At 36.5% G+C, this 53798-nt stretch carries 48 protein-coding genes (1 of these 48 cut by a window edge); 18 read left to right on the forward strand and 30 right to left on the reverse strand.

All coding sequences use genetic code 11. From position 1 onward, the window contains the following. Nucleotides 1–212, reverse strand: partial view of a putative monovalent cation/H+ antiporter subunit A gene (locus G551_RS0107880; protein WP_027885057.1) — the start only. 2104 nt of this gene lie to the left of the window's left edge; the window shows 212 of its 2316 coding nt (coding positions 1–212); the start codon lies at nt 210–212; the stop codon falls past the left edge of the window. A gap of 204 nt (nt 213–416) precedes the next feature. Between G551_RS0107880 and G551_RS0107885 the strand changes: the two genes are divergently transcribed. Both G551_RS0107885 and G551_RS0107890 read left to right on the forward strand, forming a co-directional pair. After that, a complete protein-coding gene (locus G551_RS0107885; protein WP_027885058.1) occupies nt 417–923 on the forward strand; it encodes a DUF2975 domain-containing protein in 507 nt (168 codons plus the stop codon). 10 nt (nt 924–933) lie between these two features. Beyond that, the gene (locus G551_RS0107890; protein ID WP_027885059.1) at nt 934–1140 is read left to right on the forward strand and encodes a helix-turn-helix domain-containing protein; all 207 of its coding nucleotides are present in this window, start codon (nt 934–936) and stop codon (nt 1138–1140) included. Here G551_RS0107890 and G551_RS0107895 read toward each other — a convergent pair. The 8 genes from G551_RS0107895 to G551_RS0107935 all read right to left on the reverse strand — a co-directional run bounded on the left by G551_RS0107895 (nt 1137) and on the right by G551_RS0107935 (nt 11294). After that, complete coding sequence (locus G551_RS0107895) at nt 1137–1577, reverse strand: hypothetical protein (RefSeq protein WP_027885060.1); 441 nt, start codon at nt 1575–1577, stop codon at nt 1137–1139. The genes G551_RS0107890 and G551_RS0107895 overlap by 4 nt on opposite strands. 90 nt (nt 1578–1667) lie before the next feature. Then, complete coding sequence (locus G551_RS0107900; protein ID WP_027885061.1) at nt 1668–3323, reverse strand: choice-of-anchor J domain-containing protein; 1656 nt, start codon at nt 3321–3323, stop codon at nt 1668–1670. A gap of 11 nt (nt 3324–3334) precedes the next feature. Beyond that, a complete protein-coding gene (locus tag G551_RS0107905) occupies nt 3335–5890 on the reverse strand; it encodes a TonB-dependent receptor (RefSeq protein WP_027885062.1) in 2556 nt (851 codons plus the stop codon). 149 nt (nt 5891–6039) lie between these two features. Further along, nucleotides 6040–7299, reverse strand: coding sequence for a peptidoglycan DD-metalloendopeptidase family protein (locus G551_RS0107910; RefSeq protein ID WP_027885063.1), 1260 nt, complete (start codon nt 7297–7299; stop codon nt 6040–6042). 80 nt (nt 7300–7379) lie between these two features. Beyond that, a complete protein-coding gene (locus G551_RS0107915) occupies nt 7380–8156 on the reverse strand; it encodes a DUF3108 domain-containing protein (protein WP_027885064.1) in 777 nt (258 codons plus the stop codon). 300 nt (nt 8157–8456) lie between these two features. After that, the gene (hppD, locus tag G551_RS0107925) at nt 8457–9617 is read right to left on the reverse strand and encodes a 4-hydroxyphenylpyruvate dioxygenase (RefSeq protein WP_027885066.1); all 1161 of its coding nucleotides are present in this window, start codon (nt 9615–9617) and stop codon (nt 8457–8459) included. 27 nt (nt 9618–9644) lie between these two features. After that, nucleotides 9645–10118 carry a CCC motif membrane protein gene (locus G551_RS0107930; RefSeq protein ID WP_027885067.1) on the reverse strand — a complete coding sequence of 158 codons (474 nt, stop codon included), beginning with the start codon at nt 10116–10118 and terminating at the stop codon, nt 9645–9647. A gap of 6 nt (nt 10119–10124) precedes the next feature. After that, nucleotides 10125–11294: a homogentisate 1,2-dioxygenase gene (locus tag G551_RS0107935; RefSeq protein WP_027885068.1), complete on the reverse strand. Its 1170-nt coding sequence runs from the start codon at nt 11292–11294 to the stop codon at nt 10125–10127. A 222-nt stretch (nt 11295–11516) separates the two neighbouring features. On the opposite strand from G551_RS0107935, the gene G551_RS0107940 reads away from it, so the two are divergent. Then, nucleotides 11517–12530, forward strand: a complete 1014-nt coding sequence (locus tag G551_RS0107940; protein WP_027885069.1) for an LLM class flavin-dependent oxidoreductase — start codon at nt 11517–11519, stop codon at nt 12528–12530. A gap of 27 nt (nt 12531–12557) precedes the next feature. On the opposite strand, the gene G551_RS0107945 is transcribed toward G551_RS0107940, so the two are convergent. From G551_RS0107945 to G551_RS0107960, 4 genes are all read right to left on the reverse strand, one after another. Then, entirely contained in the window at nt 12558–12899 is a 342-nt protein-coding gene (locus G551_RS0107945) for a ribosomal maturation YjgA family protein (protein WP_051191328.1), read from the reverse strand. 36 nt (nt 12900–12935) lie between these two features. After that, nucleotides 12936–15179 carry a patatin-like phospholipase family protein gene (locus G551_RS0107950; RefSeq protein ID WP_027885071.1) on the reverse strand — a complete coding sequence of 748 codons (2244 nt, stop codon included), beginning with the start codon at nt 15177–15179 and terminating at the stop codon, nt 12936–12938. 1 nt (nt 15180) lies between these two features. Beyond that, nucleotides 15181–16977, reverse strand: coding sequence for an excinuclease ABC subunit UvrC (uvrC, locus tag G551_RS0107955; RefSeq protein WP_027885072.1), 1797 nt, complete (start codon nt 16975–16977; stop codon nt 15181–15183). 65 nt (nt 16978–17042) lie between these two features. Beyond that, the gene (locus G551_RS0107960) at nt 17043–17438 is read right to left on the reverse strand and encodes a hypothetical protein (RefSeq protein ID WP_027885073.1); all 396 of its coding nucleotides are present in this window, start codon (nt 17436–17438) and stop codon (nt 17043–17045) included. 145 nt (nt 17439–17583) lie between these two features. On the opposite strand from G551_RS0107960, the gene G551_RS0107965 reads away from it, so the two are divergent. Genes G551_RS0107965 through G551_RS0107980 form a run of 4 tightly spaced genes read left to right on the forward strand, consistent with a single transcriptional unit; the run spans nt 17584 to nt 20435 of the window. After that, nucleotides 17584–18018 (forward strand): ATP-dependent zinc protease family protein, encoded by a 435-nt coding sequence (locus G551_RS0107965; protein WP_027885074.1) that lies wholly within the window; start codon nt 17584–17586, stop codon nt 18016–18018. 3 nt (nt 18019–18021) lie between these two features. Next, the gene (gene rimK, locus G551_RS0107970; protein WP_027885075.1) at nt 18022–18894 is read left to right on the forward strand and encodes a 30S ribosomal protein S6--L-glutamate ligase; all 873 of its coding nucleotides are present in this window, start codon (nt 18022–18024) and stop codon (nt 18892–18894) included. A 3-nt stretch (nt 18895–18897) separates the two neighbouring features. Beyond that, on the forward strand, nt 18898–19869 hold the full coding sequence (locus tag G551_RS0107975; RefSeq protein WP_027885076.1) for a succinylglutamate desuccinylase/aspartoacylase family protein: 972 nt from the start codon (nt 18898–18900) through the stop codon (nt 19867–19869). Beyond that, the gene (locus G551_RS0107980) at nt 19869–20435 is read left to right on the forward strand and encodes a 5-formyltetrahydrofolate cyclo-ligase (RefSeq protein WP_027885077.1); all 567 of its coding nucleotides are present in this window, start codon (nt 19869–19871) and stop codon (nt 20433–20435) included. The genes G551_RS0107975 and G551_RS0107980 overlap by 1 nt, the downstream gene beginning before the upstream one ends. Here the strand turns inward: G551_RS0107980 and G551_RS0107985 are convergent. Genes G551_RS0107985 through ileS form a run of 4 tightly spaced genes read right to left on the reverse strand, consistent with a single transcriptional unit; the run spans nt 20432 to nt 25593 of the window. Beyond that, on the reverse strand, nt 20432–21055 hold the full coding sequence (locus tag G551_RS0107985) for a lipoprotein signal peptidase (protein WP_027885078.1): 624 nt from the start codon (nt 21053–21055) through the stop codon (nt 20432–20434). The genes G551_RS0107980 and G551_RS0107985 overlap by 4 nt on opposite strands. 32 nt (nt 21056–21087) lie before the next feature. Further along, entirely contained in the window at nt 21088–21780 is a 693-nt protein-coding gene (locus G551_RS0107990) for a DUF4097 family beta strand repeat-containing protein (RefSeq protein ID WP_051191329.1), read from the reverse strand. A gap of 2 nt (nt 21781–21782) precedes the next feature. Beyond that, nucleotides 21783–22166, reverse strand: a complete 384-nt coding sequence (locus G551_RS0107995; protein ID WP_027885080.1) for a TraR/DksA family transcriptional regulator — start codon at nt 22164–22166, stop codon at nt 21783–21785. A 4-nt stretch (nt 22167–22170) separates the two neighbouring features. Beyond that, nucleotides 22171–25593, reverse strand: a complete 3423-nt coding sequence (gene ileS, locus G551_RS0108000; RefSeq protein ID WP_027885081.1) for an isoleucine--tRNA ligase — start codon at nt 25591–25593, stop codon at nt 22171–22173. Between the two features lie 193 nt (nt 25594–25786). On the opposite strand from ileS, the gene G551_RS0108005 reads away from it, so the two are divergent. Beyond that, nucleotides 25787–26212, forward strand: coding sequence for a tellurite resistance TerB family protein (locus G551_RS0108005; protein ID WP_027885082.1), 426 nt, complete (start codon nt 25787–25789; stop codon nt 26210–26212). A gap of 27 nt (nt 26213–26239) precedes the next feature. Here the strand turns inward: G551_RS0108005 and fbp are convergent, their stop codons facing one another. After that, nucleotides 26240–27253, reverse strand: a complete 1014-nt coding sequence (fbp, locus tag G551_RS0108010) for a class 1 fructose-bisphosphatase (protein ID WP_027885083.1) — start codon at nt 27251–27253, stop codon at nt 26240–26242. A gap of 74 nt (nt 27254–27327) precedes the next feature. Between fbp and G551_RS0108015 the strand changes: the two genes are divergently transcribed. From G551_RS0108015 to G551_RS0108050, 8 genes are all read left to right on the forward strand, one after another. Then, entirely contained in the window at nt 27328–27804 is a 477-nt protein-coding gene (locus tag G551_RS0108015; RefSeq protein ID WP_027885084.1) for a GNAT family N-acetyltransferase, read from the forward strand. Nucleotides 27805–27807: 3 nt separating this feature from the next. After that, entirely contained in the window at nt 27808–29061 is a 1254-nt protein-coding gene (locus tag G551_RS0108020; RefSeq protein WP_027885085.1) for an aspartate kinase, read from the forward strand. A gap of 49 nt (nt 29062–29110) precedes the next feature. Continuing rightward, on the forward strand, nt 29111–30922 hold the full coding sequence (locus tag G551_RS0108025) for a GNAT family N-acyltransferase (RefSeq protein WP_027885086.1): 1812 nt from the start codon (nt 29111–29113) through the stop codon (nt 30920–30922). Nucleotides 30923–30947: 25 nt separating this feature from the next. After that, nucleotides 30948–31952 carry a carboxypeptidase-like regulatory domain-containing protein gene (locus tag G551_RS0108030; protein ID WP_027885087.1) on the forward strand — a complete coding sequence of 335 codons (1005 nt, stop codon included), beginning with the start codon at nt 30948–30950 and terminating at the stop codon, nt 31950–31952. Nucleotides 31953–32043: 91 nt separating this feature from the next. Beyond that, complete coding sequence (locus G551_RS0108035) at nt 32044–32694, forward strand: SDR family oxidoreductase (RefSeq protein ID WP_036243538.1); 651 nt, start codon at nt 32044–32046, stop codon at nt 32692–32694. Beyond that, nucleotides 32687–33094, forward strand: coding sequence for a DoxX family protein (locus G551_RS0108040; RefSeq protein WP_036243520.1), 408 nt, complete (start codon nt 32687–32689; stop codon nt 33092–33094). Before G551_RS0108035 ends, G551_RS0108040 begins: the two co-directional genes overlap by 8 nt. Before the next feature lie 146 nt (nt 33095–33240). After that, the gene (locus G551_RS0108045; RefSeq protein ID WP_027885090.1) at nt 33241–34017 is read left to right on the forward strand and encodes an SDR family NAD(P)-dependent oxidoreductase; all 777 of its coding nucleotides are present in this window, start codon (nt 33241–33243) and stop codon (nt 34015–34017) included. Nucleotides 34018–34412: 395 nt separating this feature from the next. Then, entirely contained in the window at nt 34413–35771 is a 1359-nt protein-coding gene (locus G551_RS0108050; protein ID WP_027885091.1) for a dihydrolipoyl dehydrogenase family protein, read from the forward strand. Nucleotides 35772–36075: 304 nt separating this feature from the next. On the opposite strand, the gene G551_RS0108055 is transcribed toward G551_RS0108050, so the two are convergent. From G551_RS0108055 to G551_RS0108090, 8 genes are all read right to left on the reverse strand, one after another. Then, a complete protein-coding gene (locus G551_RS0108055) occupies nt 36076–37866 on the reverse strand; it encodes a hypothetical protein (protein ID WP_027885092.1) in 1791 nt (596 codons plus the stop codon). 279 nt (nt 37867–38145) lie between these two features. Further along, nucleotides 38146–38934 (reverse strand): tryptophan-rich sensory protein, encoded by a 789-nt coding sequence (locus G551_RS0108060; RefSeq protein WP_027885093.1) that lies wholly within the window; start codon nt 38932–38934, stop codon nt 38146–38148. A 145-nt stretch (nt 38935–39079) separates the two neighbouring features. After that, on the reverse strand, nt 39080–39709 hold the full coding sequence (gene pdeM, locus G551_RS0108065) for a ligase-associated DNA damage response endonuclease PdeM (protein ID WP_027885094.1): 630 nt from the start codon (nt 39707–39709) through the stop codon (nt 39080–39082). A gap of 4 nt (nt 39710–39713) precedes the next feature. Further along, a complete protein-coding gene (locus G551_RS15570; RefSeq protein ID WP_051191330.1) occupies nt 39714–40169 on the reverse strand; it encodes a protease complex subunit PrcB family protein in 456 nt (151 codons plus the stop codon). A gap of 415 nt (nt 40170–40584) precedes the next feature. Further along, entirely contained in the window at nt 40585–43065 is a 2481-nt protein-coding gene (locus G551_RS0108075) for a ligase-associated DNA damage response DEXH box helicase (RefSeq protein ID WP_027885095.1), read from the reverse strand. A gap of 143 nt (nt 43066–43208) precedes the next feature. After that, nucleotides 43209–43571, reverse strand: a complete 363-nt coding sequence (locus tag G551_RS0108080; RefSeq protein ID WP_027885096.1) for an endonuclease domain-containing protein — start codon at nt 43569–43571, stop codon at nt 43209–43211. Nucleotides 43572–43776: 205 nt separating this feature from the next. Then, on the reverse strand, nt 43777–45372 hold the full coding sequence (locus G551_RS0108085; RefSeq protein WP_027885097.1) for an ATP-dependent DNA ligase: 1596 nt from the start codon (nt 45370–45372) through the stop codon (nt 43777–43779). A gap of 139 nt (nt 45373–45511) precedes the next feature. Then, complete coding sequence (locus G551_RS0108090; protein ID WP_027885098.1) at nt 45512–46525, reverse strand: ligase-associated DNA damage response exonuclease; 1014 nt, start codon at nt 46523–46525, stop codon at nt 45512–45514. A 310-nt stretch (nt 46526–46835) separates the two neighbouring features. Here G551_RS0108090 and G551_RS0108095 point away from each other — a divergent pair, with 310 nt between their 5' ends. Further along, nucleotides 46836–47318, forward strand: a complete 483-nt coding sequence (locus tag G551_RS0108095; protein ID WP_027885099.1) for a GyrI-like domain-containing protein — start codon at nt 46836–46838, stop codon at nt 47316–47318. On the opposite strand, the gene recO is transcribed toward G551_RS0108095, so the two are convergent. From recO to gdhA, 3 genes are all read right to left on the reverse strand, one after another. Next, complete coding sequence (recO, locus tag G551_RS0108100; RefSeq protein ID WP_027885100.1) at nt 47315–48031, reverse strand: DNA repair protein RecO; 717 nt, start codon at nt 48029–48031, stop codon at nt 47315–47317. The two genes, G551_RS0108095 and recO, sit on opposite strands and share 4 nt — an antisense overlap. Next, entirely contained in the window at nt 48031–50343 is a 2313-nt protein-coding gene (porZ, locus tag G551_RS0108105; RefSeq protein WP_027885101.1) for a type IX secretion system anionic LPS delivery protein PorZ, read from the reverse strand. Before porZ ends, recO begins: the two co-directional genes overlap by 1 nt. Nucleotides 50344–50478: 135 nt before the next feature. Further along, entirely contained in the window at nt 50479–51822 is a 1344-nt protein-coding gene (gene gdhA / locus G551_RS0108110) for an NADP-specific glutamate dehydrogenase (protein WP_027885102.1), read from the reverse strand. Between the two features lie 206 nt (nt 51823–52028). On the opposite strand from gdhA, the gene G551_RS0108115 reads away from it, so the two are divergent. After that, a complete protein-coding gene (locus G551_RS0108115; RefSeq protein WP_027885103.1) occupies nt 52029–52817 on the forward strand; it encodes a THC0290_0291 family protein in 789 nt (262 codons plus the stop codon). A gap of 634 nt (nt 52818–53451) precedes the next feature. Here the strand turns inward: G551_RS0108115 and G551_RS0108120 are convergent. After that, on the reverse strand, nt 53452–53798 hold a 347-nt coding region (locus G551_RS0108120; protein ID WP_027885104.1), incomplete at its 5' end, for a T9SS type B sorting domain-containing protein.

A 53798-nucleotide genomic window follows, 5' to 3' on the forward strand; every position in this document is an offset into this window, starting at 1 on the left:
AAACTGAGGTTGACGCCGAGTGAGGGAATCCATTCATAAGTTTTATGTATAAATTCTTTGTTCGAAACCTCACCAATAAAGCGAACAAAGTATACAAATAAACCTAGTGGAATTAATGTAGGAAGTAAAGCAAGTTTATGATTCACCAGTTTTTTACCTCCAAAAAATAGGAGTATAGCGAACAAAAAACCTGTTAAAATAGCTATTAGCATATATTTTTTACTAGAGTCACAAATATACAGCTTAAAATTGATTTTACGATAGCAAAACACGCCTGTAAGTAAGGGTTTAACAACATCATAACATTTTAAATGTCGAGGGAAATAATTGTTTCCACTTCAACAAAGACGATTTAAAATTATTGTTTTTCAATAATTTATATAATTTTGTTATCGTTAAACAATAATTTGTTATTTATGAAATCACTTCAACCACTTAAAACATTAATCAATTTTTTATTTATAATTATTTGTATCGTTTTTACAGGCATAAGTATTGCGTTATTCTACGTAGCCCTTAGTGGAAATCTAGAATTTTTATCGATAGAAGCTAACTCACAAATAGAGATTTTCAGCAAAATAATTACGTTAATTCTTGTTTTTGCTTTGCAAGTGATGTCGATTTATTATTTGAGAGAATTTATTAAAGATGTTTCTCCGAAAAATTTGTTTACCATTCAACAAATTAAATGGCTCTCTAAAACCGGAAAATTAATGATTCTAGCAACGATCGTTTATACTGTTTTAAACTTTTTGATGAAGGTTATTTTTGAAAACAGAATCGAAATTTCAGTTTTAAATAATTCTGAAAACTTGTTTTACAATGAGATTTTCTTACTGATCATCGGCTTATTTTTTCTCTTTTTAAGTCACGTATTTAATTCAGCAAGAATATTAAAAGAAGAAAACGAACTTACCATCTAAGATAGAAACTATGCCCATACTCATAAATTTAGATGAAGTTTTACAGCAACGTGAAATGAAGTCGAAAGATCTAGCTGAAAAAATAGGAATCACCACCGCAAACCTTTCCATCTTAAAAACAGGAAAAGCAAAAGCGATTCGGTTTTCTACTTTAGCCGCAATCTGTGAAACACTCGATTGCCAACCGGGAGATATTTTAAGCTACGAACCTGATTAGAACCAAGCCGCCCAAGGGATCATTGCTAAAATTGCAATTAATGCTAATGGGTAGAAAATTGCTAAAACTTTAAATTTTGGAGCTGAAGAGAGTTTCTTTTTATGTTTAGAATACCCAATAGTGATCAATGCAATAGCAATAATCATCATTAATGGGTGCTCTACATTATAAAGCCTTAACGTGCTGTCACTCATAATGTCTTTTACAGGAACACCTTCGGTAAACCAAACAATTTTATCGGAAACAAAAAACAGCACAATACCAATTAACAGTTGAATATGCGTACAAATAAGTGCAAAAAGAGAGATTCTAAAATCTTTTGGCGCATACGATCTTTTAGTAACTGCTCCGATAACGGCGTTAATTGTTGCCAACAGAACTACTAATACTACTAAATATGCCCAATACGAATGAAGGTAATATACTGCTCTTTCCATAATTTTTATTTTGAGCTGTAAAGGTAATTTTTTTACATAAAAAAACCGCTACAAATTGTAGCGGTTTTTTAAATAGGTAGAGGTTAATAATTACTCTTCATTTTCAACCCACTCTCCATTTTCTTTTATAAATCTAAAGCTTTCAAGAACGCTTCCTCCATTATAAGTATCTACATTCAACACATATTGCTGACCATCTTCTGCATTTGGAGCAATAACATTAGCTAATAAATCTGTTAAAACAGTGAACATCATATCGTCATCCCAAGCAGTTGGGCTTCCAGATCTGTTGAAATTACCATAGTTTGCTAAGTTTGAAGCTGCGTTAGAATAATCTGTTCCTGTTTCTTCATCTACATAAGATTCATATTGTTCAGCAACATAATCATACTCAGCACCTGTTAGCAGGTAAGTAATAGTATTATCTGGCACCCAAGTTTCACCATCAAAACCGAACTGAAGTGAACTTTGGAATTGTTGCCACATACCGCTCATAAAAGTATAATAGCTTCCTCTTGTTTGAGTTCCCGCATCAGAACCTGCATAATATCTATAGATTAAGTACATTTCATCTTCTTCTTGAGCGTAAGGAAAGTTATTCGCTAAGAAAGTAGGTAAATAATTTTCTGGAAGAACTGAACTACTAAAGTTATTATATTGTCCTGGTGCTCCCATCTCATCGTAATCACTTGCTGAAAGGTAATATGCATTTTCAACACGCTCCCACTCACCATCGACAAATCTAAAATATAATGCATTTTCAACAGATTCTCCTGTTACTCCAGTAACCTTAAGCGCTAAAGATTCAACTCTCCATCTACCAGCATCATCATTAGTTGACTGATATTTTAAAGCTATATTTAAAGTTTGACCATCGTAAGCAGAAAAATCATACTCTTCTGATAAAATAAAATCATTACTATCTCCTGCCGGTGCATTTTGTAAATTTATTTCATCCCAAGTTGCAGTTGTTACATCACCTGAATAATCTGTAGAAACTAAAATCTGCAGTAAAGATAAATCGTCTGCATAGTTGATAGCTTGACTAATTTGAAAGTTTACATCTGTTTCGTCTGTTAAATCTATTTCTGGAGAAACGATCCAATCTTCATTAGCAACAGCTCCACCAGAATACCCATTACCTTCAATGTAACTAGATTGAGAGGTCCATTCTTGAGGTCCAGAAACATTTACAGTTGTCCACCCTTCAAAACTATTTTGAAAATTATATTCAACTAAAGAAGCAGAGCCAATTTCTGGCTCTTCAATAAATTCATCGTAAACCGCTAATACCACATCACCTCCTTCTGGAGAATCGATTTCTTCTGTTAAAATATCGATTAAACCTTCTTCGATATTAGCTCCAGGATAAAAACCAGCTGCTTCGAAGCCAAGAAAAGTATAATCATCACTTTCTAATTCATATTCTTCAGCATTGGTAAACTCTGCAACATTCGCCACTTGATCATAGTAAAGATTATAATTTACAAGCACAGAAGAACCTCTTCCCCAATATGGGTACATTTCAGCTAATAAATCTGGCACTAAATCTCTAGCTTGATCTTCTGTTTCAAAAAAATCTCCTTCTAATTCTAACGATTCGTAATCATCTGCAGTAAGCGTATATTCTTCCTCTCCTACCACTGGATTATCAATCGCATCAATCTCTTCATGAATATCTTCCATCGGCTCACAAGCCATTAGGAAAAATAACATCGCTATGCTTAAATAAACTAATTTTTTCATTTTAATTCTTTTTAAAATTTAAGTTTTGCCCCTACTGTAAAGGTTCTTCCTACTCCATACCAAACTAAAGCTGTTTGCGCATTTGAGTCTGCCCCGTCTATTGCATCTGAAATATATTCTGTATCAAATACATTGTTCATTCTACCGTATAAAGTTGCGTCGAAATTTCCAAATTTAAATCCGTGCTTAATTGAAGCATCTAACACTCCGTAAGAAGGCGCTTCCCAAGGGCGAGTTGCACTACCTGGAGTATTTGGATAACCACCATCACTAGGATCGAAATCTGCGAAATATCTATCAAAATAATTATAATCTAAATAAAAAGTAGTTTTATCTAATAGATCGTAAGCTAACCCTAAAGCTGCAGTTGTTTGTGCTGCATCACCTACAGGAACGTCTTCAATAAATAAATCTACAGTAGTTACTAAAGATTGATCTTCTGCTCTAATTTCTACATTTTCAATGTTTTCTTCCCATCTGTAATCACCGATAGAAGCCATACCTGTAATTCTTAATTTATCTGTTGCATCAAATACGAAATCTACCTCAACTCCTTGGTGAACCGCATTTACTCCTAAGATGTTTGCAAATCCTGTTTCATCTTCACTTAACTGAAATGATCTTGTTTCTGTTCTATCTCTCCATGTAGTTCTATAAGCATTTACATTTGCTCTAAATCTAGAACTACGGAAACCATAACCTAATTCGAAACTTAAGATTTTTTGGTTTTCTGCGTCATCATTAATCTCTTCATTATTGTAGTTAGGAAAAACTGCATCGAAACCTGGTGCTTTCTCAAAATAACCTAAGTTAGCGAATACATTATGATGATCTGATAAATTGTAGTTTGCTCCACCTTTTACCACAAAACCGGCAAAGTTATACCAATCGGTTTCTTGCTGAGGATCACTATCTAAATATTGAAAATAATCAATTCTTTTATAAGAAGTGTTAGATCCTGCTAAAGAGATAAATGCAGCCAAATCATCTTCTGAATATTCTAACTGAGTAAATAAACCTGCCCATCTTACTTTACCGTCGTTATAGTAGTTAAATTTATCACCTACTTGCAAAGCTTTATTAGGATTATTTACATCTGAATCGTCTGCAAAATACTCACCTCCCAATAGGTCTGTCACTTCATAAAAGTGCTTTCCTGTATAATCTCTTAGATCTAAACCAGCTAAAAGCTCGAAATTATCATTCAATTTATTACTGTAAGTAGAAAGTACACCATACCAATTGTGATCGTTTCTTGAAGCTCTTAAAATAGATTCTGAACCTCCTGCGCCATTTGCAATATTTTCATCAACGATACGATCTACATCTACTGGTCCTAGTGGCCCTAATCTATATTCTGGATTAGTGAATTTACTTTCACCACGAGTACCTCCTCCTCCTCCGGTACCGAAAGAAGCGTATACTGCCGTCGACAAGAAAGACTGATCATCAATCGTCCAATAATGGTTTAAAGAGATTTGTGGTTTATGGTAAAAGTTATCTTCAATATGCACAACCTCTCCATTTTTATAACCCCAATCTGAATTATATTTTCTATCTCTTTCGCTTTCTCTATAGGTAGAAATTAAATGTCTGTTTTGACGTTGACCGTGTCTTTGTTTCGCTCCAAAAGCAGTAAAAGACAATTCGTGATTTTCATTGAATTTTTTAGCAAGATTTACAAAGTAAGATACCGCCTGAAACTCAGTACCATCTACCCAACCATCTCCGGTTGTTCTTGCTGCAGAAACTGAAGCCGCAAAACCGTTATCCATTAAACCTGTAGAGTAAGTAGCTCCGTATTTAGTATAGCCATCGTTACCAACTGTAGCGAAAAAGTTTCCTCCTTCTTCAGCATCGGTACTCTTGGTAACCACGTTTACCGTACCTCCTACAGAAGGAACAGCAACTTTAGCAGCACCTAAACCTCTTTGCACCTGCATTGTTCTAGTTACATCGGCAAGACCAGCCCAGTTACTCCAGTAAACAGCTCCGTTTTCCATATCATTCACAGGAACACCGTTAATAAGAACCGCAACGTTTTCAGACTGAAAACCTCGAATTCTCAAATCTGCATCACCAAAACCACCTCCAGCTCTAGTCGCATAAACTCCTGGTGTTGATTTTAAAATTTCCGGAAATTCTTGACTTCCTAATTTTGTTTCAATTTGCTCTGCTTTAACAGTTGAAACCGCCACAGGCGTTTCTCGATCAATTGCCAAAGAGTAGCTTGTAATCACAATTTCTCCTAAAGCATTTTCATCTGCTTTTAAACTTACCATACCAAGATCTAAAGTTTCACCATCTTGCATATCGTAAGGAATACGTTGTTGAACAAAACCTACATAAGTAATCACTACTTCTCCTTGTAAATTTTCTTCTTCGATTTTTAAGGTAAACATACCATCAAAATCTGTAGTCGTACCATTTGAAGTCCCGGCTACCATTACGTTTGCTCCCGGCAACGGAGTACCAGTATCGGGATCTGTAACTGTCCCTTTAATAGTACCTTGAGCAAAAATTACACTAGTTGCTAATAGCAACATCATCGTAAACAATTTTTTCATTTTGCAGTTTGTGTTTAAATTTTTGTTTGCAATGCAAAAGAAGCAATAAGCCGCTAATTGCGTTTTAACTCGTTATTAACAGTAACAATTACAATATTAAATAATTGTTATGCGTACATATCAATACGAACAAAAAACATGAAAATGAACTATAAAATTTTAGGAGGAAGTTTTTTAAACGGAATTTCTTCTAGCTGTTTTCTCAAGTCTTCAATGTGAAGAAAATAATCAGGTTTTAGCTCTTCTTTTAAAGGTTCTGAACTTGGAAGGTTTTGCTTATAAGGGTCTACCTGTCTACCGTGCACCCAAAAACGATAACACACATGAGGTCCTGTTGCTAAGCCGGTACTTCCTACATAACCAATTACATCGCCTTGTTTTACGCGTTGACCAACTTTTGCGTTTCGCTTCGACATATGCAGGTATTGGGTTGTATACTTATCATTATGTCTCACTTTCACATAATTACCATTACCACGCGTATAACTCGACTTGATCACTACTCCGTCGGCGGTTGACCAAATCGGAGTTCCTGTTGGGGCAGCATAATCTGTACCTTTATGGGCTTTCCAACGTTTTTGAACAGGATGAAATCTTCTTTTGGTATATCGTGAAGATATTCTAGAAAACTTTAATGGCGCTTTTAAAAAGAAACTTTGCAGTGAATTTGCTTCTTCATCGTAATATTTAGCAAAGCCACTTACGCTATCTTTTCCAAATTCGAATGCGTAATATGGGTTTTTATAATGCGTTAGTACGGCGGCTTCAATATTTTCTACTCCAGCATAAACCGTATCGTTAATGTATTTTTCGTTATAAATTAATTTGAATTGATCTCCTTTCTGAATTTTAAAGAAATCTATTTTCCAACGGTAGATATCGGCAATTTTATCGGCTAAAAGAATACTTAAACCTTCATTATCCATCGCTCCAGAAAGTGAAGAAGTAATTACTCCTGAAGCTACTTTTCTTTTAATGGTCACCGGTTTTTTTGCTCGATAAGCTCGAATAGAATCGGCTAAATCGACAACGGTATAGTTAATCCGGTCGTTCTCGTAAATAAAAGCTTTTACAGTTGCTGAAGTATCTTTGCTTTTTAAAATTGTATAAGGTTTACCGGCTACAATTCTGGCAGGATTAAACGTGTCTTTTACTTTTTCTGAAATTCTAAAAACCTCGCCTCGGGTTACTCCGTTAGCATCCATAATCCCACCGAAGCTATCGCCTAATCTAATGGTATCTCTAACGACTTCATAATCGTTTAATAGAAAACCGTATTCTTTGATTTGCGGAGGTGTTTTTTTAATTTTCACTTCTTCTTTTGGAGCTTTACTCTCTTTTTTATCTTTTCCGCAAGACCATAAAAAAACTGAAACTACTAAGGCTGCAACTAAATATATATTCTTCAAAAGGGTTTTATTTTTGGGATGGGCAAAATTATTTAAAGCAATACACCTATACAACTATAATTTTTTGAAATTATTACAAGTTATTTCATGATGATCTTAAACGAATGATTTAAACCTTTAAATGCTTCTAGATCTGCTTCTAAAGAACCTACCGCCAGATTTGCTTTTATCTTCAGCGGAATTTTATTTTTATCGTCACTTACCCAAAATGTAAGACTTTCTTCTTCTTTAAAAATTCGATCGGCTTGCACGTAGGGTCTAAATTTTAATGCATTTACTTTACCAAATTTGGTTTTTAGCACTTCTCTTCCTAAAAAAACTGTTTTGAATTTATAGTTTTCATCATCAAAAAAAAGATCTACAAATATCTCGTCTCCTTTAGTTAGATTTTCGGTATCGATTTTATTCCGAAGAAAATAAAACACTGAAAGCATATCTTGCACATTTGGTTTTGTTGTAAATGTGTCTTCTTTATTGTGTTTTAAATCTTTTACCTTGGCTTGGTGAGTATCTTGATCGAAGTAAATAATTCTGTTTTTAGTATGGCCGCCTTCATTAATATCTCTAATAAACTTTAGCGGCAAGTCGTTGCTTTTATCGATATAGGTTTCGTAAGTATCGTCAACTTCAAAAAACATATCGAGCAAACCGGTAGATTCTCCTTTACCTACCACATGAAAAACATCTTTATGATTATAGTTTTCTTCTTTCACTTCTAACGTGGCATAACTGGCATTGAACCAACCATAGTGAATTCTAAATTTGAACCACTCCCCGTCACGATAAGAATCGCCCTGCGCGTTAACTGAATGATTAACCAGCACTGCTAAAAGTATAAGACCAACTATTTTTTTCATATCGTAAAGTTAAGTTATTGTGTATTTTACGTTTTCAATTTCAAATACTATTCCAAAGGTATCAAAAAGAAAAAGCCCCATCAAGAAAATTGATAGAGCTTGTCCTTATTAACCAACTAAAACTTAAATTTATGAAAAAAATCTTTCTCAAAGCATTCTTGGTAACCACTCCAAAAATGCTGCGCAAAAGTATTACAGTAATACGTACTGCGCAACCTAAATTTTACATTTAACTATTCTCAATGCGAATAATTACAAATTCTTAATTTTAGTTGACGATTCTTTAATTTTTTTTCAAAATTATAGTGTTCCTCGCAAGCCTTGCTCTCTTTCTATAGCCTCAAATAGTGCTTTAAAGTTACCTGCTCCAAAGCCTCTAGCGCCCATTCGCTGAATAATCTCGAAGAAAAGTGTTGGTCTGTCTTCTACAGGTTTGGTAAATATTTGCAATAAGTAACCTTCTTCATCGGCATCGATCATGATCCCAAGGCTCTTTAATTTTTCTATATCTTCTCTTAATTCGTGATCGTGTTCTGCCAATCTTTTTGGTACGGCTTGATAATAGGTTTCTGGCGGAGTAGATAAAAACTCAATCCCGCGAGCTCTTAAAGCGGCTACGGTAGAAATAATATCGTCAGTCGCTACTGCAATATGTTGCACGCCCGGACCTTCATAAAAATCTAAATATTCTTCGATTTGAGATTTTTTAATTCCTTCAGCAGGTTCGTTGATCGGGAATTTAATTCTACCATTACCATTACTCATTACTTTACTCATTAATGCTGAATAATCGGTATGAATTTGTTTATCATCGAAACTCAAGAAATTTACAAAGCCCATCACGTCTTCGTACCATTTTACCCAAGTATTCATTTCTCCCCAACCTACGTTACCAACCATATGGTCGATGTATTTTAAACCAACCGGCTCAGGATTGTAATCTGAATTCCACTCGACGAATCCCGGTAAAAATTTACCATTATAGTTTTTACGCTCTACAAACATATGTACGGTTTCACCGTAAGTGTAAATTCCAGATCGCACGACTTCACCGTGTTCGTCTTTTTCAACAGTAGGCTCCATAAACGATTTTGCGCCACGTGCTGTGGTTTCTTCCCAAGCACTTTTCGCATCTTCTACCCAAAGCGCTACGACTTTTACTCCGTCACCATGCTTTACAATATGCTCGTTAATGGCGTGTTTTGAGTTTAACGGCGTAGTTAAGACTAGTCTGATCTTGTCTTGCTTCAACACATAAGAAACGGTTTCTTTGCTTCCGGTCTCTAAACCTTTATAAGCATACGACTGAAAACCAAATGCTGTTTTATAAAAATGGGCAGCTTGCTTTGCGTTACCCACATAAAATTCAACAAAATCGGTTCCTAAAAGGGGCAAAAAATCTTCTGCACCTTCAAATATTTTTTCTAGACCGTAGTCTACATTCTTTATATCTTTACTCATATTTCAAAGTTTTAAGGGTTTTTCTAATTAAAATTCTAGCGAGTCTAACACTAACGTATCTTCTAAAGTTTCTGCTTCGTTGTATTCTTCAACTTCATAATCGTAAGATTCATCATAATAAATAGAATCTTCTTCCCAAGCGTCATTATATTTTTCTATTTCATCATAATTTTCCCACAAACCAAACAGCATCGTCGATAAAAGTGCGCCATAAAACAAATAATAGACTGTATAAAACAATGATATTAGACCGCTCACCACAATGGTGACAATATTTAAGATCTTTGCATTTTTTACATTGTTATAACTGTATGGTGAATAATTTTCAGGCTCAAACTCATAGAGCTTTATACTTTTATTTGCTGAAATTAATCCTACAATACTTAGTATTAATGAAACATAGGCTAATAAACCGCAACAGCAACCGGCTACGGTGATAACAACTGCAATAATACCAAGCGTCATTGCAGACGAATCTGCAGGAAGTCTATTTTGATTCATTGAATACTATTCGTCTTTATGATCTAACCACGATTGGTAATAAGTTCCATCGGCTATTTTCATTCCTTCTTCCGTAACTTTTAGAGGTCTAAACGTATCGACCATTACGGCTAATTCTTCGGTTTCTGTTTGCCCGATGCTACGTTCTACAGCTCCCGGATGCGGGCCGTGCGGTATTCCCGCCGGATGCAATGAAATGTGCCCGGCTTCAATATCGTTTCTGCTCATAAAATCTCCATCTACATAATACAACACCTCATCACTATCGATATTACTATGACTGTAAGGCGCCGGGATACTTTCTGGATGATAATCGTACAAACGCGGACAGAATGAACAAACTACAAACGCATCAGTTTCAAAAGTTTGATGCACCGGTGGCGGCTGATGTATTCTTCCGGTAATGGGTTCAAAATCATGAATTGAAAATGCATACGGATAATTATAACCATCGTAACCTACCACATCGAAAGGATGCGTTGCATAAACAGTATCGAAAATCTCATTATTCTTTTTGATCTTGATGAGAAAATCACCTTTCTCATCGTTGGTTTCTAACTCATAAGGCTGGCGAAGATCGCGCTCACAAAATGGCGAATGCTCTAGTAACTGACCAAAATGATTTCGATATCTTTTTGGCGTGTAAATAGGTCGATGCGATTCTACAATAAACAAGCGATTATTCTCATCGTCAAAATCGAGTTTATAAATCGTACCGCGCGGAATTAATAAATAGTCTCCGTACTTAAAATCTAAATTCCCTAAGTGTGTTCTTAACTTACCACTACCTTTATGAATAAAAATAAGCTCATCACAATCGGCATTTTTATAAAAATAGTCTTGCGTAGCATTTTGTGGTGAAGCTAAAATAATCGTACAGTCTTGATTGGTTAACACTGCCTTTCGACTCTCTAAATAATCGGGCGCCGGCACCACCTGAAAACCTTTGAATCGGTAAGACTTAATATTATTTTCTACCGCAATTTTAGGCGCAACATTATAACTTCCTTTTATATCTTTTACTTGCGTTGGTCGATGTTCGTGATAAAGGTTAGACGACATTCCGTCGAAACCAATCGTCCCGAACAACTGCTCGTAATATAAGCTACCATCAGGCTTTTTAAAGATAGTATGGCGCTTATGAGGTATCTTTCCTAATTTATGATAAAATGGCATAATTCATTTCTGATTTTTACAAATATCGCAATTTTTTTCTGTTTTTCTCAAACGTTTGAATTTCTTGTTGCTGAATTTTATGAATACTTAAAATCACGAGAGATTTCAATAAATACCTTCGGAAATTTGTAATGAAACTTGCTTTATTTCGATTAAACCTATGAAATAAATTCAAGATGAAATTTCACCTCAACATTTCATCTTCAACCTCAAAAAAAACTTATGAAAGATATAAAAGTAGGCATTCTCGATCAATCTATTGTTCGGCACGGTGCCAACGCTCGCGAAGCTTTATTAGAAACTATTGAAACAGTAAAACTTGCTGAAGATTTAGGTTACAATCGCTTCTGGGTTTCAGAACATCACAACTCCCCTTCTATTGCCGGTTCTGCTCCTGAAGTATTGATGGTAAAATTAGCCGACGAAACGAAGCACATTAAAATTGGTAGTGGCGGCATTATGCTCCCTAATCACAGTGCTTTTAAAATGGCCGAAAATTTTAGAATGCTCGAAGCACTTTTTCCTGGAAGAATAGAAATGGGAATGGGTCGCGCTCCGGGTGGCGATCGAATTAGTGCAATGTTACTCAACCCATCCAACACTTTTAAAGAAGAAGATTATTTAAAACAGATCGATCATTTACAGCATTTTTTTAGAGATACTGCTGCTACCGAAAGCGGAAGAATCTATGCCATACCGCAAGCTGAAAGCATTCCTGCGCAATGGATTTTAAGCTCAAGCGGTGGAAGCGCAAAAATTGCTGCTGAAAAAGGTCTTGGTCTGGCCATCGCCAAATTTATTAATGGAAACGTCCCGCCGGAGATCGTAAAAATTTATCGCGATAATTTTCAGCCTTCAGAAAGTTTACAAGAACCTAAGGTTTTACTTTCTTCTTTTGTGATGTGTGGCGAAACTCCGCAAATCGCAGCCAATATGAGAAAGTACATGGATTATACGTTGGTACAATTTGAAAAAGGAAACTTTGGAAAACGCCCGCCTTTTAAAGAAGTTGAACAATATGAATTTTCTGCTTACGAACAACAACGCTTAGAAGCCAACAGTAATCGAATCATTTCTGGTACGCAAGATCAAGTAAAAGCAGAGCTAGAAGAGCTCGCTGAAACTTATGATGTAGATGAATTGGTGATCACCACAATGAGTTACGATAAGCAACTCCGTTTAAAATCGTTTCAATTAATTGCGGAAGCGATGAATTTACAGCCGCAATTTACATAAACAAAAGTATACTTCAGAAGGAGAATTTTATGAGTTTTTCTTCTGAAGTAATTTTTCTACTCCTAAAATGGTGAGAAAACCTAAGGTATAAGCCGCCATATCTCGCCAATCGAAAGAAGAACCTACCAGCATATCGGTCGATCTCGATTTATTCACTTTCAGCAAAGCTAAAATATTTAGGTATTGTGCAATTTCAATAGTATAGGCTAAAAGTAAAACTGCGGTCGCGACGTAGAATTTTTTCAGCTTCAAAAAAGAAAGTATAAAGCAATAGATCACAAAAACGATAAGGTAATCTCCAAAAACACCTCGTATAAATCCGTCATGAAAATAGCGCTCGATGGCAACTTCAGCTAAAAAGAAGCCCATAAAAAGCAGGAAATATGTGTAGTGAAACTTCAGCATTTAAAACCAAAAACCTAGATTAAAAAACCATTCACTTTCTGCTCTTTCCGGAGAATAAGAATATTTCAACTCTATTGGACCTAAAAAGGTTTCTATCCCGTAACCCAACGCCATTCCTGTGTAATTTGGAGATGAAAAGAAATTACCGGTCGAGTAAAGATCGTTTTCAACATTGGCAAAATTATAGCTGAGTATAATGTGATTTTTATTGAACGGCTCAAAATCGACTTCAACCAAACTTTTAATATAACTATCGCCAGAAATACTCAAGAAATCGTAACCGTAAAACGGCACTAAATTATTCACTAAATGATTACCATAACCGCCCAGATAAAAGTCTAAGGCATTCATTTCTGTTTCTCCGATACGAAAACCGGTTTCTGATTGTAAACGAAACGAAAAATTTTTGATTGGCGAAAACGCATAACCAAAATAACCTCTCGCAATGTAAAAAGGTGTAAAATCGTAACTTGCCTCTGACTCTACCAAATAGGCGTGAAAATCTCCCATAAAACGTAAACCTTTACACGGGAAATAGGCATTATCATATTTGTCGTATTCTAAATACCCAAACGCACTAAATAAATTACTTTCTTCTAAAATCGTAAACGGATATTCTTGACTATTATCATTCTCGATAATGGTTTCTGTCTCTAAATTCGTGTATTTATGCTCGCCACCTAAACCTAGTTTGAAAGATTTAAAAAAGAAGGTTTCTGCATAGATTTGATTGGTAAAATCTTGGTAATCGATATCGACCTGATTCACATTATAATCGCCTAGATCAAAATTATTTTCAATAAAACTATAAGGAACGTTTTTGCTGAATTGATCGAACCTAGAATTTAAACCAATGCTCCAATAACTTCCTTTATCGATGTAATAGCGCGCGTCATAACGAAAATTATCTCCTGCAATAAAATCTAACGACAAAATATCGTTTTTAAGCAGCAAACTCTTTCGAGTAAAGTTTAGCAAAGCCGCACTTCGATACAATTCGTCATAATGCAAAGACAAACGTAAATTGGTATTATTATCATTTTCAGTAACAATAAGATTAAGATCTTGTCTTGCATCTTCTTTCTGAATCAATTCGTATTCGATACGTTCAAAATTTCCAGTTGCCGATAAATTATTAATCGCTCGCCCCAAGTCGTGATGAGAAATTTTAGCATCGGTATCTACTTTTAACTTTCCGCGAATGTAATTTCTTGGGTAGTTGCTATTCCCTGAAATATGAATATCTGCAATATGAATAGAGTCTGAAAACTTTATCTTGCCGTGAACTGTTTCTGCGGAAGTCTGCTGACGGCCGGCCAATAATTGTAACTCTGTTTTAAATTCATTCGCTCTTTTTTCTCCTTGCTGAATGATCGCTGCACCTTCATCAAAAGACAAAATGGTAAACGCCGTGATGTCTGGTTTAATGTACAAATCGGTTTTACTCCGCTTATTTTTCATGTCTTTGATCGTTCGAAAATTATTGACTTGCGTAATAATCTCAAACGCCGACTGAAGCTTCTCGCGATTCACTAAACTATCTTGCACATCGACCCCAATAATGTAATCGACATTGCGTTTTTTTAATTCTTCTATCGGGTAATTGTTGGTGATCCCGCCATCAGAAATTAAATGTCCGTTAATTTCCACCGGACTAAATAAGGACGGAATTGCTCCACTTGCAGAAACTGCTTGTGGTAACGAACCGCGATCGAGCAACACCTCTTCTCCCGTTTCAATATTAGTACCTATACAGAAAAAAGGAATCGGCAATTCACTAAAATCGTCGATCTCTTCTACCGGCGACATTAAATAAGCTAATAAATTATAAATATTTTGACCTTTGGATAAGCCTGAAGGCAAACCTATTTTAAACCGATCGAAAGGAAGCGTCACCGCGTAACGCTCAGAATCTTCACGTTCGTAGAAGGATTTTACTCCTCTAGGCAAATCGTCCTGAATTAAAGCATTAAAATTTGTGGCTTTAAAAATAGAATCTAACTGCTTAGCAGAATATCCTGAAGCGTAAAGCGAACCAATAATTGCGCCCATACTTGTACCGCCAATATAATCGATACGCACGCCGGCTTCTTCAATTACTTTTAACGCACCAATATGCGCCAAACCTTTAGCTCCGCCTCCACTTAAGACCAAACCTACTTTTAAATCTTCAGGCTGTTCTTGCGTTTGACCAAAAACGGCAAACGAACAAAAAATTAGTATAAGCCCGAATATTTTTTTCATTTTAATCATTAGCGTGATAGTGATTATAGATCAACGTGCCTTTGGCATTCCCAATTATTTCGACAATTTCTTTTTTCTCTGCGGTTTGTATTCTTTTTACCGATCGAAAATGTTTGAGCAATTCAACAGCGGTTTTTTCTCCAATACCCGGAATGCTTTCCAACTCTGTACCCAACGCAGCATTGCTTCTTTTATTACGATGAAAAGTAATCCCGAATCTATGCGCTTCGTTTCGTAATTGCTGAATGATCTTTAGCGTTTCTGAACGTTTATCTAAGTATAACGGAATAGAATCTCCCGGATAAAACAATTCTTCTAAACGCTTTGCAATCCCAATGATCGCAATCTTACCGCGTAAACCTAACACATTTAAAGCTTTCACCGCAGAAGAAAGTTGACCTTTACCACCATCAATAATTATAAGCTGTGGCAAGGGTTGCTCTTCGGCCAATAACCTTCGGTAACGCCTGAACACAACTTCTTCCATCGAAGCAAAATCGTCTGGTCCTTCTACCGTTTTAATGTTGAATTTACGATAATCTTTCTTACTGGGTTTTCCGTTTTTGAACACCACGCAAGCCGCCACAGGATTTGTCCCTTGAATATTCGAGTTATCGAAACATTCTATATGTCTTGGTTCTACCGAAAGGCGTAAATCTTTTTTCATTTGCGCCATTAAGCGGTTTACGTGACGATCGGGATCTACAATTTTCATTTGCTTGAAACGCTCTTGCCTAAAATATTTAGCATTACGTAACGACAAATCTACAATTGCTTTTTTATCTCCAAGTTTCGGTACGGTTACCTTTATGTCTTCTCCTACTTCTACTTTAAAAGGTACAAATATTTCTTTGGAAGTAGAGTTGAAACGCTGTCTAATTTCGGTAATTCCTAATTCGAGTAATTCACGATCGGTCTCGTCGAGTTTTTTCTTCATCTCAATCGTATGGGAACGAATAATGCTTCCGTGAGAAAGCTGAAGAAAATTTACATAACCATAACCTTCGTCACTGGTAATGGTAAAAACATCTACATTGTTTATTTTAGGATTTACTACAGTAGATTTGCTTTGGTATTTCTCTAAAACTTCAATCTTTTCTTTAATACGTTGCGCATCTTCAAACTCCATTTGTTCGGCATGCATTTTCATTTGCTCGCGAAACTGTTGCAAAGAATCTTTAAAATTTCCTTTTACAATTTGCCGAATGTGTTCAATATTTTTACTGTACTCAACTTCTAATTGATTGCCTTCGCACGGTCCTTTACAATTTCCTAAATGGTATTCTAAACAGACTTTATATTTTCCTTCCTGAATTTTTTCTTCAGAAAGATCATAATTACAAGTTCTTAATTTATATAATCCTTTAATAAGATCGAGCAAGGTATTTACGGTTTTAAAACTCGTGTAAGGTCCATAATATTCGCTTCCGTCTTTTACAATTCTTCTGGTAGGAAACACCCGCGGAAAGCGTTCATTTTTAATACAGATCCAAGGGTAAGTTTTATCATCTTTCAGCATCACGTTAAAACGCGGCTGATATTTTTTGATCAGGTTGTTTTCTAACAGCAACGCATCGGTTTCAGAATTTACCACAATATGCTTTATGGTTTTAATCTTTTTCACCATGACGCCAATACGATGACTGTCGTGCTTTTTATTAAAGTAAGAAGAAACGCGTTTCTTTAGATTTTTCGCTTTTCCTACGTATAAAATCTTTTCGTTTTTATCGAAATACTGGTATACGCCCGGACTATTGGGCAGGGTTTTAATTTGAATTTCTACAGAAGGTGTATCCATACTTCAAAGATAAGATATCTACAATTTTTAATAAGAATCTTTCTTAAAATCTACGGACAATTGTATTAGTTTCTAACCAAGATAAGAATAAGCCCATCCAACTCTGGCTCATCTTCTAATCTTAAAGTATCAGATTCAATAGAAAACTTGTATTTATAGGGTATTGTTGAATCTGGGTTATCTATAAAAAGACTGTCTCCTTGAAGGGTATAACCATAATCACCGCTCGTTAAAAAGGGTTCTGATACAGCATTAACCACCTTCAAATTTTGTGGGGTAGTTTCAAATTCCCAAACTTGTTCTCCTTCATTAATTGTAGGGATCTCATCACAATAACATAAGATTTCTGCTAGGTTCCATTCACCGTCTAAATTATTTTCATTTAAATTAGAATCGTCGTCATTAGAACAAGCATAACAACAGAATAAGATAATAACGAGAGAGATTGTATAATTTTTCATAAGATTACATATATATAGTAGATGTCTTTTTTGAGTTTTGGTTGCGTTATCATTTGAATCTGTATGATCATTTTTATAACTATCTATTATTTTAATAGTTTCATAAAACAAAAAGCATATTTCTAAAAATGTTTAGTTTTGTGATATGACCAACAAATCAAAAAAAACAATAGGAAGAGTAGATAAAGCCGACTTCCCCGAACTTGGGCTTAACGAAATTGCTATTAAAATAGATACCGGTGCTTATACTTCATCTATACATTGTGAAGATATACACGAAGAGAACGGTGTTCTTTATTGTAACTTTTTAGATAAAGAGCATCCCGACTACGACCATAAACCTTTGGTTTTTAAAGAATTTAACACCATAAAAGTAAGAAGCAGTAACGGTATTGCTCAAAAACGTTACGAGATAAAATCTACCCTAAAAATTTTCGGGAAAGTTTATAAAATATCACTTTCTTTGAGCGACCGAAAAGAAATGAAATTTCCCGTTCTTATTGGTAGAAAGTTTTTAAATGGTAAATTTATCGTAGATCCGCAATTAAAAGATATATCCTTCAACGTACAAGAACAATAAATTATGAACATTAAAATTTTATCTAGAAATCCAAAGCTCTATTCTACGCAACGTCTTGTTGAAGCTGCTAAAAAACGCAAGCACGAAGTTGAAGTGATCGATCCTTTAAAATGTGATATTGTTATTGAAAGAAGGAAACCCAATGTTTATTACAAGGGAGCATATATCGAAAATGTAGATGCTATTATCCCAAGAATTGGTTCTTCGGTAACTTTTTATGGGACTGCAGTTGTTCGTCAGTTTGAAATGATGGGAGCTTTTACCACTACAGATTCTGAAGCTTTAGTACGCAGCCGGGATAAATTAAGAAGCTTACAAGTACTTTCTCGTGCAAGAATTGGCTTACCAAAAACGGTTTTCACCAACTATTCTAGAGACGTTGAAGGCGTTATTAAACAAGTTGGCGGCACTCCTTTAGTGATTAAATTATTAGAAGGAACACAAGGTTTAGGCGTGGTGTTAGCTGAAACAAAAAATGCAGCACAATCGGTTATCGAAGCTTTTAATGGTTTACAAGCTCGTGTGATCGTACAAGAATTTATTAAAGAAGCAAAAGGAGCCGATATTCGTGCATTTGTGGTCGATGGTCACGTCGTTGGAGCGATGAAGCGCCAAGGGAAAGAAGGAGAATTTCGCTCTAATTTACACCGTGGTGGTTCTGCAGAAGTAATTCAACTTACCGATGAAGAAGAAATTGCAGCTGTAAAAGCAGCAAAATCGATGGGTCTTGGCGTTGCCGGAGTAGATCTTTTACAAAGTGCACGCGGACCGTTAATTCTAGAAGTGAACTCTTCACCGGGATTAGAAGGTATCGAAAAAGCTACCGGAAGAGACATCGCCAAAACAATTATTAGATACATCGAAAAACACGTTTAAGCTATGGCTAGCATAGACGAAAATAATATTCTCACGCTTTTAAATCGAAAAATTAAGCCGGGACAAAGTGCGAAAATCAACTTTAACACGGCAAAATTATACACGCAAACCACAGTAGAAGTTCCTATTATTGTAGAACGTTCTACAAAACCGGGACCGGTGGTTTTAATTACTGGCGGTATTCACGGTGATGAAATTAATGGCGTCGAGATCGTTCGCCAAACCATTGCCAAAGGAATGAATAAACCTGCCAAAGGAACCATTATTTGTATTCCTGTGGTGAATGTTTTTGGTTTCTTAAATATGCAGCGTGAATTTCCTGATGGGCGTGACCTTAATCGTATGTTTCCGGGTTCTAAAACCGGGCCTTTAGCAAGTAAAGTTGCCTACCAATTTACCGAAGAGATCTTACCGATAGCCGACTATTGTTTAGATTTCCATACCGGTGGTTCGAGCAGGTTTAATGCTGCACAAATTAGGATCGATAAAGGAGACGAAGAACTTCTAAACTTAGCGCATATTTTTAATGCGCCGTTTATTGTTTACTCCAAAACCATTTTGAAATCGTACCGCAAATCTTGTATGAAGTTAGGCAAACCGGTCTTATTATTTGAAGGCGGAAAATCTTCAGACAGCAATAAAGAGATCGCTAAAATTGGGGTTGAAGGTATTCAGCGTGTACTTTCTCATTTAGGAATGTTACGAGAAGATTTTAGCGTACCTAAAGCCAATCACACTTCTATCATTATTGAAGACAGCACGTGGATGCGCGCCAAATACAGCGGACTTCTACACGTTAAAATTCCGATTGGTAAAAAGGTAGAAAAAGGTGAATATATTGCCATTTTAACCGATCCTTACGGAAGTTTTCGCCATAAGGTAAAAGCTACACAAACCGGTTACATTATTAATGTAAACCAATCTCCTATCGTTTACCAAGGTGATGCGATTTTTCATATTTCAAAAGAAAAATAATGCTTAAAAAAGACCTTCGCATTGCTTTTAAAAAGAAAAGAGAAGCGCTTTCTTTAGCTGAAATTGATGAGAAAAGTTTAGCTATTGCCAACCAAGTTTTGCAACTTCAACTTTGGGAATATTCGTTTTTTCACCTATTTCTTTCTATCGAACGCTTAAAAGAAATCAATACAGAATACCTACTTCATATTCTCAACGGGAAAGACAAGAACATCGTGGTTTCTAAAAGTGAGTTTGAAGCACTGACGATGAAGCATTTTTTATTAACCGATGCAACGCCATTAAAGCTTAACAAATGGGGAATACCAGAACCGGTAAACGGGATCGAAATACCAGCAACGCAGCTCGATGTAGTTTTTATTCCGTTATTGGCTTTTGACGAAAAAGGAAATAGAATTGGCTACGGAAAAGGCTTTTACGATCGCTTTTTAAACGAATGCAAAGAAGATGTCATTAAAGTTGGCTTATCTTTTTTTGAAGCCACAACAACGATTGAAGACACCAACGCGAATGACATTCCGTTAGATTTTTGCGTAACTCCAGAAAAAATTTACCGCTTTAATTAAGCTTCTTTTTTCTCTTTCTCTTCTTCCTTCGGAAATGCTTTTTTATTGAAAATAATTAATAGCGCCACTCCAACGGTAATTGCAGAATCAGCAATATTAAATACAGGTTCAAAAAACGTAAAATACTGTCCGCCCCAACCGGGAATCCAATCTGGCAGGTAACCGCTCCAAAGCGGGAAGTAAAGCATATCGACTACTTTACCGTGAAATAATGTACCGTAACCACCGGCTTCCGGTAAGAAAGTCGCTAACTGGCCGTGACTATCGTTAAATAAAATTCCGTAGAAAACCGAGTCGATAATATTACCGAAAGCTCCGGCAAAAATTAAAGCAACTGCCGAAACCAAAATAGCCGAACCTTTTTTTCTAACCGAATCCCACAACCAATAACCAATACCACAAATGGCAACCAATCTAAAAAGGGTAAGAATTAATTTACCGTATTGCCCGGGAATTTTGGCTCCCCAAGCCATTCCTTCATTTTCTACAAATAAAATTCTAAACCAGTCAAAAACCTTTACTTCTTCACCTAAAACAAAATGTGTTTTAATATAGATTTTTGAAATTTGATCGATAAGAAGGATCAATATGATAAAAAGTGTAGCTTTCTTTAACGACATTTACATTGCTTTTGGCGGTAAAAATACATTTTTTATTGAGTTTTCGTAACCAGAATACTTCCATAAATCGATTTCACTTCAATTAACTCCCCAAAATCTAGTTCGTGATCAATTTCAACCTTACCGTGATTGCTTGACGCTACAACTTTGGCTTGGGTAGTTTGTATAGAAACATCTCCCGTAAACGTGTTGACTAAAGCTTTTCCTGCAAATGAAGTAAGTTGGCAAGCACCCGATTTTAATTCAGCTTCAAAAAAATTGAAAATTCCTTTCACTTGCACATTGGCGATGTTAGAAATAATGGTGAGTTGCAAACCTTCTGGAATGATTAATTTCAAATTTACCGCATATACTTTATGTGCACTCAATTTATCGTAACCACTCGTTAAAATTTCTTTGTAGGTTGAAGTGATTTGTAAATGGTTAAGATCGCGTTCTACCGAAAGGGCGATATCGTTAAAATATTCACCTTCAGAAATGGTAAATAGCTGAATATTTTCTGCGGAAGCTTTTGTTTCTACTTCAATTTTAAACACCTCATCGGCTTGCAGCTGAATAAACTCAATCCCTGAAGCGTCGAAAGTTTGCACGCGTTCTCGCTGAGCGTAAAGAACGCTTTGAAAACAAAGAATAACTATTAGAAATATGTATCTAAAATTCATTTTAGAAATAAAACAAAAAACGCTCCAATTTCTTGAAGCGTTTTCTTTGAATAGTTGAAGCAAAATTACTTTTGCATATTTTTAGCTTCGATACTTAAAGTCGCGTGAGGAACTAACTTTAAACGCTCTTTTTTGATTAATTTACCGGTTACTCGGCAAACTCCATAAGTTTTATTTTCAATACGGATCAAGGCATTTTTCAAGTCTCTGATAAATTTTTCTTGACGAATAGCTAATTGAGAATTAGACTCTTTACTCATGGTTTCGCTACCTTCATCAAAAGCTTTAAAAGTTGGTGAAGTGTCGTCTGTACCATTGTTACTATCGTTCATATACGCACTTTTATATAAATCTAATTGTGCGGTTGCTTTCTCTATTTTGTCTAAGATAAGCGTTTTAAACTCTTCAAGTTCTTTATCAGTATAACGTTCTTTAGTATCTGTTGCCATACATTTAGTGTTTGTTAATCGATAACTGAGTGTTTACATCATCAAAACTAATTTCTACCCCGTTATCTAACGCTTCTGCTAGTTCGAGATTCGCAGTAAGCGTTTCGTTTTTAATATATTCTAAATTATCTTGAACGGCGCTCTCGACCACTCCGTCCTTTTTTATTTTGATATCAATCTTATCGGTCACTTCAAAACCAGAGTCTTTACGAAGGTTTTGTATTCTGTTTACCAATTCTCTGGCAATCCCTTCTTTCTTTAACTCGTCGTTTAAAGTTACATCTAAGGCAACGGTTAATCCTGCGTTACTGGCTACTAACCAACCTTCGATATCTTGTGAGGTAATTTCGACATCGTCGTGCTGCAAAGTAGTCATTTTTCCGTTAACTTCAATATTTATTTCTCCATCACGCTCAATAGCAGTAATATCGGCAGGTTCAAGCTTATTTACAGCGCTAACAACGTGCTTCATATCTTTCCCAAACTTTGGCCCCAAGGTTCTAAAATTAGGCTTGATATTCTTCACTAAAATACCTGAAGCGTCATCGATCATTTCGATCTTTTTTACGTTTACTTCAGATTTAATTAAGTCTGCCACTGCTAAAATTTGTTCTTTAACACTTGGGTCTAAAACCGGAACCATTACTCGCTGTAAAGGTTGACGTACTTTAATCATTTCTTTTTTACGTAGCGATAACACTAACGAAGAAATAATTTGTGCCATTTCCATTTTACGTTCTAACGACTTATCGATAAATGATTCGTCTTGAACCGGGAAGGCGGCCAAATGTACACTTTCAAAATCTTCTTTCTGTGTAGCTTTCGTTAAATCTTTGTAAAGTCTATCCATATAAAACGGAGCGATTGGTGCGCCCAGTTTTGCTACGGTTTCTAAACACGTATAAAGCGTTTGATAAGCTGAAATTTTATCTTGCTCGTAATCGCCTTTCCAATATCTTCTTCGGCTTAAACGTACAAACCAGTTACTTAAATTTTCTTGCACGAATTCTGAAATTGCTCTGGCAGCTCTCGTAGGTTCGTACGTATTATAGAATTCATCTACTTTACCGATCAAGGTATGTAATTCTGAAAGGATCCAACGGTCAATTTCCGGTCTATCTTCTAATTTTACATCTTCTTCTGCATAGGTAAACTCATCGATATTTGCATAAAGCGAGAAGAATGAATACGTATTATAAAGGGTACCGAAAAACTTTCTACGAACCTCAGCAATACCTTCAATATCAAATTTTAAATTATCCCAAGGGTTGGCATTGGCTATCATATACCAACGTGTTGCATCGGGACCAAAAGCAGCTAAAGTTTCAAAAGGATCTACAGCATTCCCTAAACGCTTCGACATTTTTTGACCGTGCTTATCTAACACCAATCCGTTAGAAACTACATTTTTATAGGCAACATCGTCAAAAATCATCGTAGCGATCGCATGTAAGGTATAAAACCAACCACGAGTTTGATCGACACCTTCTGCGATGAAGTCTGCTTTTTTATCGCCGGCTTCAACTTGTTCTTTATTTTCGAACGGGTAATGCCATTGCGCGTAAGGCATAGAACCAGAATCGAACCATACATCGATTAAATCTGCTTCACGCTTCATTGGTTTTCCTTGTGAAGAAACTAACGTGATTTTATCAACCACATTTTTATGAAGGTCTACTTTCTCGTAGTTTTCTTCACTCATATTACCCACTTCAAATTCAGCAAAAACATCGGCTTTCATTAATCCGGCTTCTACTGCTTTTTGCATTTCTTCTTTCAGCTCTGCAATCGAACCGATTATTTTTTCTTCTTTTCCGTCTTCGGTTCTCCAAATAGGAAGCGGGATTCCCCAGAAACGAGAACGCGACAAGTTCCAATCGTTTGCATTGGCTAACCAGTTACCAAAACGACCTTCTCCGGTAGATTTTGGTTTCCAGTTAATGCCTTTGTTTAATTCGTGCATACGATCTTTTACTTCGGTTACTTTAATGAACCAAGAGTCTAACGGATAATATAAAATAGGCTTATCGGTACGCCAACAGTTTGGATAACTGTGCACATATTTTTCAACATTAAACGCTCTATTTTCTTCTTTTAATTTAATGGCAATTTCTACATCTACCGATTTTTCGGGAGCATCTTCTGCATCGTAATATTCATTCTTCACATACTTCCCGGCAAACTCACCCATTTCTGATCTAAATTTTCCTTGAAGATCTACTAACGGAACTAAATTTCCGTTTTCATCTTCTACCAACATCGGCGGAATTTCTGGTGTAGCTTGCTTAGCCACCAAAGCATCGTCTGCACCAAAAGTTGGCGCGGTGTGAACAATACCGGTACCATCTTCTGTGGTTACAAAATCACCGGAAATAATTCTGAAAGCATTTTCAGGATGATCGTGTGGTTTTGCGTATTGTAGCAACTGCTCGTAAGTAATTCCTACTAATTCTTTTCCTTTAAAATCATTCAGCACCAAATAAGGAATTTTCTTATCGCCTTGCGTGTATGCTTTTAAAGCTTCTTCATTTTCAACTAAATGAAATTTTTTATTGAAGTTTTTACTTACCAGATTTTTAGCAACCACAATATTAATTGGCTCAAACGTATATTGATTGTAGGTTTTTACCAACACATAATCAATTTTTGGTCCAACAGTTAATGCAGTATTACTTGGGAGCGTCCAAGGAGTAGTCGTCCAAGCTATAAAATATACCGGTTCGTCTTTAATCTCATCGATCTCACCTAAGACTGAATTTTTAAAAAATTCATTTTTCACTGCTTTAAATTGAGCAGTTACCGTGGTGTCGGTTACATCTTGATAGGTTCCCGGCTGGTTAAGCTCGTGCGAGCTTAAACCGGTTCCTGCCTTTGGTGAATAAGGCTGAATGGTGTAACCTTTATAAATTAAATCTTTCTTATAAATTTCTGAAAGCAACCACCAAACGGTTTCCATATATTTAGACTTGTAGGTAATATACGGTTCGTCCATATTTACCCAGTAACCCATTTGCTCGGTAAGATTAGACCAAACATCGGTATAACGCATTACTGCATTTTTACAAGCTTCGTTATACTCTTCTACCGAAATTTTGGTGCCAATATCTTCTTTGGTGATCCCCAGTTCTTTTTCAACGCCAAGTTCTACTGGAAGACCGTGCGTATCCCATCCGGCTTTACGTTTTACTTGGTAGCCTTTTTGAGTTTTGTAGCGACAAAAAATATCTTTAATACTTCTTGCCATCACGTGATGAATACCCGGCAAACCGTTAGCTGAAGGCGGACCTTCAAAAAAAACGAACGGCTCTTTACCTTCGCGGGTAGTTATACTTTTATCAAAAATAGCTTCATCTTTCCAAAACTTTAGAATTTCTTCTGCTACTTTAGGAAGGTCAAGTGCTTTATATTCAGTAAACTTCTTACTCATCTGTACTCATTTTCTAATGATTCGCGAAATTAATGATTTTTGACAAATAGCTTTTAAATAAACCATAAAAAATAGGAGCTTTTAAATTGAAGCTGAATTTTTTAAATCTTAATGAACTACATTTAAGAAATATGCAAATTAAAACACTTTTTTATTTTGGCATTCTTTATATTTGCCGTTTAAAATTATAATTATGTCATTTTCAGATTTATTTGGTTCTGGTGAACACACGAAAAATCTTGGCCATTTTGCAGCAATTGTAAATTTAGCTGCCGTTGATGGTGAAATTAACGATGAAGAAAAAGCGGTTTTAGAGCGTCTTGCTCGAAAATTAGATATTCACGAAAGTGAAGTTGCACAGGTAATAGAAAATCCTACAAAGTATCCTATTACACCTCCGCACACGACAGAGAGAAGATTAGAACGATTATATGATTTATTAACGATTATTTTTGCTGATCACGATATGGATGAGCAAGAAGAATTTCTTTTAAAAAGATATGCGGTTGGTTTAGGTTTCTCTTCAGAAACTTCTAAACAAATTATCGAAAGATCGATTAAAATTCTAGGTGGCAGACTTAGTTTTGACGATTATCAATACTTATTAGACAGAAAGTAAGCCAAGGCTTACTTTCTGCTTTTTATCCTATTTTGTTTTTGCTTTTTGCATAAACTCTTCAGCTTTTTCTACCATGTTTTTGCTTCCGCAGAAAAAAGGAGCGCGCTCGTGAAGTTCGTTAGGTTTAATATCCATAATTCGTTTAAAACCATCACTAGCTTTACCTCCGGCTTGTTCAGCTAGAAATGCCATTGGGTTACATTCATATAATAATCGAAGTTTACCATCAGGATATTTAGAACTACTCGGGTAAATATAAATTCCTCCTTTAATCATATTTCGATGAATATCAGACACCAACGAACCTATATATCTTGAAGTATAAGGACGATCACCTTCATCGGCTTGACAATATTTTAAATAATCTTTTACACCCTGCGGAAATTGCGCATAATTCCCTTCATTGATCGAATAAATATTTCCGTCTTCAGAAAATTTCATATTTGGGTGCGACAAGTAATACGTACCAATTGCCGGGTTAAGCGTAAAACCATTCACTCCGTGACCGGTGGTATAGACTAACATCGTTGAAGTACCATAAATTATATAACCGGCAGCTACCTGCAAATTTCCCGGTTGTAAGAAATCTTCCATCGTAACCGGAGTTCCTACCGGGGTTACGCGACGATAAACCGAAAAAATAGTTCCCACAGAAACATTTACGTCGATGTTCGAACTTCCATCTAACGGATCCATCAAAACTACATACTTATTCTTATGGTCGTTGTTGTGACCTTGAATAGTGATGTACTCATCGTTCTCTTCCGAAGCGATTCCGCAAACGATTTCGCGATTAGTTAAAGTTTGAATAAATTTCTGGTTAGCATAAACATCTAACTTCTGCTGCTGTTCACCCTGAACATTAGTGTCTCCTGCTGCTCCCGTAATATCAACCAAGCCGGCTTTATTTACCTCGTGATTAACAACTTTGGCCGCTAATCGTATCGAGTTGATAAGTCTAGAAAGTTCTCCTGATGAATAAGGGAAAGCTTGCTGGTTTTCAATAATAAATTCACCCAGCGTTTGGTGTTTTTTTGACATGTTTCTTGTGTTTCTCCAACAAAAATAGAAAAAAAGTGATTGGATTACTATTTTTGTTGCTAAACTGAAAAATAATGGAATTTCAAGTACGAAAAGCAACCAAAAACGATATGCCATCTGTTTTAAAACTGATTAACGAATTAGCAGTTTACGAACGTGAACCCGATGCTGTTGAAGTTACTGTAGCAGATTTAGAAAGAGACGGTTTTGGCGACAAACCTCTTTTTAATTGTTTTGTTGCTGAAGCTGAAGATAAAATTGTAGGAATGGCATTATTTTATAATCGCTATTCTACCTGGAAAGGCAAGACCATTCATCTCGAAGATCTAATCGTTAATGAAGATTATCGCGGAAAAGGAATTGGTATGCAACTCTACAAAAAAGTGATGCAATTTGCGTTAGAAGAAAATATAAAACGTGTAGAATGGGTCGTACTCGATTGGAACACACCTGCCGTAAATTTCTATAAAAATACCGGCGCGAGTGTTTTTTCTGAATGGGATACCGTGCAATTTGATCAAGATTCTATAAAGAAGTTTTTAAACCCATAACCTATGAAAATTTTCAAGTTTGGTGGCGCGTCGGTAAAAGATGCAGAAGGCGTTAAAAATGTTGCACAGGTATTGCAAGAAACCGGCATTACCCATAAAGTCGTGGTGATTTCTGCGATGGGAAAAACCACTAACGCTTTAGAGAAAGTAATCTATAATTATTTTGAAAATGCTGAAGAATTAACAGAAGCCATTCAATTTGTAAAAACCTATCATCACGAGATTTTAGAACAGCTTTTTGCAGACAAAACGCATTCGATTTTTCAGAAAGTAAATCATTTTTTTGAAGAGCTTGAAACTTTTTTAAATCGAAATAAATCACCCAATTACGATTTTGTTTACGACCAAGTCATCTCGTTTGGTGAATTGATAAGCACCACGATTGTTAGTGAATATTTATCATCTTTAAACATCAAAAATACTTGGCTCGATGCGAGAAATCTCGTAAAAACCGACGCCACTTACCGTGATGCAAAAGTAGATTGGGTTGCTACCGAAGCGCAAATTCAGCAACAAATCGAACCTCAACAATTATACATTACACAGGGTTTTATAGCTTCAGATGCTAATAATTTTACCACAACACTTGGTCGAGAAGGTAGTGATTATACCGCCGGTATTTTTGCTTATTGCCTAAAAGCGATCGATGTAACCATTTGGAAAGATGTTGAAGGCGTGCTCAATGCCGACCCAAGAGTTTTTGAAAACACCCAACTTTTAGAAGAAATTAGTTACGAAGAAGCGATTGAATTAGCTTTTTATGGTGCATCGGTCATTCATCCGAAGACACTTCAACCTTTACAAAAAAGAGAAATTCCGTTATTGGTAAAGTCATTTTTCAATCCTAAAAATAAAGGTACAATCGTCGGCAAAGGAAAAATAATCACTCCTTACGTGCCATGTTTTATTGTGAAGAAAAACTTGGTTTTATTATCACTTTCTGCGTTAGATTTTTCATTTTTTGTAGAAGAAAATATCAGTGAGATTTTTGCGTTATTTCATAAATACCAGATCAAAGTAGATTTAATACAAAATTCTGCGATCAGTTTTTCGGTTTGTGTAGATAATAAATTTAACAATGTAGATAAATTGATCACGCATTTAAAGGCAAAATTTAAGGTGAAATATCATAAAAATGTGTCTTTATATACGGTTAGACATTTTACCCAAGAAGCTATCGATCTGTTAGAAAAAGATAAAACTATACTCCTTAAACAGTTAACCCGACAAACGGTGCAATTGGTGACAAAAGAGTAAAATTTTTGATAGCTTAAATTTACTATATTTGTAAGAAAACGTATATAAAATGGGGTTTATCTCTGCTAAAGAAGTGGCCAAAGGCCTTAGTTTAGAAAAGTTTGGTTTTTTAGGAACCGCACTTGGCGCTACCTTAATGCGACTTACTAAACTTAGCCATTTTAATAAGGTTTATGAAGACCGCAAACACTTAGATGCTCCACAGTTTATCGACTCTATTTTAAATTATTTAGAAGTCGATTTTGAAATACCAGAGAAAGACTTAAAAAGAATCCCGAAAACGGGCCCGTTTATTGCAATTTCAAATCACCCGTTAGGGGCGATCGACGGAATGATCTTAATGAAAATTCTCATCGAGAAGCGTCCCGATTTTAAGATTATCGCTAATTTTTTATTGCATCGTTTAGACCCGTTAGCTCCATATATTTTACCGGTAAATCCTTTTGAAGATCGCAAAGATGCGAAATCGAGCGTAAAAGGTTTAAAAGAATCGATTCTACATTTACGCGAAGGCAAACCTTTGGGTATTTTTCCGGCGGGAGAAGTTTCTACCCATAAAGAAGATAAAATTATTGTCGACAGACCTTGGCTACCAGAAGCGATGAAGCTAGTTCAAAAATCTGAAGTTCCTGTCGTTCCTATTTATTTTCACGCAAAAAACAGTGCTGCCTTTTATCGCTTGGCAAAACTCAACGATTCCCTTAGAACGGCAAAGTTGCCGAGTGAAATGCTCACGCAGAAAAACCGAAAAATAAAAGTAAGAATCGGGAATCCTATTTCTGTGAGCGACCAAAAAGATCACGTAGAGCTAGACGATTATACCAATTTTATTCGAAGAAAAACGTATATGTTATCGAGTGGTTTCAACAAAAAAAGCTTGTTGAAAAACATCCACATTCCGAAGCAAATTAAAATACCACGTTCTCCCAAAGAAATTGCCGGCGAAACCGAAGAATATTTAATGGAAGCTGAAATTGAATTTTGCCGAGAACACGATAAACGTCTGCTGCAAAGTAAAAACTACGAAGTATTTTTAGCTAAGCGAGAACACATTCCTAACATTGTTACCGAAATTGGTCGCCTACGGGAAATTACCTTTAGAGCGATTGGTGAAGGAACCAACAATGCGACCGATTTAGATGAATTTGACGATTTCTATCATCATCTTTTTCTCTACGACAATGAAGCGAATAAAATTGTTGGCGCTTACCGAATGGGCTTTGGGAAAGAGATTTTTCCTGCGCACGGCATCAACGGTTTTTACCTGCAACAACTCTTTAGGTTTGAACCGGAGTTGTACAAATTAATGAGCGAATCGATAGAAATGGGACGTGCTTTTATCGTAAAAGAATATCAGCAAAAACCCATGCCTTTATTTTTACTGTGGAAGGGAATTGTACATTGTACTTTACGTTTCCCAGAACACAATTACCTTATTGGCGGCGTAAGTATTAGTAATAAATTTTCAGATTTTTCTAAATCGATGATGATCGAGTTCATGAAATCTCATTACTACGATCCTTATGTGGCACAATACGTTCGGCCTAAAAAAGAATACAAAGTGAAGCTGAAAGATGCTGAAAAGGATTTTGTTTTTGATGAAACGGAAGCCGATCTTAATAAATTCGATAAAATTATCGACGAGCTTGAACCCGACAGTTTAAGAATGCCAGTATTACTTAAAAAATACATTAAGCAAAACGCAAAAGTGGTAGCTTTTAACGTCGACCCTCTATTCAACAATTCAGTTGACGGCTTAATGTACATTCGCATTGCAGATCTTCCTGAATCTACTGTAAAACCGGTTATGGAAGAGTTACAAGAAGAACTAGAAAAGAAATTGAATAATACCAACGATTAAACATCATACCTGCTTACTTTTCTTCTTGTGGATTTCTTCAACCGCAATAGCTCAGTACAGCATTACCGGAAAAATTATAGATGCTGAAACCCAAGAACCTATTTACGGCGCCAGCATCTATTTTGACGGAACTACCATAGGAACAATCTCTAACCAACAAGGAAATTTTAAACTCACTTACAAGCAAAACACAAAAGCCTTGCTTGTGGTAAGTTCTATGGGTTATGAAGCACAACAATTTCAGGTTTCTTCTAAAGAAACTAATCTCGAAACTATCTTACTAAAACCCAGTATAGAATCGTTAGATGAAGTTTTTTTAGAGACAGATCCTTGGTCACGAGAAAAGAAGCTTAGGTATTTTAGAGAATGGTTTTTAGGCTCAGATTATCAAGATAAAAAATGCGAAATTTTAAATGAAGAGGTAATTCAGCTTCGTTTTAGTCCGACTACACAAAAACTTACCGCCAGTATTTCAGAAAGTCTGATCATTGAAAATAAATATTTAGGCTACAACATTAATTATCAACTCAAAGATTTTGATCTTTCATTTTCAAAATCAAAAATGCTGAAAGACAAAAACGATCAACCGATATATTTACCGCAAATGTTTTATTATTCCGGTACCAGTTTCTTTCAAGAATTAAAAGGAAAAACCAAAAAACGATTCAAAAAAAGAAGAGCGGAAACCTATTTAGGTTCAGTCACTCATTTTATGCGTTGTTTGGCTAAAAAAAAATTGAGAGAAAACGATTACCGCATTTTTCATAAAAGATTTGAAACGCCTCCTTATAAATTTTTTGAAGTTGAACAGATTAATAAAGCTGCAAAAATTACCATCAAAACACCTAAAATTTCAATTTTATATAACAATAAACAACAGTCGTTTATCCAAATTATCAACGATCAAAATTCAACTACGTTCTACATCGATGAACTTGGTAATTTTTATCCGGCAACAGGATTTTCATTCGGTGGCGATATGGGTAAACAACGAGTTGCCAATCTTCTACCTTTAGATTATAAACCTTAGTTTATTCATTTATCTGTTAATCCTTTGTTATTTAAGCTTTCTTTGAGAACGCAATTTCTGTAAGCTCACTATCTTGAAAAGAAAAAAACTTATGGAAACTATTTTAGTAGCAGGAGCTAACGGAAAAACAGGAAGAGAAATTATTAATATTCTTCAAAATCATTCAAGCTACGAACCGGTAGCCATGGTAAGAAACGAAGACCAACAGGCATATTTCGAAAATCAAGATGTAAAAATAGCTTTTGCAGATCTAGAAGGAGATCTAACCGAGGCGGTTCAAGGTGTTGATCGCGTAATTTTTGCTGCCGGAAGCGGCGGAAATACCGGAAAAGAAAAAACAACGGCAGTCGATCAAGAAGGAGCTATTAATTTAATCGACAGTGCCAAAGCGGCCGGAGTTAAGAAATTTGTGATGCTAAGCGCGATGGGAACTGAAAATCCATCAGAAAACCCGGATTTACAACATTACTTGGAAGCAAAAAAGACAGCCGATAATCATTTAAAAGCAAGCTTTCTAGATTATAGCATTGTAAGACCTGGCGCTTTAACCGACGGAGAGAAAACTAATAAGATTAAAGCCGACAAACAGTTAAACGAATATGGAGAGATTTCTAGAAAAGACGTGGCGCAAGTATTAGTCGATTGCTTACCTCCTAACGTTCTTCAAAACAAAACTTTTGAAATTTTAGAAGGAAATTTAGCTACCGAGTTAGCTTTACAAGAAGTTGAGCAGCGTGCCTAAGCTAACCAATAACCAACTCGCTTTTCTGCTCGCCAGAATCACTTTGGGAATCAACTTTTTCCTACACGGATTTGTTCGAATCCCGATGTTGGAAGCTTTTGCCAGCGGACTCACACAGGGTTTTGAAGGCACAATGCTTCCCTTGGCATTAGTTGAAATGTTTGCTTACGCAATACCTTTTATTGAAGTGATTTTGGGTGTGTTTATCATTTTTGGAATTTTTAGTAAAAAATCACTAGCTGCAACGGCCATCTTTATAATGATGCTCATTACCGGCTGTGCTTTCAAAGAAGACTGGGGCGCAGTAGGCACTCAAATGTTATATGCCTTATTCATCTTTTTTCTACTGAAAAACTTAGAATATGAAGTTTGGGCGGTAAAGAAAAGTAGTAGTGAGTAGTTAGAATTGAGACGTTAGATGTGAGGTATTAGAAAATAGATATTAGGCTGAAAGATTACTAGCCTAACATCTAAATTCTAAAAGCGAAGCGATCTCAAATCTAATTTCGAAGACAAAGCGATCTAATAAAAAAAGAGAAAGAAAAAATGGATTATCTACTAAAAGACAAAAAAGTATTTATTTCAGGATCAACAAAAGGTATTGGTTATGCTGCGGCAAAAACCATTGCTTTAGAAGGAGCAGAAGTTATCCTTAATGGAAGCTCGCAAGATTCAGTAAATACTTCTTTAGAAAAACTTAGAAAAGAAACTGATAGTAAAAAAATAAGCGGGATTGCTTGTGATTTCAGCAAAACTGAAGAAATAGATGCACTTATCACACAACTTGGGAGTGTAGATGTTCTTATTAACAATGTTGGGATTTTCGCAAACAAAGAGTTTTTTGACACTACAGATGAGGACTGGCAGCAGTTTTATGACATCAATGTAATGAGTGGCGTAAGACTATCACGAGCTTTAATGCCAAAAATGATGGAAAAAGGATGGGGAAGAATCATATTTATTTCCAGTGAAAGTGCTTTAAATATCCCTGTTGAAATGGTTCACTACGGAATGACAAAAACTGCAATGCTAGCAATTTCTAGAGGCTTAGCTGAAATGACTACCGGAACCGGAGTAACCGTAAACAGCGTTTTACCGGGACCTACACGAACTGAAGGTTTAGAAAAAGATGTTCCGGAAGACCAATCTTTTGAAGATTTTCAGAAAGAATTCTTTAAAAACGACCGACCAACATCGATCTTAAAACGCTTTGCCGATCCACAGGAGGTGGCCAATATGATTGCTTATGTTGCGAGCCCGCTTTCTTCAGCAACCAACGGCGCAAAACTAAAAGTTGAAGGCGGGGTTGTAAAGTATATATAAGAGTAGTGAGTAGTTAGAATTGAGTATTTATTCATAAGACAAGAGATTCAAAACATTAGAAACTAGAGCATAGAATAAGACTAGGAAGTTTTGAAACAGGATTTAGGAATCAAGACAATATTTAAATTGGCCTATCGAAAGCTTATCGTAAAATTTGAAATGAAGATAGCGTAAAATTTTAGGCTGTTTGAGCGAGAGCGAGTTTCTAAAATTTAGCTATCGAATAATAAATTTAGATAAGTGTTCGTAAGCCTAGCCTTTTTTGTTTCTTTTTTCGGCAATGGAAAAAAGAAATAATAGTAAAATAGAATTACTTATGCTTCAATTTCTAAAAGTGAAACGGCCTAAATTCTAGAATCTAACAGCGAAGCGATCTAAAATCTAAAATAAATAATATGGGAATAGAAGAATTTGATGTTTTTGTAATCGGTACCGGAACTGCCGGAAAAGGCGTGGCAAAAGATTGCGCTGAAGCCGGCTGGAAAGTCGCCATTGCCGATAATCGGGAATATGGCGGCACCTGCCCAAATCGCGGTTGCGATCCTAAAAAAGTTCTGGTTGGAATTACAGAAATTATTGAGCGTTCCCAAAATATGCTGGGATTGGGAATTTCTAAAATGCCAGAAGTTAACTGGCAGGATCTACAAAAATTCAAGTACAAATTTACCGGCGCTATTCCCGCTGCAACCGAAAAAGATCTGGCAGAACTTGGTATTAAAATGTATCACCAGTCCCCTAAATTTTTAGATGAAAACACACTTTCCGTAGAAGGGAAAACGGTAAAAGCAAAAAAGATCGTGATCGCTACCGGAAATAAACCAATGCCACTTAAAATTCCGGGGGCAGAATTAATGCTGAATAGTGATGATTTCCTAGAGTTAGAAAAACTACCAGAATCAATGATTTTTATCGGCGCCGGTTACATCGGGATGGAATTTGCACATATCGCTGCACGTCTTGGCGTTGAAGTCACAATGATCGATACAGAACCAAGACCGCTTTCAAATTTTGATGAAGATATGGTTGCTCATCTTACTGACGCTTCCGAGAAAATCGGAATTAAATTCATTTTTAACGCGAAAGCGTCTAAAGTTGAAAAACTTCGAAAATATCTTCGAGTAACTGCTGAAACCAAAGACGGAGAAGAAGTTTCAGCGAAAGCCGAATTGGTATTCAACACTGCCGGGCGCGTTCCTTCGATTGATGAATTGGAATTAGAAAAAGGAAATGTCGCCTTTACCAATAAAGGAATTTCAGTCAACGAACATTTACGGAATACCTCAAATAAAAATGTCTATGCCTGCGGAGATGTTTCAGACAGTGAAGGTTTACCGCTTACGCCGCTTTCTTCACAGGAATCACGTGTGGTTTCAGCAAATCTTTTAGGAAAATATAATAAAACCGAAGCGCATTATCCTCCGCAACCTTCGGTAGTTTTTACGCTTCCAAATGTGGCTTCCGTAGGACTTTCAGAACAGCAAGCCAAAGAAAGAGGTTTTGATTATGTGGTAAAACATAAATCGGCGCCTAGTTGGTTTAACTCTAAACGAATTGCAAATCGACATTACGCGTTTAAAGTCATCAAAGACAAAAAAACCGAACAGGTTCTCGGCGCTCACTTGGTTGGCCCTGAAGCTGGAGAAATGATTAATATGTTTGTAATGGCAATGTGTGGCGGACTTTCTTGCAAGGACCTAAAAGCAATGATCTTTGCTTATCCAACGTGGAGCAATGATATTAAGGGAATGACGTAATTTTTAGATGTTAGACCGCTTCGCTGTTAGAATTTAGATCGCTCACACTTTTAGATTTTTTAATTCGTCATCCCGGACCTGCCTGCCGGCGAGGCAGGCTTGATCCGGGATCTCATCGCTCTAATGAGATTCTAAAACAAGTTCAGAATGACGTCTATTTATACTTCCTAAAAACGATAAACAATCTAAATTCAGAAAAATTTCACAATTTACAGTAGTCAAATTTCAACATTCAAAATTGAACTTTTCAATCTAGGTTCTCGAGTCTATGCTCTAACCTCTAAAAGCCTAGCGATCTATCAAATTAAGCCACTTCCGCTTGATGCGTTATTTCTAAAATCTGACTTTCACAAACTAGTAGATCGGTTAGAAATTGCTCTTCTTTGATTACCCTTCCGCAGAAAAGATTCTTGTAATAAGTAATGCCTTCTTCCAGGTTTTGCGTAAATCTTGTGAATTTTTTTGCTTCCCGCTTATTCGAAAAATCGGTGCTTTCTTTTAATTCGGCTAAATAATCGATGTACAACTGCAATTCTTTAATAAACATATGCGGGCGATAACCATTCAACACATTTTTACGCCCATAAATATGATCTGTAAGCTCCTGCAAAGAATACTCGCCATCAAAATACGCCAAATTTGGCCCGGGACAAACGGTCACAAAATCCATTTTCTTTACAAAACTGAAATTGTAATTCTTAGCGGCACTATTGCACAAACCGGTACATAAACATTCTTTCTGAAACAACTTTTCGGCTTCCTTCGCTTTTTCTTCATTCGATAAACCTGACTGCTGAATTTGCTTCAGTTTTAATTTTTGATATTTATGTGAAGCGGTACAAATAGGTTTTTCGGTAAATTCGGTATTCGATTCTAACAATTTCTCTGGACACGAACTTCCGGGTTTGTTGCGCAAAAGATTTTTTATTCGAAATTCTTCTCCGCTAGCGCCTCTCAAATAATTGAAACGAACGCCAAGCGGCGAACTATGACTTAAAATAATGTCTTTTTCTTTCGATTTTTGAAGTTTTTCGAGGGTTTCTTTATCAACATTTGTAGCTTCAGGACACAACAAAAACGGCGAACCCCAACCGGTGGCATCGGCTTGAAAATAGTCTTTCAGCAAAGTATCTTCTTCAAAAGTACCAATCCCGCCCTGAACGGTGATCTTAATTTCCGGTAGCGCTGAAATTTTGGTTTCTTCAGCAAAAGCACTTCGGTATAAAGAGGATAATTCTGATTGTAATTCGTCTTTTTTCTGCTTAAATTCTTCCATAATCGGCCCCAGCAAATAACCATCGGTCGCGAAAGCGTGTCCGCCGCAATTCAAGCCAGATTCAATTCTGAATTCACTAACCCAGATTCCACGTTTTGCAAGGTATTTTCCCTGAATCAATGCCGAACGATAATCGCTGACTTTGATAGCAATCGCTTTCTGAAAATTTCCGTTTTTATCTGGACTGAAGGTTTTAAAAGAAGACAGATAATTAAACAATCTTGGATTCATCCCAGCAGAAAATACCAAGGTTGAATTCTCTAAATCACTTTCAGCATAGCCTTTTAAAGCCTGCAAAGCATCAGAACCATTCTCTACCGGTTCTTTATTTTCATCAAGCTGATCGTTATCGATCTTCGTCATAATATTGACTTCGATCGCACCGGGTTTTACTTCCTCGCGAAGTTCAGATTCCAGATTTTCTTTTTCTGAAGAATCATTAAGCTGAAGAAATTTGAGGTATTTCTGTTTTAATTCGGAAACTTCAGGGAGCATTTCGAAATACTTGGTAATTTCTGAAGTGCCAGAAAAAGCAGCGGTTTTCACCTCTTCTACTTTCTTTTTCACTTCCTCGCTAATCAAATTAAGATAATCTGTAATTCGCTTGGCCCTGAAGTTTGGTTCTTTTTTGGTTATAGGTTGAAAAGTCTCGTTGTTGAGTTTATAATAATACTCGCGCATTTTTTCGATAAGGTGATCTTCAATAATTGAAATGGAAGAATTTATTCCAAAATGCGCCACTTTCACCGGCGTATCGATGGTGTAAGCAATGCCCATCACCGGAATATGAAATTGATGTGGGGATATGGCGTTTTTCATTTGTTTTAGGTTTAATCACCAAAGATGAAAAGTAGCCACCTTTTAAAATATGATATTTATCAGGTTTTGGGGTTTTAGTAGTGAGAAATGAGATTTGAGATATTAGAATCTAGATTCTAGAGAATAGATTTGGTTAGTGGATTTTGTTTCAGAATCTCAAAGGAGTGATGAGATCCCGGATCAGGTCCGGGATGACGAAATAAGACAACTCAATTTTCAAAACTCCAAAAGCGAAGCGATCAAAAATCTATTATCTAACAGGCGAAGCCGGTCTAACTACTACTTCATCATTCGATACATTGGGTTTTGTTTTCGGTTGATGAAACCGTGGTAAGCGGTGTTGATTCCAATTAAAATTGCAGCGCCAAGAGCGACGTAAGCAATTAAAGTTTGATCTTCTGAATGTCGCATATAGATCGCAAATAAGGCCCAAATTCCAACGGCAGCGAACTCACGCATATTCCGAGCATAGATGATTACGATATTTACAATCGTAGCAATCACAATCATAATGATCGTCCACTGTACTTCAGAAAAAATACCTCTATTCCATCCAATCTTGGCTAAATAAGCGGCAATATTAGCAATGGTCGCTACCGCAATCCAACCTGAATATAAACAAATTGGCCACCAGCTAAACGCGATGATCTTAAAAGGCGCGTCCCAGCGCTCCATATTGGTATTCAGAATGATCTTGATAAGTGAAAAGAGAATCAGCAGCATCAAAAAGATCGATAAACCGGTGTATTCGTATAACCAAACCACAACCCAGGCGGCATTGGCGAGATTCGCTAAAATGAACCAGAATTTTGTTTGCTGAAGAAACTGTAAATCTTTTTTAGTGCCAAAAGCCTGATAGATTTGATAGCCTGAAAATGCCAGTAATCCCAAATAAATAATTCCCCAGATCGCAAAAGCATAATCTGCCGGCGTGAACAAATTAAAATATTCGTGACTCAGGCTTCCCATCGTATTTCCGTTGAGTTTTACGGCCTGCGTATAGTAACTCACAAAAAGTGTGATCACTACGGAAATAAAATTGAGAACAGCAAGTATTTTTGGTTTCATAGTATTTAGTCTAAGTCGTCATTCTGATCCTGCCGTACGGACAGGTTTAGGGTGACGCAAATTTCAAATGAAATTACCAAACGCCTGAATAAACCAACGTTAGTGTTAGGTTAAAGTTTGATTTTGTATGAAAATGGAGTGAATTTTAGTTTACTCGAATTACTTCAGATTGTGCACAAACAAATACCTGATCTTCTTCTTCAGGTTTCATTAAAAAAGCGCCGGTAAATTCACCAAAAGCAGGTAAAATCAATTGATTTTTACTTCGGAAGAAGCATTTCAATTTTAAATGTTGCTTTGCCAAACCAACCAATCGGTAACCGGGATGAATATGTCCGCAGATATTAAAATAACTTTCTTTTTCTTCAGGATGATGCGTTAAACGGAAGTTCCCGATCTGTAATTCCTGATGAATTTTTACGCCGAGTTCCTCATAATGAATCGGAGAAATAATATCGTGATTTCCTGCAATTAAAATGATTTCAGCTTGTTGCTTTTGAAGCCAGTTTTCAAATAAATTCCATTCGGCATTCAAGGCGCTGTGAAAAAGATCACCCAAAAAAATGATTTTCTGCGGTTGGAACTCGGTTACCGCTTCATCTAACCGATCAAAATTTGTCTGGATCGCGGATTGTGGCACCGCGCTGCCGTATTTTCTAAAATGAGAGATCTTTCCCAAATGCACATCGGCCACCAGCAAAGCTTTTTGCTCTTCCCAATAAGAAACGCCGCTACACGCCAGCCGAAAATGGTTATTTTGGATGTTGATTTTCAACTACTTATTCCGCCTCTTTAAATTCTATTTCTTGTTTGGTTTTAGGAATGGTTGCTATATAATAAGGCTGCGTCATTACGCTGGTTGCCATTCCTTCAGGATGTGTTTTTTTGATGGCGAAATAAACAATTCCGTTTTGGGTATAAGTTTCTGTGATTTCAATTTTATGTCCGCCAGTGTTACGTTGTTTGTCGATAATGGCAATTACATTTTGTTCATCAAAATCGATGGCAGAAACTTGATCTTTTTTAATAGTCTCGTTGGCTGCATTTAACCTCATCATAAATTCTTTCCACTCGGTTTCATTGGTGATCACTGTATTCTGTTGCATTAAACCTTCACTCCCGCTACCGAATAAATTACCTTCAGAAATTACTTTTGGCGCCATATGTTGCGTATTTTTTGCTGAATTACAACTAAACATAAAGATCGCAAAACAGATATAAACTAAATTTTTCATACAATTAAATTTGATTTTAGAAAGCTAAGATAGAAAATAGGCGGTTGAAATGTATTCCTGTTAACATGCTTTTTGCGTTAGGGATAGCAGTGAAAATCCCGCAGTAAGTTGTAGCGCTAGCGAAAACTTATGAGGAATTGTAACGAATAGCCCGACCCGAAGGGAAACGCCCAGATTTTTCTAAACCTTTCCGTCATTCCTACGGAACGCCACCTTTCCTTTATAAGGAAAGGAACTTTTAAGAATAATATTAAATTTAAACCTTCCAAATTCTTTCGCTAACGCTGCAGAACCCACCTTCCCTAAATTAGGGAAGGAACCTAAAAAAGCTCCCCTCCTTTTAAATGAGGGGCAAGGGGTGGTTAAAATTTATTAATTGAATTCTATTTTCTAGATTCCTGCCTTCGCAGGAATTTTACTTTTCGAGTTGTTTAAGCATACGCTGAATGCGGTCTTCTAATTTTTCTGAAGAGAGCTTTTCACGTAATCGATCGGTGATGATGGGAAATGAAAACGGAGTGGGTTTTTGGCAGGATTTCCAGACGATTTTTTGGTGATGAATTCGCTCTAATGCCAACCGCAATCTGCCTTCTTCTAACTGATGTTCAAAGGTTTCTCGAAAGGCTTGTTGAAATAATAAGTTATCGTCTTCGTAATCTCGAAATACGTCGAACAATAACTGAGAGCTTGATTGTAGGTGTTTACTTTTGATCAATTTGTTGGGATAACCGGTAAAAACCAACCCGGCAACAACGGCAATATCTCTAAATTTTCGGCGAGCCATTTCGGTAGCGTTTAGACTTTTGTAAAGGTCGTCCATCAAAAATTCTTCGGAAAACAAATCGTTGTCTAAGACTTGTTGCATATCGATCTCTTGGTCTGAAAGTAGCTCGAAACCATAATCGTTAAACGCAATGCTGAAGGAAATTGGCGACAACAAACTAATGCGATACGCCAACAAACTACCCAAAGCTTCGTGAACAAAACGTCCTTCGAACGGATAAAAAATAGCGTGATAACCTTCGCGAGTTTTAAAAGTTTCGATAAGAAATTCGTCTTGTTTTGGAATGATCGATTCTAATTGTTGGCGTTCTAAAATAGGTTGAAGTGCTGTTAACTCGGGAGACTTCTCAACTCCGCTCGAAGTGACAGAAAGACTTTCTGCGGCTTCGTATAATTCTTCCCGAAGTAATTCACTCATTTGTGCTGAAAAGGTCATTCGACCGCCCATCCAACTTGGCACTTTTGCGGTTTTCTTTTTTGACTTTCTTACCAAAACCTGCATTCCTTTAATTCTAGAAAGCTCTAGGTTTCTGCCGGCAAATGTAAATACGTCTCCGGGTTTCAACTTAGAAACAAACCACTCTTCGATCGTGCCAATAAAACCGCCTTTTACATATTTTACGGTCAGCATCGCATCACTTACGATCGTACCGATCTGTAACCGATGACGCATGGCAACGCCACGATGGTTGACTTTAAACCTACCATCCTCTTCAATTTCTACCTTTTTATATTCGTCGTAGGTTTGCAGACTTTGGCTTCCTTTCGTAATAAAATTTAAACACCAACGCCACTCGTCTTCGGTTAAACCTTGAAAACAGAACGTCGATTTTATTTCTGGGTAAATTTCATTGGGATAAAATCCGTCGGAAACTGCTAAAGTTGTTAAATACTGCACCAGAACGTCGAAACTTTGTAAATACGGAATGCGATCTTCTACCGCTTTTTTCTCGACTGCTTTTTGGAGTGCAGCCGCTTCAATAAGTTCGATGGCGTGCGTGGGTAAAAAGTAAATTCGGCTGGCTTTGCCCGGTTGATGACCGCTTCTCCCAGCACGTTGTAAAAAACGGGCAACACCTTTTGGACCGCCAATTTGAATAATGGTTTCTACCGGAGCAAAATCGACACCTAAATCTAAACTCGACGTACAAATAACCGCTTTTAGACTTTCGTTTCTAATCGCTTGCTCTACCCAAAGTCGCGTTTCTTTATTGATGCTTCCGTGATGCATTGCCACTTCTCCGGCAAATTCGGGATACTTATTCATTAATTTTTGAAACCACAATTCACATTGCGAACGCGTATTGGTAAAAACTAACGTGGTTTTTGAATTGTTTAAAATCGGGATCACTTCATCTAACAAATGCAAACCCAAATGCCCACGCCACGGAAATTTTTCCATCGACTCCGGAATAATGGACTTTACTTCTATTTGTTTTTGAATATTCGCTTTGATCAATGTTGAATTTTTTAGTGCTTCACTTTCGGCTCCCAACAAAACTTCTTGTGCCTGTGGAAGATTACCGATGGTGGCCGAAATACCCCAAATTTTCAAATTCTTCGAAACGGTTTTTAAGCGAGAAAGGGCTAATTCTGTTTGAACGCCACGTTTACTGCCTAACAACTCGTGCCACTCATCGACGACGATCGCATTTAGATTTTTAAAAAGTTTCGGGTAGTTTTTTGAAGAAAGCAATAAATGTAAGCTCTCTGGCGTGGTAATTAATAGATCGGGCATCGACTTTTTTTGTGCCGCGCGTTCTTTTTGAGAAGTATCGCCGGTGCGAATTCCAACAGTTAATCCCGAATTAGTTTCTTCTGCAAAACGAGTAGCCGCTTGCGCAATCTCTACAGAAAGTGCCCGAAGCGGCGTGATCCAAATGGCTTTTAAACCCTTTTGAGGTTTTGTTTTATAATCGGGATTTTGCTTTAGGTATTCTAAAACGATCGGCACCCAAAGTGCGTAGGTTTTTCCGCTTCCCGTAGGTGCGTTTAGGAGTCCGTTTTTTCCTTTAAGATAAGCATCCCAAGTTTTTTTCTGAAACGGAAAAGGCTTCCAACCTTGCTGGGTAAACCAATTTTCTGCAATGGCTAAAAGCTCTTTTCTGTTCATTTTATTTATTACTTTACTTCAGAATCTGTGTTTACCCTTCCGTCATTCCTGCGGAATGCCACCTTCCCTAAATTAGGGAAGGAACTTTTAAGCTCCCCTCCTTTTCAAGGAGGGGAAACTTCACTTGTGAAGTTGGGGTGGTTTTATTCAAAATTATCTTCTATTTCTTTTAGTACGGATAGTAAAAAATCAAAAACCATTTTATTTTCAAAACGTAAAACTTTAAACCCCAACTCCTCTAATCTTTTATCCCTTTTCCTATCTTTTTCTTCAGCAGTTGCATTTTTATGAATTTCGCCATCTAATTCAATGATTAATTTTTCTTGAGCACAATAGAAATCTACAATGAAATTTTCAATGCTATGTTGTCTTCTGAATTTTCTTCCTTTCAATTGTTTTCTCTGCAAATGCTTCCAAAGAAATGCTTCAGCAGGAGTTAAGTTTTTCCTTAATTCTTTTCGGAAAGATTCTAAATGTTTTCTGTTATGGATTGGTTTATTTTTCATTTTAGCTATTTGAACCTTTCCGTCATTCCTACGGAATACCATCTTTTCTTGATAAATAAAGGAGCTCTTAAAGACATTCTTAATCTTTACCCTTCCGAATTTTTCTTATCAGAAAAATCCACCTTCCCTAAATTAGGGAAGGAACTTTTTAAATCTCCTCTCCTTAAAAAGGAGGGGTGGCAAAACTTGTATTGGCGGAGAGGTTTCATTTCGGAATTAATGCCTTTAAATCTTCCAATGTATTCGCCTCCTCTATTTTCTTGTCCTGTCGCCATCGTAAAATTCGAGGGAATCGGGTCGCAACTCCACTTTTATGTCGGCTTGATTCGGCAATTCCTTCAAAAGCAATTTCGAACACGTGATGTGGCGTTACGCTTCGTACCGGCCCAAAACGCTCAAGTGTATTTTTCTTGATCCACGCATCTACTTTTCTAAATTCGGCATCTGTAAGTCCGGAATAGGCTTTGGCAAAAGTTACCAATTCCTCTTTCTCATCGTCCCAAAGCCCGAAGGTATAATCGGTAAATAAATTGCTTCGCCTTCCGTGACCGCGCATCGCGTAGGTTAATACTGCGTCGATGGTGAGCGGATCGACTTTCCACTTCCACCAATCGCCTTTTTTTCTTCCGACGAGGTAAGGAGAATCCCAACGCTTCAACATTAATCCTTCCGATTTTACTTCTCGTGATCGCTCGCGTTCTTTAGCGACCTCATCCCAAGTTTGAAAAGAAATGGTCGATGATAGATGTAGCGGAGTCTCTTCCGAAGCTACTTCAGCAAAAAGTTGTTCTAGAATTTCTCTTCGCTTTTGATAAGCTTTTTCTCGGATATCTTCGCCTTTCCACTCTAGTATATCGTAAGCTTTTAAAATGACCGGCGTTTTTTCTAAAAGTTTTTTGGTGATGTTCTTTCGGCCGATTCGGGTTTGTAAATCTTTAAACGTACCGATTTCATTCTTCGGAAAAGGTAAAATCTCTCCGTCAATCACCGTTCCGTCAGGAATGATATTGATGAATTTTTCAAATTCCGGATATTTATCGGTCACCAATTCTTCGCCACGACTCCACACAAATAATTCTCCGTTTCTAATAATCACTTGCGAACGAATACCATCCCATTTATGTTCGGCCGCCCATTCTTTAACATCGCCCAAGTTTTGCGGTTCATCTTCAATCGCATAGGCCAAATAAAATGGGTAAGGTTTAGAAAGATAATCTTCCGGTTTTTCTTCGAGTACCAGATCGGTAAACGTGGTGGTTGCAGGATCCCAATTTCCCATGAGTTTATAGGCGAGAATATCTTCATCGATTTCTGTGGCTTTCGATAAAGCTCGTGTCATTAATTTCTGACTTACGCCAATTCGAAAACTACCAGTAATAAGTTTGGTAAACACAAAACGTTCATAATAATTTAAGCTGAACCAATTCTCGTATAAATATTCTTTTTTCTCTTCTTCTGAACGTGATTTAAGTTCAATAATTTCTTGCAGGAACTGATTTAAACTTTTTTCTGAAGATTCTTCTGAAGGCGGAATTACAAGCGCAATAGTTTCTGCTAAATCGCCCACAATATGGTGCGACTCTTCGAACAACCATAACGGAATTTTAGAAAACGCTGAAGCCCATTCGCGCATTAATCTTGTATTTACCGGTCTTGGCGGACGACGGTGAGAAAGAATAGCAATGGTCCAGACTTTGTCTTTATCGCTTGCCGTTTTAAAGTAATGTGCAAGCGCTTCAACTTTGAGCGTGGTTTTGTTAGTGCTATCTAAAGTTCGTATCAATTCTGCAAATTGCTTCATTTCTTCTGTTTTACCCTTCCGTCATTCCTTCGGAATGCCACCTTCCCTATTTTAGGGAGGGAACCTTAAAAAGTTCCCCTTCTTAATAAGGAGAGGTGTCAAAACAAGTTTTGACGGAGAGGTTTTATTTAAAATATCTTCAATCCTTTTCTTTACTGGTCTGGTCGGCATTTTCTTCTTCATATTGCGTTTGCTCGGTTCTGGCATCATAGCCTTGCTCTGCTAAAAAGCGAGAAAAAATATCGGTGTAACCGTGCGTACAAATTACTTTTTCTGCTCCCGTTGCTCTAATAGAAGTGAGTAAACCTTGCCAATCACAATGATCGGAAAGTACAAAACCTTTATCGATCGCTCGACGACGACGCGCTCCACGAAACGTCATCCAACCGCTGGCAGATGCTGTAACGTACGGCACCATTTTCTTAATCCACGGAGAACCGTGTGTGCTTGGCGGCGCAATTACGATATTGCCTTTGATGTCTTCTTTTTTGGTATCTCTTGTAATTTTTTCGGTTGGAGGTAAATCGGCAATTTCTCGAACCACTTCTGTCATATTTTCAACAGCGCCGTGCGTATAAATTTTACCGATAGAAGTGTCTAAATGTTTTAAAAGACGTTGTGCTTTCCCTAAAGAATAACCAAACAGAATCGAGGTTCTGCCATCATCTTGGTTTTGTTGCCACCAATTATTAATATCGTTAAAAACTTGTTGCTGCGGAAGCCATTTAAACGCCGGCAGCCCAAATGTGCATTCGGTAATAAACGTATGGCACTTCACCACTTCGTAAGGAACGGCTAAACCATCGTCTTCGGTTTTATAATCGCCGGTAAACACCCAAACTTCTCCTTTATGTTCTACTCGAATTTGTGAGGAACCTACAATATGCCCTGCAGGATGAAGCGAAAATTTGACTCCGTTAATGGTGAAAGTTTCGTTCCAGGCTTTTCCGGTCACTGAAATATCGCCTAAGCGATGTTTGATAATTGGGACGTTGGTGTGGTGCGTGATGTATTGTTGATGTCCCCACCGAGAATGATCTGCGTGACCGTGCGAAATGATGGCTTTTTTGACCGGTTTCCACGGGTCTAAATAAACATCGGCGGCTTCGCAGTAAATTCCTTTTTGATTAAAAACGAGTAGAGGTGTTTTCATAAAGATTGAATTTACTAAAAAGCATTCTCGGATATCTAAAACGACTTAAATCTTAGCGGAATTTTAAGAGGTGTTTTGTCGATTTTAATAAATAGATTGCATTTTGAAGCTTGAGTGTGATGCTGAATCAAGTTCAGTATGACGAAGAAACAGAAAGATGATTTTACTTTTTGCGTGAGGGATAGTAGCGGCATCCTTTTTTGTTGTCCTTCAACAAGCTCAGCATGACAACAAAAAAGATATAGCGAATAGCCCGACCCGTAGGGACACGCCCTTAAAATTGTATCTTTGATGGAAAACAACTATCGAAATGCAGCCTGAAATTGTAAGTATTGACCCAAAATTATTGGTGGGATTAAAAATCGAAATGAGTTTTAGTGAAAATAAGACCGCAACACTTTGGCAAACCTTTATGCCCAAAAAACATTTAGTGAGCGCCAAAAGCGATGAATTATTGTCTGTGGAAGTTTATCCTGACTTGAACTTTTTTAAAACGTTTGACCCGACGAAAACTTTTGAAAAATGGGCTGCTGTGGAAGTAAATTCAGCGGAAAATCTAGCGGAAGATTTTGAGGTTCTAAAAATCTCTGAAGGTTTGTACACCAAATTCATTTACCAAGGAAAAGCGAGCGAAGCAGCAAGATTCTACAGTAAAATATTTGGTGAATGGCTACCGAATTCTGAATATAAACTTGCCAATCGACCTCATTTTGCGGTAATGGATGAAAAGTATAAAGGAGAAGAGGCGATTTCGGAAGAAGAAATTTTTATTCCGATAGAAAAGAAAGTTTAGAATAGTTGATGCAAAATATCGAGCGAGCGTGGTTTTTTAAAACCGTGTAAATGCAATTCGAAATAGAGAATAAGCATCTCGATAAAGTTTTTTCGTTTGCTTTGGTTGAGTTTTATACCAGAAACTTCATCGTAATTTACCAGTAAAAACTGCTTCAGCAATTCTGAATTTTCGTTTTGAATGCAATATTTATTGGTGTCGTCTAATTGATATTCGCCATCGAGCAGGTTAAAATACGGCAAATCTGGATCGTATTGATGCGGGTAAAACCCTAAAAATGAACTCAATTTCACCATAAACAGTAAATGAAAATTTGCGTATTTTTCATTTGCATCTAACCAAAGAAACGACTCTTCTAGAAACTGATATAAAGCCTGGTTTTGTTCTTCTTCTTGAATGGCTTGGTGCAACACTTCTGCTAGAAACATCGCAATCGAAGATTTATAAATATTGCCGGTTAGTGTTTGGTAAGCCGGATTTACTTTGGCTTCTCGAATGTTTTCTAAAGTACCTTTATCTTTATGGTTGGCTTCTAGATCTAAAATGGTTAAAGGTTGAAACATCGAAGCACGAAGTTTGCCTTTTTTTGATTTTAATACTCCGCGTACGAGGTAGGATTTGAGTCCGCTACTTTTGGTGTAAGCTTTTACAATTAAATCTGCTTCGCGATAACGAATGGAATGAATGATAATAGCTCTGGTTTTTACCAACATTAGCGAATGATCATAATTTTTGTAACCTTCGTTTCTAATTGATCTTCAGATATAATTAAAACCATGTATACTCCGGAAGCGACTTTATGTTTTCCGAAAGCTCTGGTATCCCACTGAATGCTTCCCCCTTGAGAGACTTCTTCGTAAACTAAATTACCTTCAATATCGGTGATCTTGACGTTGGCATTTTCCATTAAACCATCGATGGTTACCATTCCGCTATAATTAGGACGAACAGGGTTTGGAAATGCACGTACATTTTCAAAACTGTCTTGCGCGCTTGTTGCGGTTCCGTTAAATGCAACAATACCTTGCGGCGTACCAAAATATACTCGCCCAGAAGAACCATCTACCTCGATATCTGTCACTGTATTTGAGGGAAGTGGCGAATTTTCTGTGGTAAAATTATAAAGTGTTTCTTGACCGTTTGAAGAAAGGTAAAAGGCTCCACTTTCTGTAGCGATCCATTTATTGTTATTCCCATCTACTTCAATATCTGAAATACTAATATTGGCTAAAAGTTCTTGCGCTACGCCGTCATCGTCTAGAATAATTATTTCTTGTGCTTGCGTATTTGAGTTGGTAAAAATTCCCGTAGGATTAAATAAAACACGAAGGCCACGAACAGTACCAATCCATAGTTGATTGTTATTATCGAGAGCGACGTTAGTCACATAGTTATCTGGAAGATTTCCTTGACTCTCATTACCAATTAATCTTGCAAACGTATTGGTTGAAGGCTGAAAAGCAACTACTCCTGATCCATAACTACCATAATAGAGATTACCCGAATTATCGATCACAATATCTGTAAACCCAAAATTATCGGTATAATAAGTATTATTCGGAATTACTTCTGAAACATCAAATACGTTGAAGTTTCCGCTGCCGGGAGAAAGACTAAATAAACCATTAACAACTCTGGCGACATTTCCCCAAAGCGTTCCGTTGCGATCGAAAGCAATACCGTTTACACGAGTATCGTTTGGCTCTATATTCCCTTGACCATCTATCATTTCTTCAATTGGAGAATTTTCTTCATTGTAAAGATTCACGACTTCGTTATCTTGAATTTCAACTAAACCATCATTAAACGAACTAAGAAAAACTTGATCTACATTTCTCGGATTAATGGCTATGTTCACCAAATTATTGGCGTTGATCTCTTCAAAAGGAATATTTACCCATTCGTCATTTATTAAGTGACTTGCGCCAAAACTTTTCAACCCACCACCGGCATAAGGGTTGAAGAAAATATTATAGTCCCCAAAAACCGTCCATAATTCGTTAGGGATCGCCTGCATTTGAAATATGCTGTTTCTAAGCGGTCCTTGCGGACTCACGTATTGAAAATTAGCATTGCTTTGCGAAGTATATAAAAGTCCGCGGTTGGCATCACCAACAAAAACTCGGTCATCAATCACTCCTATCGATAAAAAACGAGGTGTAAAATCTAGGTTACTTCCAAAATTGTAGATGATATTAAAACTGGTGTTATAGCCTCTTACTAAACTATTATACACCACGTAAAGCGTATTATCTTTAACCAATAAATCGTTTACGTTTCCGTTTAAATTTATGATCTGATTGGCACTGTTTGGATTAATTTCATATAATCGCTGACCATTTCCTACGGCAACGACTTCATTATTAAATACTGAAATATTTCTAACATTTCCTAAATTTGAAACCTGTTGCCACTGATTGAAATCTATTAAATTAGGATTATTGAGATCGGCGTATCTTACACTTCCGCCTTGCGTGGCTGCATAAATAACCTCGTTAAAAACCACAATTTCATTCACCCCAAGTTGGCTACCCGCGTTACCGATATAAAATGTATCACCAAATTCTAAGTTTGAAAGATTAAATTCTGAAATACCATAGTTGGTAGAAATGAGTAATTGACCATTTACTTCAAAAAAATCATTTATACGACGATTTGCGGGTGAAATGGTTTGGCGTTCAGTAATATCGATTACCTGAAGCGTATTTCCTGTTGAAAAATTATATACGTTGATAAGTCCTGTTTCGTAACCTACCACCAATACATTAGATGTAGAAGAAAAATGAATTGCTGAAACATTCTCACCTGCCAAGCCATTTATAGTTGAAAACTTAATGGCTTCTCCGGTGACAGGATTATAACTAAACACAGAGTTTTTAGCTGCTGCAAATACTCGATTACCGGAAGAATGGATGTCGACAATTTCGTAATATGAAAAGTAATCTTCCCAATTAGCAGAATAATCTTGGGCCAAAGCCGAGATTGAAAAGCATAAACTAACTACAATTGCGAAAAAATTTCTCATATAAAACATCTAAATACAATAACCCATTTTCTGCAGAAATTATTGTTTTCTCTGCTGCAAATATATTTGAATAATGCTCATAAAAAAAGCTACAGATTTCTCTGTAGCTCTTCTTATTAAAATTGTTCGCTTATATTATACCGCGCCTTGTGCCAACATAGCATCTGCTACTTTTACAAAACCTGCAATATTTGCCCCTTTTACATAATCTACATAACCATCATCATCGCTACCGTATTTTACACAAGCTTCATGAATATCGTTCATAATTTGATGAAGCTTTTGATCTACTTCTTCTGAAGTCCAATTTAAACGCAGTGAGTTTTGAGACATCTCTAATCCTGAAGTAGCTACACCACCTGCATTAGAAGCTTTACCCGGAGAGAATAAAATTTTAGCCTTTTGGAAAACTTCTACCGCTTCTGGCGTACAAGGCATATTTGCACCTTCGCCTACAAGCTTACAACCGTTTTCAACTAATTTTTTAGCATCTTCTTCTTGCAGCTCATTTTGAGTTGCACAAGGTAAAGCAACATCACATTTTTCGCCCCAAGGAGTTTTCCCTTCGTGATATTTAGCATCAGAATACTTGTCTAAATATTCTTTTATACGACCTCTCTTTTCATTTTTAATCTCCATAATGAAAGAAAGTTTTTCTTCGTTGATACCTTCTTCATCATAAATGTATCCGCCAGAATCTGACATTGTAACGATTTTAGCTCCTAACTGTAAAGCTTTTTCTGCAGCGTATTGAGCTACGTTACCAGAACCAGAAATTACCACGGTTTTCCCCTCAAAAGAATCGCCTTTAGTTTTTAGCATATTTTGAGCAAAATATACATTACCATAACCTGTAGCTTCCGGACGAATAAGAGAACCACCGTAAGAAAGACCTTTACCAGTTAAAATACCCGTAAATTCATTCTGAAGTCTTTTATATTGCCCGAACATATAACCAACCTCTCTAGCTCCTACACCAATATCTCCAGCCGGCACATCGGTATTTGCTCCAATATGTTTAGAAAGTTCTGTCATAAAACTTTGGCAAAAACGCATTACTTCTTTATCAGATTTTCCTTTCGGGTCAAAATCTGATCCACCTTTACCGCCACCCATAGGCAGCGTAGTTAAACTATTCTTAAAAACCTGTTCAAATGCTAAAAATTTCAAAATGCTAAGGTTTACTGAAGGGTGAAAACGCAAACCACCTTTATAAGGGCCGATTGCTGAATTCATCTGAATTCTAAAACCTCTATTTACCTGAATATCACCATTATCGTCGGTCCACGGCACTCTAAACATCACTACTCGTTCTGGCTCGACCATTCTTTCGAGTAACATTTGATTTTGGTACTTTTTATTTTCTTCTATGAAAGGTATAATAGTTTCTGCAACCTCGTGAACTGCCTGTAAAAACTCAGGTTCGTGCGGATTGCGCTGACTTACTTTATCTAAAAATTCTTGAACATTTTTTTTCATAATGTTTTCTAAAATATGTTTTCTATAATTTAAAAGTAGAATATCATTGCAAATATAAATTTTATTAAATAGAGCAAAGTATTTTTTTTCATATTCTTAGAAATTTTAAGATTTTTTAAAGATTTAAAAATAAGGTTATTATATTTATTGATTTATTTCGTTCTAACCAATGTTTTTATATATTTGCCTATAAAAGACCTATTTCTATGAAAACCAACCATATAATCTTAGCTCTAGTCGCCTTTTTGACCTTTAACAGCTTCTCGTACGCGCAAGGATTTTCGCAAGAAATAGGTGCTAGTATTGGTCCTGTTGCTTTTAAGTCTGACTATGGTTTAAGAGGTAATTCTGAAACAAACTTCGGGAATGTTGGTTTTGGTATAGCTTTATTACATTACATCAATTTTTCTTTTAGAGCAGACTGTGATTGCTACTCTGCAGACACCTATTTTAACGATCACTTTAAAGTAAGAACAGAATTAGATTACCATCGAACAGCTTTAGATCATTTTGGAAGGTTTGCAGAGAAAAATACTGAAAATGGTTTAAAATTAAGATCTATGCACGGAAGTGCTGAAGTTTTAGAATTTGGACCTTCTTTAGAATGGTACATTAGAAGCGTAAGAGATTTTGATGCCGGAAATTTTAACTTTGCACCTTACGTAAGTTTAGGTATTCACTACGCCGCTTTCTATCCAGAAACAACTACCGATTTACCAGGTAGTATTGGAGCTACTTCTAACACATATCCTACTTTTTTAGCTCCCGCTGGCGAAGAACCTTATATAGATGACTCTACAGGTAGCACGTATGCTATTGTTGGTAGCGTTGGTACTCGTTATCGATTAAATGATAATAGTGACCTTGTTTTAGACGCAAGATGGCATTATTACGGATCGGATTGGGTTGATGGATTAAATCATGATAATCCGCAAAACGAAGCTAATGATTGGATATTTTGGCTTAATGTAGGGTATATATTTTATTTGAATTAAATATTAATATTGAAAATATTATAAAAAGGCTCCTTTGAAGGAGCCTTTTTTATTAAAAACAATCGGGTTTTTATAAATAAATTTAATCACGTACTCAATAATATTAATATGTTGTACGACTATACTACAGATTAGATTTCATAATTAATCCTATCACTTGATGATTTTCTGTTATCAAATTTTAAGCATTATTCATCTATTACTTTTAATGAAATTTAAAAATCCCCCTGCTTTTCAGAGATGGTTTTATAGTATATTAAATCGTTAATTATAAGTCTAGGATTCCAAAAAGACAATCTCGGAAATTAACATTACTTAATTAATCCCCTTCAAGTTCATTTCAACTTCTTTTTAATTAAAGAAAATTTTAATCATTCGATTATCAACAGATTTAAAAATTTAAATTCATAATATTAATATAACTAGTAACTACTAGTAGAAAATTTTTATTTTTTACGCTAAGGATTTTCTAAACAAGCCCACTGAACATTTTAGCCTAATAAATCTACACACTGTTAAAATCACTAACTAAATAAGCATCAAACTATTTACTCTTCTAGAATAAAATATGTAAGTTATAATTCAAAAAAAAAGCCCCCAGTTAAGGAGGCTTTTATATTAAATTCCAATTGGATTAATTAGCTTCTCTATTAATATAGACCCAGCTTTTCTTTATTCTTCCAAAGACAGGATCCTCTCCCTCAAGCACTAACACATAGTAATAGGTTCCTGAAGGCAACTCGTCTCCGTTGATATCTTGACCACAGAAACTATTCACATAGTTATCTCGTTCAAATACCAAACGACCATAACGGTTATAAACTTTTAAGCTTTCTATTCCTGTTCGATCATCTAAGAAGGTTAAGTCTAAACAGTCATTGAAACCATCTACGTTACTCGGTGATATACCCTGACTGATCACACAACCATTCTCGTAAGGCTCGATCGTTACTTCTACCGGTGTTGATCCACTGGTAAATA

Origin of the sequence: Mesonia mobilis DSM 19841 (genome assembly GCF_000423405.1) — a bacterium.
Lineage (GTDB): Bacteria > Bacteroidota > Bacteroidia > Flavobacteriales > Flavobacteriaceae > Mesonia > Mesonia mobilis.

Excerpts from the sequence above, each read along its gene's own strand:
- G551_RS0107885 (WP_027885058.1), top strand. The coding sequence starts at position 417 with ATGAAATCACTTCAACCACTTAAAACATTAATCAATTTTTTATTTATA.
- G551_RS0107890 (WP_027885059.1), top strand. The coding sequence starts at position 934 with ATGCCCATACTCATAAATTTAGATGAAGTTTTACAGCAACGTGAAATG.
- G551_RS0107895 (WP_027885060.1), bottom strand. The coding sequence starts at position 1,577 with ATGGAAAGAGCAGTATATTACCTTCATTCGTATTGGGCATATTTAGTA.
- G551_RS0107900 (WP_027885061.1), bottom strand. The coding sequence starts at position 3,323 with ATGAAAAAATTAGTTTATTTAAGCATAGCGATGTTATTTTTCCTAATG.
- G551_RS0107905 (WP_027885062.1), bottom strand. The coding sequence starts at position 5,890 with ATGAAAAAATTGTTTACGATGATGTTGCTATTAGCAACTAGTGTAATT.
- G551_RS0107915 (WP_027885064.1), bottom strand. The coding sequence starts at position 8,156 with ATGAAAAAAATAGTTGGTCTTATACTTTTAGCAGTGCTGGTTAATCAT.
- hppD (WP_027885066.1), bottom strand. The coding sequence starts at position 9,617 with ATGAGTAAAGATATAAAGAATGTAGACTACGGTCTAGAAAAAATATTT.
- G551_RS0107930 (WP_027885067.1), bottom strand. The coding sequence starts at position 10,118 with ATGAATCAAAATAGACTTCCTGCAGATTCGTCTGCAATGACGCTTGGT.
- G551_RS0107935 (WP_027885068.1), bottom strand. The coding sequence starts at position 11,294 with ATGCCATTTTATCATAAATTAGGAAAGATACCTCATAAGCGCCATACT.
- G551_RS0107940 (WP_027885069.1), top strand. The coding sequence starts at position 11,517 with ATGAAAGATATAAAAGTAGGCATTCTCGATCAATCTATTGTTCGGCAC.
- G551_RS0107945 (WP_051191328.1), bottom strand. The coding sequence starts at position 12,899 with ATGGGCTTCTTTTTAGCTGAAGTTGCCATCGAGCGCTATTTTCATGAC.
- G551_RS0107950 (WP_027885071.1), bottom strand. The coding sequence starts at position 15,179 with ATGAAAAAAATATTCGGGCTTATACTAATTTTTTGTTCGTTTGCCGTT.
- uvrC (WP_027885072.1), bottom strand. The coding sequence starts at position 16,977 with ATGGATACACCTTCTGTAGAAATTCAAATTAAAACCCTGCCCAATAGT.
- G551_RS0107960 (WP_027885073.1), bottom strand. The coding sequence starts at position 17,438 with ATGAAAAATTATACAATCTCTCTCGTTATTATCTTATTCTGTTGTTAT.
- G551_RS0107965 (WP_027885074.1), top strand. The coding sequence starts at position 17,584 with ATGACCAACAAATCAAAAAAAACAATAGGAAGAGTAGATAAAGCCGAC.
- rimK (WP_027885075.1), top strand. The coding sequence starts at position 18,022 with ATGAACATTAAAATTTTATCTAGAAATCCAAAGCTCTATTCTACGCAA.
- G551_RS0107975 (WP_027885076.1), top strand. The coding sequence starts at position 18,898 with ATGGCTAGCATAGACGAAAATAATATTCTCACGCTTTTAAATCGAAAA.
- G551_RS0107980 (WP_027885077.1), top strand. The coding sequence starts at position 19,869 with ATGCTTAAAAAAGACCTTCGCATTGCTTTTAAAAAGAAAAGAGAAGCG.
- G551_RS0107985 (WP_027885078.1), bottom strand. The coding sequence starts at position 21,055 with ATGTCGTTAAAGAAAGCTACACTTTTTATCATATTGATCCTTCTTATC.
- G551_RS0107995 (WP_027885080.1), bottom strand. The coding sequence starts at position 22,166 with ATGGCAACAGATACTAAAGAACGTTATACTGATAAAGAACTTGAAGAG.
- ileS (WP_027885081.1), bottom strand. The coding sequence starts at position 25,593 with ATGAGTAAGAAGTTTACTGAATATAAAGCACTTGACCTTCCTAAAGTA.
- G551_RS0108005 (WP_027885082.1), top strand. The coding sequence starts at position 25,787 with ATGTCATTTTCAGATTTATTTGGTTCTGGTGAACACACGAAAAATCTT.
- fbp (WP_027885083.1), bottom strand. The coding sequence starts at position 27,253 with ATGTCAAAAAAACACCAAACGCTGGGTGAATTTATTATTGAAAACCAG.
- G551_RS0108015 (WP_027885084.1), top strand. The coding sequence starts at position 27,328 with ATGGAATTTCAAGTACGAAAAGCAACCAAAAACGATATGCCATCTGTT.
- G551_RS0108020 (WP_027885085.1), top strand. The coding sequence starts at position 27,808 with ATGAAAATTTTCAAGTTTGGTGGCGCGTCGGTAAAAGATGCAGAAGGC.
- G551_RS0108025 (WP_027885086.1), top strand. The coding sequence starts at position 29,111 with ATGGGGTTTATCTCTGCTAAAGAAGTGGCCAAAGGCCTTAGTTTAGAA.
- G551_RS0108035 (WP_036243538.1), top strand. The coding sequence starts at position 32,044 with ATGGAAACTATTTTAGTAGCAGGAGCTAACGGAAAAACAGGAAGAGAA.
- G551_RS0108045 (WP_027885090.1), top strand. The coding sequence starts at position 33,241 with ATGGATTATCTACTAAAAGACAAAAAAGTATTTATTTCAGGATCAACA.
- G551_RS0108050 (WP_027885091.1), top strand. The coding sequence starts at position 34,413 with ATGGGAATAGAAGAATTTGATGTTTTTGTAATCGGTACCGGAACTGCC.
- G551_RS0108055 (WP_027885092.1), bottom strand. The coding sequence starts at position 37,866 with ATGAAAAACGCCATATCCCCACATCAATTTCATATTCCGGTGATGGGC.
- G551_RS0108060 (WP_027885093.1), bottom strand. The coding sequence starts at position 38,934 with ATGAAACCAAAAATACTTGCTGTTCTCAATTTTATTTCCGTAGTGATC.
- G551_RS15570 (WP_051191330.1), bottom strand. The coding sequence starts at position 40,169 with ATGAAAAATTTAGTTTATATCTGTTTTGCGATCTTTATGTTTAGTTGT.
- G551_RS0108075 (WP_027885095.1), bottom strand. The coding sequence starts at position 43,065 with ATGAACAGAAAAGAGCTTTTAGCCATTGCAGAAAATTGGTTTACCCAG.
- G551_RS0108080 (WP_027885096.1), bottom strand. The coding sequence starts at position 43,571 with ATGAAAAATAAACCAATCCATAACAGAAAACATTTAGAATCTTTCCGA.
- G551_RS0108085 (WP_027885097.1), bottom strand. The coding sequence starts at position 45,372 with ATGAAGCAATTTGCAGAATTGATACGAACTTTAGATAGCACTAACAAA.
- G551_RS0108090 (WP_027885098.1), bottom strand. The coding sequence starts at position 46,525 with ATGAAAACACCTCTACTCGTTTTTAATCAAAAAGGAATTTACTGCGAA.
- G551_RS0108095 (WP_027885099.1), top strand. The coding sequence starts at position 46,836 with ATGCAGCCTGAAATTGTAAGTATTGACCCAAAATTATTGGTGGGATTA.
- recO (WP_027885100.1), bottom strand. The coding sequence starts at position 48,031 with ATGTTGGTAAAAACCAGAGCTATTATCATTCATTCCATTCGTTATCGC.
- porZ (WP_027885101.1), bottom strand. The coding sequence starts at position 50,343 with ATGAGAAATTTTTTCGCAATTGTAGTTAGTTTATGCTTTTCAATCTCG.
- gdhA (WP_027885102.1), bottom strand. The coding sequence starts at position 51,822 with ATGAAAAAAAATGTTCAAGAATTTTTAGATAAAGTAAGTCAGCGCAAT.
- G551_RS0108115 (WP_027885103.1), top strand. The coding sequence starts at position 52,029 with ATGAAAACCAACCATATAATCTTAGCTCTAGTCGCCTTTTTGACCTTT.